General features: G+C 64.3%; 59 protein-coding genes and 1 tRNA gene (2 of these 60 only partly in view). 17 read left to right on the top strand and 43 right to left on the bottom strand.

Annotated elements, in window-relative coordinates; all coding sequences use genetic code 11:
• From nucS to rho, 16 genes are all read right to left on the bottom strand, one after another.
• Nucleotides 1-51: the 5' end (the start) of an endonuclease NucS gene (gene nucS / locus ON058_RS10750; protein WP_274669041.1), read on the bottom strand. The gene continues 645 nt to the left of window position 1, outside the view; the window shows 51 of its 696 coding nt (coding positions 1-51); its start codon is at nucleotides 49-51; the stop codon falls past the left edge of the window.
• A gap of 3 nt (nucleotides 52-54) precedes the next feature.
• Nucleotides 55-321: a F0F1 ATP synthase subunit epsilon gene (locus ON058_RS10745; protein WP_274669040.1), complete on the bottom strand. Its 267-nt coding sequence runs from the start codon at nucleotides 319-321 to the stop codon at nucleotides 55-57.
• Between the two features lie 2 nt (nucleotides 322-323).
• On the bottom strand, nucleotides 324-1,856 hold the full coding sequence (atpD, locus tag ON058_RS10740) for a F0F1 ATP synthase subunit beta (RefSeq protein ID WP_274669039.1): 1,533 nt from the start codon (nucleotides 1,854-1,856) through the stop codon (nucleotides 324-326).
• Between the two features lie 15 nt (nucleotides 1,857-1,871).
• Complete coding sequence (locus tag ON058_RS10735) at nucleotides 1,872-2,765, bottom strand: F0F1 ATP synthase subunit gamma (RefSeq protein ID WP_274669038.1); 894 nt, start codon at nucleotides 2,763-2,765, stop codon at nucleotides 1,872-1,874.
• Between the two features lie 6 nt (nucleotides 2,766-2,771).
• Nucleotides 2,772-4,403: a F0F1 ATP synthase subunit alpha gene (gene atpA / locus ON058_RS10730; protein WP_274669037.1), complete on the bottom strand. Its 1,632-nt coding sequence runs from the start codon at nucleotides 4,401-4,403 to the stop codon at nucleotides 2,772-2,774.
• A 44-nt stretch (nucleotides 4,404-4,447) separates the two neighbouring features.
• Nucleotides 4,448-5,260, bottom strand: coding sequence for a F0F1 ATP synthase subunit delta (locus ON058_RS10725; RefSeq protein WP_274669036.1), 813 nt, complete (start codon nucleotides 5,258-5,260; stop codon nucleotides 4,448-4,450).
• 6 nt (nucleotides 5,261-5,266) lie between these two features.
• Nucleotides 5,267-5,830, bottom strand: a complete 564-nt coding sequence (locus ON058_RS10720) for a F0F1 ATP synthase subunit B (RefSeq protein ID WP_274669035.1) — start codon at nucleotides 5,828-5,830, stop codon at nucleotides 5,267-5,269.
• 3 nt (nucleotides 5,831-5,833) lie between these two features.
• The gene (gene atpE / locus ON058_RS10715) at nucleotides 5,834-6,064 is read right to left on the bottom strand and encodes an ATP synthase F0 subunit C (RefSeq protein WP_061961789.1); all 231 of its coding nucleotides are present in this window, start codon (nucleotides 6,062-6,064) and stop codon (nucleotides 5,834-5,836) included.
• A 57-nt stretch (nucleotides 6,065-6,121) separates the two neighbouring features.
• Nucleotides 6,122-6,988 (bottom strand): F0F1 ATP synthase subunit A, encoded by an 867-nt coding sequence (gene atpB, locus ON058_RS10710; protein WP_342453049.1) that lies wholly within the window; start codon nucleotides 6,986-6,988, stop codon nucleotides 6,122-6,124.
• Between the two features lie 93 nt (nucleotides 6,989-7,081).
• Entirely contained in the window at nucleotides 7,082-7,492 is a 411-nt protein-coding gene (locus ON058_RS10705) for a hypothetical protein (protein WP_274669034.1), read from the bottom strand.
• Nucleotides 7,492-8,718, bottom strand: coding sequence for an MraY family glycosyltransferase (locus tag ON058_RS10700; RefSeq protein WP_274669033.1), 1,227 nt, complete (start codon nucleotides 8,716-8,718; stop codon nucleotides 7,492-7,494). The genes ON058_RS10705 and ON058_RS10700 overlap by 1 nt, the downstream gene beginning before the upstream one ends.
• The gene (locus ON058_RS10695; protein WP_274669106.1) at nucleotides 8,715-9,377 is read right to left on the bottom strand and encodes an L-threonylcarbamoyladenylate synthase; all 663 of its coding nucleotides are present in this window, start codon (nucleotides 9,375-9,377) and stop codon (nucleotides 8,715-8,717) included. Before ON058_RS10695 ends, ON058_RS10700 begins: the two co-directional genes overlap by 4 nt.
• A 16-nt stretch (nucleotides 9,378-9,393) precedes the next feature.
• Nucleotides 9,394-10,293, bottom strand: coding sequence for a peptide chain release factor N(5)-glutamine methyltransferase (prmC, locus tag ON058_RS10690; RefSeq protein WP_274669032.1), 900 nt, complete (start codon nucleotides 10,291-10,293; stop codon nucleotides 9,394-9,396).
• A 1-nt stretch (nucleotide 10,294) separates the two neighbouring features.
• A complete protein-coding gene (gene prfA, locus ON058_RS10685; RefSeq protein WP_274669031.1) occupies nucleotides 10,295-11,380 on the bottom strand; it encodes a peptide chain release factor 1 in 1,086 nt (361 codons plus the stop codon).
• A 24-nt stretch (nucleotides 11,381-11,404) separates the two neighbouring features.
• A complete protein-coding gene (gene rpmE / locus ON058_RS10680) occupies nucleotides 11,405-11,614 on the bottom strand; it encodes a 50S ribosomal protein L31 (RefSeq protein WP_274669030.1) in 210 nt (69 codons plus the stop codon).
• Nucleotides 11,615-11,796: 182 nt separating this feature from the next.
• Nucleotides 11,797-13,668, bottom strand: a complete 1,872-nt coding sequence (gene rho, locus ON058_RS10675; RefSeq protein WP_274669029.1) for a transcription termination factor Rho — start codon at nucleotides 13,666-13,668, stop codon at nucleotides 11,797-11,799.
• A 349-nt stretch (nucleotides 13,669-14,017) separates the two neighbouring features.
• On the opposite strand from rho, the gene ON058_RS10670 reads away from it, so the two are divergent.
• The 3 genes from ON058_RS10670 to ON058_RS10660 all read left to right on the top strand — a co-directional run bounded on the left by ON058_RS10670 (nucleotide 14,018) and on the right by ON058_RS10660 (nucleotide 15,632).
• The gene (locus ON058_RS10670) at nucleotides 14,018-14,455 is read left to right on the top strand and encodes a DUF6325 family protein (protein ID WP_274669105.1); all 438 of its coding nucleotides are present in this window, start codon (nucleotides 14,018-14,020) and stop codon (nucleotides 14,453-14,455) included.
• Between the two features lies 1 nt (nucleotide 14,456).
• Entirely contained in the window at nucleotides 14,457-14,774 is a 318-nt protein-coding gene (locus ON058_RS10665) for an SHOCT domain-containing protein (protein ID WP_274669028.1), read from the top strand.
• A 96-nt stretch (nucleotides 14,775-14,870) separates the two neighbouring features.
• The gene (locus tag ON058_RS10660) at nucleotides 14,871-15,632 is read left to right on the top strand and encodes a trimeric intracellular cation channel family protein (protein WP_274669027.1); all 762 of its coding nucleotides are present in this window, start codon (nucleotides 14,871-14,873) and stop codon (nucleotides 15,630-15,632) included.
• Nucleotides 15,633-15,642: 10 nt separating this feature from the next.
• On the opposite strand, the gene ON058_RS10655 is transcribed toward ON058_RS10660, so the two are convergent.
• The 7 genes from ON058_RS10655 to ON058_RS10625 form a co-directional block, all read right to left on the bottom strand.
• The gene (locus tag ON058_RS10655; RefSeq protein WP_274669026.1) at nucleotides 15,643-17,721 is read right to left on the bottom strand and encodes an ABC transporter ATP-binding protein; all 2,079 of its coding nucleotides are present in this window, start codon (nucleotides 17,719-17,721) and stop codon (nucleotides 15,643-15,645) included.
• Nucleotides 17,721-19,505, bottom strand: coding sequence for an ABC transporter ATP-binding protein (locus ON058_RS10650; RefSeq protein ID WP_274669025.1), 1,785 nt, complete (start codon nucleotides 19,503-19,505; stop codon nucleotides 17,721-17,723). Before ON058_RS10650 ends, ON058_RS10655 begins: the two co-directional genes overlap by 1 nt.
• A gap of 189 nt (nucleotides 19,506-19,694) precedes the next feature.
• Nucleotides 19,695-20,639 carry an FUSC family protein gene (locus tag ON058_RS10645; protein WP_274669024.1) on the bottom strand — a complete coding sequence of 315 codons (945 nt, stop codon included), beginning with the start codon at nucleotides 20,637-20,639 and terminating at the stop codon, nucleotides 19,695-19,697.
• A gap of 10 nt (nucleotides 20,640-20,649) precedes the next feature.
• Nucleotides 20,650-21,231, bottom strand: coding sequence for a GNAT family N-acetyltransferase (locus ON058_RS10640; RefSeq protein WP_274669023.1), 582 nt, complete (start codon nucleotides 21,229-21,231; stop codon nucleotides 20,650-20,652).
• A gap of 12 nt (nucleotides 21,232-21,243) precedes the next feature.
• The gene (thrB, locus tag ON058_RS10635) at nucleotides 21,244-22,143 is read right to left on the bottom strand and encodes a homoserine kinase (RefSeq protein ID WP_342453048.1); all 900 of its coding nucleotides are present in this window, start codon (nucleotides 22,141-22,143) and stop codon (nucleotides 21,244-21,246) included.
• A 29-nt stretch (nucleotides 22,144-22,172) separates the two neighbouring features.
• Nucleotides 22,173-23,231: a threonine synthase gene (gene thrC, locus ON058_RS10630; RefSeq protein ID WP_274669021.1), complete on the bottom strand. Its 1,059-nt coding sequence runs from the start codon at nucleotides 23,229-23,231 to the stop codon at nucleotides 22,173-22,175.
• Nucleotides 23,231-24,517, bottom strand: coding sequence for a homoserine dehydrogenase (locus tag ON058_RS10625; protein WP_274669020.1), 1,287 nt, complete (start codon nucleotides 24,515-24,517; stop codon nucleotides 23,231-23,233). The genes thrC and ON058_RS10625 overlap by 1 nt, the downstream gene beginning before the upstream one ends.
• Before the next feature lie 66 nt (nucleotides 24,518-24,583).
• On the opposite strand from ON058_RS10625, the gene ON058_RS10620 reads away from it, so the two are divergent.
• Together ON058_RS10620 and ON058_RS10615 are read left to right on the top strand one after the other, a co-directional pair.
• Nucleotides 24,584-25,423: a DUF817 domain-containing protein gene (locus ON058_RS10620; RefSeq protein ID WP_274669019.1), complete on the top strand. Its 840-nt coding sequence runs from the start codon at nucleotides 24,584-24,586 to the stop codon at nucleotides 25,421-25,423.
• A 36-nt stretch (nucleotides 25,424-25,459) separates the two neighbouring features.
• Nucleotides 25,460-26,065 carry a hypothetical protein gene (locus ON058_RS10615; RefSeq protein WP_274669018.1) on the top strand — a complete coding sequence of 202 codons (606 nt, stop codon included), beginning with the start codon at nucleotides 25,460-25,462 and terminating at the stop codon, nucleotides 26,063-26,065.
• A 31-nt stretch (nucleotides 26,066-26,096) separates the two neighbouring features.
• On the opposite strand, the gene ON058_RS10610 is transcribed toward ON058_RS10615, so the two are convergent.
• From ON058_RS10610 to ON058_RS10580, 7 genes are all read right to left on the bottom strand, one after another.
• A complete protein-coding gene (locus ON058_RS10610) occupies nucleotides 26,097-26,330 on the bottom strand; it encodes a hypothetical protein (protein WP_274669017.1) in 234 nt (77 codons plus the stop codon).
• A 78-nt stretch (nucleotides 26,331-26,408) separates the two neighbouring features.
• Complete coding sequence (gene lysA / locus ON058_RS10605) at nucleotides 26,409-27,746, bottom strand: diaminopimelate decarboxylase (protein WP_274669016.1); 1,338 nt, start codon at nucleotides 27,744-27,746, stop codon at nucleotides 26,409-26,411.
• Between the two features lie 3 nt (nucleotides 27,747-27,749).
• On the bottom strand, nucleotides 27,750-29,426 hold the full coding sequence (gene argS / locus ON058_RS10600) for an arginine--tRNA ligase (RefSeq protein ID WP_274669015.1): 1,677 nt from the start codon (nucleotides 29,424-29,426) through the stop codon (nucleotides 27,750-27,752).
• A gap of 30 nt (nucleotides 29,427-29,456) precedes the next feature.
• Complete coding sequence (locus tag ON058_RS10595; RefSeq protein ID WP_274669014.1) at nucleotides 29,457-29,846, bottom strand: MmcQ/YjbR family DNA-binding protein; 390 nt, start codon at nucleotides 29,844-29,846, stop codon at nucleotides 29,457-29,459.
• Between the two features lie 45 nt (nucleotides 29,847-29,891).
• The gene (locus tag ON058_RS10590; RefSeq protein ID WP_274669013.1) at nucleotides 29,892-30,236 is read right to left on the bottom strand and encodes a hypothetical protein; all 345 of its coding nucleotides are present in this window, start codon (nucleotides 30,234-30,236) and stop codon (nucleotides 29,892-29,894) included.
• A complete protein-coding gene (locus ON058_RS10585; RefSeq protein WP_274669012.1) occupies nucleotides 30,233-30,802 on the bottom strand; it encodes a TetR/AcrR family transcriptional regulator in 570 nt (189 codons plus the stop codon). Before ON058_RS10585 ends, ON058_RS10590 begins: the two co-directional genes overlap by 4 nt.
• The gene (locus tag ON058_RS10580) at nucleotides 30,757-32,295 is read right to left on the bottom strand and encodes an MFS transporter (protein WP_274669011.1); all 1,539 of its coding nucleotides are present in this window, start codon (nucleotides 32,293-32,295) and stop codon (nucleotides 30,757-30,759) included. Before ON058_RS10580 ends, ON058_RS10585 begins: the two co-directional genes overlap by 46 nt.
• Nucleotides 32,296-32,457: 162 nt before the next feature.
• Between ON058_RS10580 and ON058_RS10575 the strand changes: the two genes are divergently transcribed.
• A tRNA-Arg gene (locus tag ON058_RS10575) sits at nucleotides 32,458-32,530 on the top strand.
• A 127-nt stretch (nucleotides 32,531-32,657) separates the two neighbouring features.
• Here the strand turns inward: ON058_RS10575 and ON058_RS10570 are convergent.
• Together ON058_RS10570 and ON058_RS10565 are read right to left on the bottom strand one after the other, a co-directional pair.
• A complete protein-coding gene (locus tag ON058_RS10570) occupies nucleotides 32,658-33,533 on the bottom strand; it encodes an aldo/keto reductase (protein ID WP_274669010.1) in 876 nt (291 codons plus the stop codon).
• 94 nt (nucleotides 33,534-33,627) lie between these two features.
• On the bottom strand, nucleotides 33,628-33,999 hold the full coding sequence (locus ON058_RS10565; protein ID WP_274669009.1) for a hypothetical protein: 372 nt from the start codon (nucleotides 33,997-33,999) through the stop codon (nucleotides 33,628-33,630).
• Between the two features lie 50 nt (nucleotides 34,000-34,049).
• On the opposite strand from ON058_RS10565, the gene ON058_RS10560 reads away from it, so the two are divergent.
• Nucleotides 34,050-34,964: a patatin-like phospholipase family protein gene (locus ON058_RS10560; protein WP_274669008.1), complete on the top strand. Its 915-nt coding sequence runs from the start codon at nucleotides 34,050-34,052 to the stop codon at nucleotides 34,962-34,964.
• Here ON058_RS10560 and ald read toward each other — a convergent pair.
• From ald to ON058_RS10540, 4 genes are all read right to left on the bottom strand, one after another.
• The gene (gene ald / locus ON058_RS10555) at nucleotides 34,888-35,976 is read right to left on the bottom strand and encodes an alanine dehydrogenase (RefSeq protein ID WP_274669007.1); all 1,089 of its coding nucleotides are present in this window, start codon (nucleotides 35,974-35,976) and stop codon (nucleotides 34,888-34,890) included. The two genes, ON058_RS10560 and ald, sit on opposite strands and share 77 nt — an antisense overlap.
• 214 nt (nucleotides 35,977-36,190) lie before the next feature.
• Complete coding sequence (locus ON058_RS10550) at nucleotides 36,191-36,949, bottom strand: M15 family metallopeptidase (protein ID WP_274669006.1); 759 nt, start codon at nucleotides 36,947-36,949, stop codon at nucleotides 36,191-36,193.
• A gap of 258 nt (nucleotides 36,950-37,207) precedes the next feature.
• A complete protein-coding gene (locus ON058_RS10545; protein ID WP_274669005.1) occupies nucleotides 37,208-38,239 on the bottom strand; it encodes a hemolysin family protein in 1,032 nt (343 codons plus the stop codon).
• Nucleotides 38,236-39,537 (bottom strand): hemolysin family protein, encoded by a 1,302-nt coding sequence (locus tag ON058_RS10540; RefSeq protein WP_274669004.1) that lies wholly within the window; start codon nucleotides 39,535-39,537, stop codon nucleotides 38,236-38,238. The genes ON058_RS10545 and ON058_RS10540 overlap by 4 nt, the downstream gene beginning before the upstream one ends.
• Before the next feature lie 142 nt (nucleotides 39,538-39,679).
• Between ON058_RS10540 and ON058_RS10535 the strand changes: the two genes are divergently transcribed.
• The 4 genes from ON058_RS10535 (at nucleotide 39,680) to ON058_RS10520 (ending at nucleotide 45,987) form a co-directional block, all read left to right on the top strand.
• Nucleotides 39,680-40,582, top strand: coding sequence for an ABC transporter ATP-binding protein (locus ON058_RS10535; RefSeq protein ID WP_274669003.1), 903 nt, complete (start codon nucleotides 39,680-39,682; stop codon nucleotides 40,580-40,582).
• Nucleotides 40,579-41,391 carry an ABC transporter permease subunit gene (locus ON058_RS10530; RefSeq protein ID WP_274669002.1) on the top strand — a complete coding sequence of 271 codons (813 nt, stop codon included), beginning with the start codon at nucleotides 40,579-40,581 and terminating at the stop codon, nucleotides 41,389-41,391. Before ON058_RS10535 ends, ON058_RS10530 begins: the two co-directional genes overlap by 4 nt.
• 115 nt (nucleotides 41,392-41,506) lie before the next feature.
• On the top strand, nucleotides 41,507-45,388 hold the full coding sequence (locus tag ON058_RS10525) for a multifunctional oxoglutarate decarboxylase/oxoglutarate dehydrogenase thiamine pyrophosphate-binding subunit/dihydrolipoyllysine-residue succinyltransferase subunit (RefSeq protein WP_274669001.1): 3,882 nt from the start codon (nucleotides 41,507-41,509) through the stop codon (nucleotides 45,386-45,388).
• Complete coding sequence (locus ON058_RS10520) at nucleotides 45,385-45,987, top strand: GDSL-type esterase/lipase family protein (RefSeq protein ID WP_274669000.1); 603 nt, start codon at nucleotides 45,385-45,387, stop codon at nucleotides 45,985-45,987. The genes ON058_RS10525 and ON058_RS10520 overlap by 4 nt, the downstream gene beginning before the upstream one ends.
• 83 nt (nucleotides 45,988-46,070) lie before the next feature.
• Here the strand turns inward: ON058_RS10520 and ON058_RS10515 are convergent, their stop codons facing one another.
• The 3 genes from ON058_RS10515 to ON058_RS10505 form a co-directional block, all read right to left on the bottom strand.
• Nucleotides 46,071-47,159 (bottom strand): type IV pilus twitching motility protein PilT, encoded by a 1,089-nt coding sequence (locus ON058_RS10515; protein ID WP_274668999.1) that lies wholly within the window; start codon nucleotides 47,157-47,159, stop codon nucleotides 46,071-46,073.
• 316 nt (nucleotides 47,160-47,475) lie between these two features.
• Nucleotides 47,476-47,718, bottom strand: coding sequence for a mycothiol system anti-sigma-R factor (rsrA, locus tag ON058_RS10510; RefSeq protein WP_274668998.1), 243 nt, complete (start codon nucleotides 47,716-47,718; stop codon nucleotides 47,476-47,478).
• 1 nt (nucleotide 47,719) lies between these two features.
• Nucleotides 47,720-48,382: a sigma-70 family RNA polymerase sigma factor gene (locus ON058_RS10505; RefSeq protein WP_274668997.1), complete on the bottom strand. Its 663-nt coding sequence runs from the start codon at nucleotides 48,380-48,382 to the stop codon at nucleotides 47,720-47,722.
• An 81-nt stretch (nucleotides 48,383-48,463) separates the two neighbouring features.
• Here ON058_RS10505 and ON058_RS10500 point away from each other — a divergent pair, with 81 nt between their 5' ends.
• From ON058_RS10500 to hisN, 4 genes are read left to right on the top strand one after another with little or no spacing between them, the layout of a single operon-like run.
• The gene (locus tag ON058_RS10500; protein WP_274668996.1) at nucleotides 48,464-49,006 is read left to right on the top strand and encodes a hypothetical protein; all 543 of its coding nucleotides are present in this window, start codon (nucleotides 48,464-48,466) and stop codon (nucleotides 49,004-49,006) included.
• The gene (gene aroA / locus ON058_RS10495) at nucleotides 49,003-50,319 is read left to right on the top strand and encodes a 3-phosphoshikimate 1-carboxyvinyltransferase (protein ID WP_274668995.1); all 1,317 of its coding nucleotides are present in this window, start codon (nucleotides 49,003-49,005) and stop codon (nucleotides 50,317-50,319) included. The genes ON058_RS10500 and aroA overlap by 4 nt, the downstream gene beginning before the upstream one ends.
• Nucleotides 50,316-51,335 (top strand): ribosome small subunit-dependent GTPase A, encoded by a 1,020-nt coding sequence (rsgA, locus tag ON058_RS10490; RefSeq protein WP_274668994.1) that lies wholly within the window; start codon nucleotides 50,316-50,318, stop codon nucleotides 51,333-51,335. The genes aroA and rsgA overlap by 4 nt, the downstream gene beginning before the upstream one ends.
• 9 nt (nucleotides 51,336-51,344) lie before the next feature.
• Nucleotides 51,345-52,136 (top strand): histidinol-phosphatase, encoded by a 792-nt coding sequence (gene hisN, locus ON058_RS10485; RefSeq protein WP_274668993.1) that lies wholly within the window; start codon nucleotides 51,345-51,347, stop codon nucleotides 52,134-52,136.
• Nucleotides 52,137-52,186: 50 nt separating this feature from the next.
• Here the strand turns inward: hisN and ON058_RS10480 are convergent, their stop codons facing one another.
• From ON058_RS10480 to ON058_RS10470, 3 genes are read right to left on the bottom strand one after another with little or no spacing between them, the layout of a single operon-like run.
• Nucleotides 52,187-52,630, bottom strand: a complete 444-nt coding sequence (locus ON058_RS10480) for a hypothetical protein (protein ID WP_274668992.1) — start codon at nucleotides 52,628-52,630, stop codon at nucleotides 52,187-52,189.
• A 4-nt stretch (nucleotides 52,631-52,634) separates the two neighbouring features.
• Nucleotides 52,635-53,864: a hypothetical protein gene (locus ON058_RS10475; protein WP_274668991.1), complete on the bottom strand. Its 1,230-nt coding sequence runs from the start codon at nucleotides 53,862-53,864 to the stop codon at nucleotides 52,635-52,637.
• Nucleotides 53,864-54,487: an SAF domain-containing protein gene (locus ON058_RS10470; protein WP_274668990.1), complete on the bottom strand. Its 624-nt coding sequence runs from the start codon at nucleotides 54,485-54,487 to the stop codon at nucleotides 53,864-53,866. Before ON058_RS10470 ends, ON058_RS10475 begins: the two co-directional genes overlap by 1 nt.
• 136 nt (nucleotides 54,488-54,623) lie before the next feature.
• Here ON058_RS10470 and ON058_RS10465 point away from each other — a divergent pair, with 136 nt between their 5' ends.
• The gene (locus ON058_RS10465; RefSeq protein ID WP_274668989.1) at nucleotides 54,624-54,830 is read left to right on the top strand and encodes a helix-turn-helix domain-containing protein; all 207 of its coding nucleotides are present in this window, start codon (nucleotides 54,624-54,626) and stop codon (nucleotides 54,828-54,830) included.
• On the opposite strand, the gene ON058_RS10460 is transcribed toward ON058_RS10465, so the two are convergent.
• Entirely contained in the window at nucleotides 54,827-55,366 is a 540-nt protein-coding gene (locus ON058_RS10460) for a hypothetical protein (protein ID WP_274668988.1), read from the bottom strand. The two genes, ON058_RS10465 and ON058_RS10460, sit on opposite strands and share 4 nt — an antisense overlap.
• 131 nt (nucleotides 55,367-55,497) lie before the next feature.
• Here ON058_RS10460 and ON058_RS10455 point away from each other — a divergent pair, with 131 nt between their 5' ends.
• On the top strand, nucleotides 55,498-55,826 hold the 5' end (the start) of the coding sequence (locus ON058_RS10455) for a LysM peptidoglycan-binding domain-containing protein (RefSeq protein ID WP_274668987.1). Its footprint extends 364 nt past the window's final position; only the first 329 of its 693 coding nucleotides appear in the window; its start codon is at nucleotides 55,498-55,500; the stop codon falls past the right edge of the window.

Raw genomic sequence — 55,826 nt, 5'->3', positions numbered from 1 at the left:
GCTGAGCCGCCCGCTATAACGGGCGGCGCAGCGCGCAATAACGACGCGCACGGACTAGTCCTTGTCGGTAGCGACGGCGTCCGCGACGATCGTGATGGTGTTGTGGTCGAACGACACAAAGCCGCCGGTCACCGGGAACTCATGCTTCCCAGATTCGCTCGTCACCCGCACCGTTCCAGCCTTGAGAATGGCCAGCAGGGGCTCGTGACTCGCGAGCAGACCCACCTCACCCTCGATGGACGGCGCGATCACGCGGCTCGCCGTCCCGGACCACACAGTGCGGTCCGGGGCGACGATGTCGACAGTCAGGGCGTCAGCCATGATTAGCCGAGCTCCTTCTGGATCTTGTTCCACGCCTTGTCGAGGTCTTCAAGACCACCGATGTTGAAGAACGCCTGCTCTGCGATGTGGTCGTACTTGCCGTCCACAATGCCGGCGAAGGCATCGATCGTCTCCGTGAGCGGCACGGTCGAACCCGCCACACCGGTGAACTGGGTCGCCATGTAGGTGTTCTGCGACAGGAACTGCTGGATCTTACGCGCACGGGCCACGATGATCTTGTCCTCTTCGGACAGCTCGTCGACACCCAGGATCGCGATGATGTCCTGAAGTTCCTTGTTGCGCTGCAGGATCGCCTTGACGTCCGAGGCCACCTGGTAGTGCTGAGCACCCACGTAACGCGGGTCCAGGATGCGCGACGTCGAGGTCAGCGGGTCGATCGCGGGGTACAGACCACGCGACGCGATCTCACGCGAGAGCTCGGTGGTGGCATCGAGGTGCGCGAACGTCGTAGCCGGAGCCGGGTCGGTGTAGTCATCCGCAGGCACGTAGATGGCCTGAAGTGACGTAATCGAGTGACCACGGGTCGAGGTGATGCGCTCCTGGAGCTGACCCATCTCATCCGCCAGGTTGGGCTGGTAACCCACGGCCGAAGGCATACGGCCCAGAAGGGTCGAGACCTCAGAACCTGCCTGCGTGAAGCGGAAGATGTTGTCAATGAACAGCAGCACGTCCTGCTTCTGCACATCGCGGAAGTACTCCGCCATGGTCAGAGCAGACAGGGCCACACGCAGACGCGTGCCCGGCGGCTCATCCATCTGGCCGAACACCAGCGCGGTCTGGTTGATCACGCCGGACTCAGTCATTTCCTCGATGAGGTCGTTGCCCTCGCGGGTACGCTCCCCCACACCAGCAAACACCGACACACCGTCGTGGTTGTTCGCCACGCGGTAGATCATTTCCTGGATCAGAACGGTCTTACCCACACCGGCACCACCGAACAGACCGATCTTTCCACCCTGCACATAGGGGGTCAGAAGGTCGATCGACTTAATGCCGGTCTCGAACATCTGAGTCTTGGACTCAAGCTGGTCGAAGGCCGGGGGCTTGCGGTGGATGGGCCAGCGCTCGGTGATCTCGATCTGCTCGCCTTCCTTGGCGTTGAGCACCTCACCGGTCACGTTGAACACGTGACCCGTGGTGACATCGCCAACGGGGACGGAGATCGGAGCACCGGTGTCGAGGACCTTGGCGCCACGCACCAGGCCATCGGTCGGCTTCAGAGCAACGGCACGCACCATGTTGTCGCCGAGGTGCTGAGCAACCTCAAGCGTCATGTGCAGCACGCCCTCGTCTTCACCCTGCGCAGACAGGTCGATGTCGACCGTCAGTGCGTGGTAGATGTCGGGAATCGCGTCCGCAGGGAACTCGATGTCAACAACCGGGCCAATGACGCGTGCAACGCGACCGACGACCGGCTCGTGCGCCTCGGGCTTCGACGCGACGGCGTCAGCGCCGTCGGCGGCCTTCTTCTTAGCCGGCGCCTTCTTGGCGTCGGACTTAGCGGTGGGAGTCATGGATATGCCTTCCGGTCACGAGGCCGCGAGCGCGTCGGCGCCCGAGACAATCTCGCTGATTTCCTGTGTGATCTCTGCCTGACGCGCCGAGTTGGCGAGTCGGGTGTACTGACGAATGATGTCTTCCGCGTTGCTCACGGCCGTGTTCATCGCGCGCTGGCGGCTTGCCAGCTCGGATGCCGCGGCCTGCAGCATGCAAGCGTGAATTCGGGACTCGATGTAGCGAGGGAGCAAAGCATCGAGGACTTCCTCGGCACCCGGCTCGAACTCGTACAGCGGCTCTACGTCTTCGCCCGGCTCCGCTACACCTTCCACCACGGCCAAAGGCAGCAGGCGGATAACCCGGGGCTCCTGCGCAACCATGGAGTTGAAGTGCGTGTAGACGATACGGAGTTCTGCGACGCCGCCTTCCTCCGCCGGAGCGGTGAAAGCGCTGTAGAGCTCGCGAGCGATTTCACGAGCGGTCTCGACGGTCGGTGAGTCCGACTCGCCAGTCCACTCGCCACCGATGTCGCGCTTGCGGAACTTGAAGTAGGTCACGCCACGACGGCCCAGAGCGTAGGGAACCACGGTCTTGCCGCGGCCTTCCAGACGCTCCTTCATGCGCTCGCTCTCGCGGAGCACATTGGCCGAATAGGCGCCCGCCATACCGCGGTCAGCGGTAATGACGAGCACGGCAATCCGGTCAGAGTCCGTGCGCTCCGAGGTCAGCGGGTGCTCGACCTTGGAGTGCGTGGCGACGGCGCTGATGGCACGCGTGATGGCCTGCGAGTACGGACCAGCGGCGGCCACACGGTCGCGAGCCTTACCGATGCGTGAAGCCGCAATGAGCTCCATCGCACGGAAGATCTTCTTAAGCGACTGCGTAGACCGGATCCGCTGCCGGTAAACGCGCTGCTGTCCACCCATCAGTGCCTACTTCTTCTTCGCGACGATCTGTGCCTGCTCCTCAGCAGCTTCACCGCCGCCCTCGATCGAGGCGCTGGTCGACAGTTCAGTACCTTCGGTCTGCAAGAAGGTCGACACGAAGTCGTCGATCTCCTTGTTCAGCGTCTCCTCGTTCTCGTCGGAGAGCTGGCCGGTGCTGGCGATGTCGGACAGGACAGTGGTGCCACGACGCAGGTGGTCGATCAACTCGCGCTCGAAACGCAAGACGTCGTTCACGGGAATCTTGTCGAGCTTGCCCTTGGTGCCGGCCCAGATCGAGACAACCTGCTCTTCAACGGGGTACGGCGTGTACTGGGGCTGCTTGAGCAGTTCCATCAGGCGTGCACCACGCGTCAGCTGCTGGCGTGAAGCCGCGTCGAGGTCCGAGGCGAACATCGCGAACGCTTCGAGCGAACGGTACTGAGCGAGGTCGATCTTCAGGGTTCCGGAGACCTTCTTCATGGCCTTCACCTGTGCCGAACCACCGACGCGAGACACGGAGATACCGACGTCGATTGCGGGGCGCTGGTTGGCGTTGAAGAGGTCGGACTGGAGGAAGATCTGACCGTCGGTGATCGAAATCACGTTGGTCGGAATGTATGCGGAGACGTCGTTTGCCTTGGTCTCGATCACCGGAAGACCGGTCATCGAACCGGCACCCATCTCGTCCGAGAGCTTGGCACAACGCTCGAGCAGACGGGAGTGCAAGTAGAAGACGTCACCGGGGTATGCCTCACGGCCCGGCGGGCGGCGCAGCAGCAGCGACACGGCTCGGTACGCCTCGGCCTGCTTGGACAGGTCATCGAAGATGACCAGGACGTGCTTGCCCTGGTACATCCAGTGCTGACCGATGGCGGAACCGGTGTAAGGCGCCAAGTACTTGAAGCCTGCGGGGTCCGATGCGGGAGCAGCGACGATCGTCGTGTACTCCAGTGCGCCAGCCTCTTCCAGGGCGCCACGCACGGAGGCAATGGTCGAGCCCTTCTGACCGATGGCGACGTAGATGCAGCGAACCTGCTTGGTGGGGTCGCCCGAGTCCCAGTTCTCCTTCTGGTTGATGATGGTGTCGATCGCGATCGCGGTCTTACCCGTCTGACGGTCACCAATGATCAGCTGGCGCTGACCGCGACCGATCGGGATCATCGCGTCGATCGACTTCAGACCGGTCTGCAGCGGCTCGTGAACCGACTTACGCTGCATCACGCCGGGAGCCTGGAGCTCCAGGGCGCGGCGCCCGTCAGTTTCGATCTCACCCAGGCCATCAACGGGGTTACCCAGGGGGTCAACCACACGGCCCAGGTAGCCGTCACCCACGGCGACGGACAACACTTCGCCGGTGCGGTGGACCTGCTGGCCCTCTTCGATGCCGGTGAACTCACCCAACACCACAACACCGATTTCGCGCACGTCGAGGTTCAGGGCCAGGCCCAGGGTTCCGTCTTCGAAGCGCAACAGCTCGTTTGCCATGCAGCCGGGCAGGCCCTCGACGTTCGCAATGCCGTCAGCGGCCAGCGTGACGCGGCCCACTTCCTCGGTCACCACGCCAGAGGGCTCGTACGACTTCACGTAGTTGTCGAGCGCAGCCCGGATCTCATCGGGACTGATCGTCAACTCAGCCATATTTCTCTCCTGTCACTGCCGCCCGGGGGCGGCGGTCGTCTGTACTAGCCGACGAGTCGTCGTCGGGCGTCGTCGAGCTTGCTGATGATGGTGCCGTCCACCACCTCAGAGCCGACCTGAACTCGGATGCCGCCCAGGACCTCAGGGTCCACGGCGACGTTGATCTGGACTTCGCGACCGTAGGCGCTGGCCAAGATCGACGCGAGGCGGGTGCGCTGAGCTGCTGACAGTTCCACAGCCGAGGTCACGGATGCGACGGTGCGCCCACGGCGCTCGGCGGCTTGTGCCAACAGTTCCTTGATTGCGGGAACCAACCGGCGTCCACGAGGCACGGCCACCACACGAGCGAGCAACGCGTGAGTGGTGGGGTGCAACTTGGAGCCGAAGGTCTCCTCAAGCAGGTTCAGACGCTGTTCCTTGGTCGCAGAGCGGTTGCTCATCGCAGTGAGGAGTTCGCGGTGTCCCTCGAGCAGACGCTCGACACGGAACAGCTCATCCTCGACATTCTGCAGCGTGCCCTTGTTGTCCGAGTAGGCAAAGAGCGCCATCTCGCCGGCGTCCTCAATGGACTCCGCAAGATCTGCCTCGTCCGACCAACGCGAGGAGGCGAACGCCGAAACGGCGTCCACAGCACGCTGATCAAGCGAGCCAAACAGCTGCGTGACCAGTGAAGCCTTGTCCTTGCCGGGTCGGGCGGGGTCAGTAAGCGCGCGTCGGAGCGAGCCCGACGTGTCGAGCGCGTCGACCACCACAAACAGGTGCTCGGCAATCGTGATCCCGTCCTCGCCAGCAGCGGTGGCTACGGGATCAAACTCCCGCAGTACCGCGTCGTGCGAGGCCTGACTGGTTCCGCGCATCGGCGCCTACCCTTCCGCCTTCTGCTGAGAGACCTGCGCCTCGAGGTCGTCGAGGAAGCTGTCGATGATGCGCTGCTGGCGCGCGTCATCGGCGAGCGACTCGCCAACGATTCGAGAAGCGAGCTCAGTCGCGAGAGTTCCGACCTCAGTTCGCAGCGAAACGATCGCCTGCTGGCGCTCCGCTTCCACCTGCTTGTGAGCGGTCTCGACGATGCGCTTGGCATCGTCGGAAGCACGCGAGTGGCTATCGGTCACAATCTGGCTGGCCTCGGAGCGAGCGTCCTCACGGATACGCGCACCTTCAGCACGGGCTTCAGTCAACTGCGCGGTGTACTCCTCGAGTGCCGCCGCTGCCTCCGCCTGTGCTTCCTCGGCCTTCTGGAGACCACCCTCGATCTTCTCGGCGCGCTCATCCAGCACCGACTGCAACTTGGGCAGCAGGAGCTTCATGAAGACGGCGACGATGATCACGAAGATGATCGACGACCACAGGATGTCGTACGGGGCCGGGAAGAGCGGGTTCTTGCTCGACTCCTCGGCCGCGACGACCAACTGGCTGAGTGAGGTCATGGCTTAGGTGAAGAGGAAGCCGGTGACCAGACCGAGAAGTGCGAGCACCTCAACGAACGCAACACCAATGAACATGGTGGCGCGGAGCTGGCCTGCGACCTCGGGCTGACGGGACATGCCCTCGATGGTCTTACCGATCAGGATGCCCAGACCGATGCCGGGGCCGGTTGCGGCGAGGCCGTAGCCGATGGTCGCGACGTTGCCGGAGACCTCCGCGAGAGTGGTGACGTCCACTGTGTTTCCTTCCTTAGGTGAGCCGCCGGGGTGACGGCACACGACTTGGTTGAGTGTTTAGTGCTCTTCTTCGATCGCCATGTTGATGTACACGGACGACAGCATGACGAACACGTATGCCTGCAACGCTGCGACGAAGATCTCGAACAGCGTGAAAGCGAAGCCTGCAGCGAAGGTGACGGTGCTCATTGCCTTCATGGCACCGGCAGCTTCGAAGAAGAAGTACTGGGTGGCCGCGAAGCACAGCACCAGCAGAAGGTGACCCGCCATCATGTTGGCGCACAGTCGCAGCGCCAACGTGGCGGGACGCAGGATGAAGACCTGCAAGAACTCGATCGGGGTCAGCAGGACATAGATGCCCTTAGGAACACCGGCCGGGAACAGGCTGGCCTTGAGGTAGCCGCCCAGTCCGTGCTGCTTGACACCCACGCCCAGGTACAGGACATACACCCAGATCGCCATGATGATCGGAAGCCCGATCAGCGAGGTACCTGCCATGTTGATAAACGGAATGACACCGGTGATGTTGAACGCGAGGATCGCGAGGAACAGCGTGGTGAGGAACGGGAGGAAGCGCTTGGCGTTCTCCTTGCTCATCACCTGTTCAACGATCTGCGTCCGCACAAAGTCGAGGATCATTTCGAAAGCGCCCTGGCCACGGCCGGGGACAAGCTTTGCGTTACGGACGACGAGCCACACCAGCAGGATCAGGACAGCGGCTGCGATGACACGCGCCAACTCGATCCGGTTGAACTCGAAGATGGTGCCTTCGAAGAGCAGTGCTGGCGGAAAGAACTCATCGACGGTCGGGGCATGGAAGCCGTTCGAGCTAAAGAGCCAGCCAAAGAAGCCATTAGACGTGCTTTCTTCGGAAGCGAGCTCGGAAGCGGCAGTCGTTGCCGCACCCAGGGCTAGATTCGCCACAGAGATTCTCCTGGTGTTGTAGCACGCGCGGGCGGGAGGTGCCGAGCACGCCGGGGACCGTGATGCGTCAAGAATCCTAACGCATGTCAGGTGTTACTTGGAACCGGGGTCTACGTAGGGAATGCGGGCGCTCCGCACAACCCAAAAGTCAATGGCCAAGGTCCCCACGACCCCGACCATCATGAAGCCTGCAAAGAGGCCCTTGTGGAAGCTGTCCACCCCCTGCAGAACGAGCAGGGCAACAATAATGATCAGCATCTTCAGGAGCCACGACCCACCCACGTATGCGGCCATCGTCTGCGCCGGCTTGTCGTGTGCGAGAACCATCGCCGCCTGCGTGGTGAGTCCTGCAAGCGCCGCGATCACGACGCCGACTTCAGCGGACATCAACCCCACACCGCCGCCCACCAGCAAGCCCACGGGGATCGCAATCAACGCCAAGCCAACAACGCCGATCGTGGTGACTCGCAAAGCCTTGCGGTACGTCAGGGATTCCTCGTTCACTACTTCTCCTGGGAGGTGGGGGTGGAGTCAGATGCAGCCGATGCGGAAGCCAGGTCATCGTGCTGCTGCGCGTGACCTTCAGGCGTGAGCCGTTGAAGAGGTTTGGCCTTGCGACCGGCCGCACGATAGTAACCCGACAGCCGCCTGCGCCATGCAGGCGAGAAAGTAATGACCAGCGTGATCACCATGCCGATGCCCACCACGAGCAAGGATGTCTTCGCAGGCATAAACACCAGCGACACCGTCCCGAAGGACAACAGTCCCGTCCATAAGTACAAGACGGACACCGCCCAGCGGTGCGAGTGGCCCGCCCGCAACAACACGTGATGCAGGTGGTGCGCGTCAGGCATGAAAGGACTCTTGCCCTTCAACGTGCGCCGCAACACCGCGAGCGTCATGTCCAGAAGCGGAATCGCCACCACCATGAGCGGCAAGACGATTGGGATGAACGCCGGCACCGAGACGCGCTCCGACACCACCTCGGGGTCAATCTGACCCGTCACAATGATGGCCGCGCCAGCAATGGTGAGTCCCAAGGTCATCGAGCCAGAGTCGCCCATGAAGATACGCGCAGGATGCATGTTGTGCGGCAAGAACCCCAAACACGCACCCACCAACACTGCCAGGATCAGCGACGCCAACGACGAGTAATCTCCAGGCGAAGCCGACCGCGCCAACACATAGGTGTACGTCAAGAACGCGGCTCCACCAATGGCGATCATCCCCGCAGCCAAACCATCCAGGCCGTCCACGAAGTTCACAGCATTCATCGCCACCACGACCACAATCACCGTGGCCGCAAGCGACAGATACGAGCTTCCGATCGTGAGCCCAGCAATCGGGACCGTCACCAACTGGACTCCAGACCAGGCCATGATGAGCGCCGCCAGAATCTGACCCGCCAGTTTGGCCATCCAGTCCAAGTCCCACACGTCATCGGCCATGCCCAAGGCACACACCAACGCGGCACCACCGACGACACCCCAAGCGCCGTTGCTGGCCTCAAAAACCGGCTCCAAGAACGGAATGTTCGCAGCAATCGCGATACCGGCGGCAAGGCCAGCGAAAATCGCAATGCCGCCCAACCTTGCCGTGGGCTTGCGGTGCACATCACGCGACCGCACAGCGGTCACCGCGCCGACCTTATACGCGAGGTGCCTCATTGCCGGGGTCGCCGCGTAGGTCACCAGCGCAGCGATCACCAGCAGGGTGAGGTAGACCTTCACCCGTCGGACTCCTCAGCATCGACAACAAAAGCGTCCGCCCCCGCAATCTCGACCAACTGCTCACGCGAAACTCCCCCATCACGCAGCACACGCAAACCTGCCGGGTGAGTCGCATCCACAATCGTGGAAGCGGTCCCCAAAGGGCTCACTCCCCCATCGAGATACACCGCGACCGCATCCCCCAACTGCGCTTCAGCATCGGCCGCCGAGGTTGCCGCAGGCTCCCCCGTCTTGTTCGCGCTCGTCACCGCAAGCGGTCCCGTGCGCTTCAACAAAGCCAACGCCGCAGGATGATCAGGCATCCGCAACGCCACAGTCCCGTGAGTGTCCCCCAAATCCCACGCCAACGACGGCTGCGCATTCACAATCACCGTCAACGCGCCCGGCCAAAACGCCTCCATCAATGCGCGCGCAGATAGAGGCACATCCATACCCAGACCATCGACAGTCCGCACATCAGGAATCAGCACCGGCGGAGGCATCTGCCGTCCACGCCCCTTCGCAGCCAACACTGCCGCAACAGCATTCGGCTGGAACGCATCAGCGCCCACGCCGTACACCGTGTCCGTTGGCAAAACAATGACAGCGCCACGGTTCACCGCATCAACCGCGGCATCGAGACTAGGGCCCCACGAAGAAGGGTCAGAGCATGGATACATCACGTACCCCAGTCTGTCAGACACCGTCGCGAGTGACGACGAGCATCCTGTCCCGGTCAGTCAAATCCTTGACCGTCTGAGCACCGTGCCAAAACTCCGAGCGCTGCGCGAACTCACGCAAAGCAGGGCCCTGCTCGTCCCCATGCTCCATGATCAACGTTCCACCGACTCGCAGAAGGCGGGCCGCCTCATCCACAATGGCGCGCGGGACATCCAAACCATCCTCGCCCAGGCCGTACAACGCCTCGGGCGGATCAAAATCACGCACCTCGGGATCACGCGGAACACCGTTCGGCGGAATGTACGGCGGGTTCGTCACCACCACATCCGCACAACGCTCAAACAGGTGCAGGCAGCGACGTGCGTCAGCCATGACGATCTTCACGCGTGCACGGGCCTCCGCCGGGATCATGCGGGCGTTGAGCCGCAAGTACACCATCGCAGCCTCGGAAGCCTCGACCAAGGTGACCTCAGCGTGGGGCACCTCAACGGCAACGGACAAGCCGATAGCCCCCGAACCCGCACACAGATCCGTCACCCGGACCTTGCCGTCACGGCCAGGCGTCGCGGCCTTCGCAGCGTCAATAGCCACCTGCGCGACCGACTCCGTCTCTGGGCGCGGCACAAACACCCCAGGACCCACCTGCAACGTCAGTTCACGGAAGTACGCCGTGCCCAGGATGTGTTGCAGCGGCTCGCGCGCCTCACGTCGCGTCACCCGCGCCTCAAGGCGATCCAAATCGAGGGGATTCTCGTCAGGCCACGAATCGTCGCGCGCAGCAGCGGTACGGACCTCAGACGGCTCCCAGCCGAAGGTGTGCGCCATCAGCGCCACAGCATCGGCCTGCGGAGACGGCACCCCGGCATCGGCCAGGCGACGGGAAATCTCGCGAAGACGAGCGCCGACGCTGGGCACGTCAGGCCTCGTGCGCGGCCAGACGCGCGGCCTCGTCAGCATCGATCGCTGACTGAATGACCGGCTGAAGGTCGCCCGCGAGCACGTGATCCAAGTTGTATGCCTTATAACCAGTGCGGTGATCCGCGATCCGGTTTTCGGGGAAGTTGTAGGTGCGGATGCGCTCCGAGCGGTCCACCGTGCGTACCTGCGACTTACGCATATCCTGCGCCTCAGCCTCCGCAGCCTCCTTCTGGGCCGCGAGCAAGCGGGCTCGCAAGATACGCATGGCCGACTCCTTGTTCTGGAGCTGGCTCTTCTCGTTCTGGCAGCTCACCACGATGCCCGTGGGAATGTGCGTCAAACGGACAGCCGAGTCAGTGGTGTTCACCGACTGACCACCCGGACCAGACGAGCGGTACACGTCCACGCGCACCTCGTTCATGTCGAGCTCGACATCCTCGACCTCTTCCGCCTCCGGGTACACCAGCACGCCGGCCGCGGACGTGTGAATACGGCCCTGCGACTCCGTTGCCGGAACACGCTGGACACGGTGCACGCCGCCCTCGTACTTCAGGTGAGCCCACACGCCGTCCTCCGGCTCCGGGTTGCCCTTGTACTTCACGGCAACAGAGATGTCCTTGTAGCCACCCATGTCGGTCTCGGTGGCTTCGAGAATCTCAGCCTTCCAGCCCTTGGACTCGGCGTACTTCAGGTACATCTTCAGCAAATCGCCAGCGAACAGCGCTGACTCCTCGCCACCTTCACCGGACTTGATCTCCACGATCACGTCGCGAGCATCGTCCGGGTCACGCGGAATCAGGATCCGGCGCAGCGTCTCGGTTGCCTCGTTGGCAGCCTCTTCAAGCGCGGGGATCTCTGCAGCGAACTCAGGGTCCACTTCCGCCATTTCTTGCGCTGCCTCAAGATCATCGTGCGCGGTAGCCCAGGCACGATGGGCAGCGACGACGCGGCCGAGCTCCGCAAAACGCCGGCCGAGCGTGCGCGAACGCCCCGCATCGGCATGGATAGCGGGGTCAGCAAGCTGCTGCTCAATATCGGCGTATTCGGCCAGCAAAGGCTGGACCGCTGCGAAGGCTTCGGCCACGTCGTCGTAAAAGTTGTTCCGGCGTTACTTCTTGTTGCCGTAGCGCTTTTCGAAGCGCGCCACACGACCACCGGTGTCCATGATCTTCTGCTTGCCGGTGTAGAACGGGTGGCAAGCGGAGCAGACCTCAACGTGGATCTGACCGGCAGTGACCGTCGAGTTGGTCTCGAACGTGCTGCCACAGGTGCACGTGACAGTGGTGGCCACGTACTCGGGGTGGATGTCCTTCTTCATGATCTCCCTTTAGAGGTGCCTCCGGGTCCTTGCACGGATTTCGTGGTCGGTGAACCGGACGGCCAGCGATCTATTCTGCCATGACTGTCAAGGCCAGGGCTAACTCGCGTTGGCACACAACCCAGTATGCAGAAGGCCCGGGTCCAACCTTTCGGTTGGCCCGGGCCTTGCGCTAGTGCGAGTTACTTCGCGAGGTCGTCGTCTCCACCAGGGGTGGTCTTGGCGACCTGCATGAGGAACTCAGCGTTGGTCTTGTTCTCCTTGAGCTTGCCCAGGAGCAACTCGATGGCCTGCTGCTGCTCGAGCGCGGTGAGCACACGACGCAGCTTCCACATGACCTTGAGCTCTTCTGCGCTCATCAGGATCTCTTCGCGGCGCGTACCGGACGCGTTCGCGTCAACGGCCGGGAAGATGCGGCGGTCGGCGAGCTGACGCGACAGCTTCAGCTCCATGTTGCCGGTGCCCTTGAACTCTTCGAAGATGACCTCGTCCGCCTTCGAACCGGTTTCTACCAGCGCGGTCGCGAGGATGGTGAGCGAGCCGCCGTTCTCGATGTTGCGCGCAGCACCAAAGAAGCGCTTGGGCGGGTACAGCGCGGAGCTGTCCACACCACCGGAGAGGATTCGGCCCGATGCGGGGGCAGAGATGTTGTACGCGCGGCCCAGGCGGGTGATCGAGTCCAGCAACACCACGACGTCCTGACCGAGCTCGGTCAGACGCTTGGCGCGCTCGATCGCAAGTTCAGCGACCGAGGTGTGGTCATCTGCAGGACGGTCGAAGGTCGAAGCAATCACTTCGCCCTTCACGGTGCGCTGCATGTCGGTGACTTCCTCGGGACGCTCATCCACCAGCACGACCATGAGGTGAACCTCAGGGTTGTTCTTAGTGATGGCGTTCGCGATCGCCTGCAGGACCAGCGTCTTACCGGCCTTGGGAGGCGACACGATCAGACCGCGCTGACCCTTACCGATCGGGGCGACGAGGTCGACCACACGACCGGTGAGTTCACGGGCTTCGGTCTCAAGGTGCAGACGCTGCTGGGGGTACAGCGGCGTCAGGTCGCCGAACACGGGGCGCGCCTTGGCTTCTTCCGGCGACATACCGTTGACGGTGTCGACGCGGGCGAGGGCGTTGAACTTCTGGCGCTGGCCACGCTCACCCGGACGGGGAGGACGGACAGCACCGGTCACGGCGTCACCCTTGCGCAGGCCGTACTTCTTGACCTGGTTCATCGAGACGTAGACGTCCGACTTTCCAGCCAAGTACCCGGTGGTGCGCACGAATGCGTAGTTGTCGAGCACGTCGACGATGCCGCCCACCGGAGTGAGCTCTTCGTCCTCGCGGACCTCGTCCTCATCCTGACGGCCGCCACCGCCCTGGTTGTCATCGCGATCGCGTCCACGGCCACGTCCGCGGCCACGTCCACGGCGACGGCGACCACCGCGCTCGTCGTCATCGTTCGAACGGTCGTTGTTGTTCTGGCCGCCCTGGTTGTTCTGACCGCCCTGGTTGTTTTGGCCACCGTTGTTGCGGTCGCTGTTCTTGCGGTCGTTCTTGGACTCGCCCTGGGCGTTGTCCTTGGGCGCTTCGCCGGCGCCATCCTTCGACGCGGAGGCGAGCTGTACCGCCTCGGCTGCACGGCGGGCGCGATCCGAACGGTTGTCACCGCCCTCACGCTGTGGGGCCTGGGCGGGAGCGTCGCCGCCCTGGGACTTGGCATTGTTGCGTCCCCCGCGTCCGGAACGCTGAGGGGCCGATGCTGCGGCATCGTCTTGGCTCGCACCCGAGTCGCCCTTGGCGTCCGGGGTTGCGGCATCGGACGATGCGGGCTCGGCTGTGGTCTGTGCGGCAGGCTTGTCGCTCTGCTTGGCAGCCTTGGGTGCTGCCTTGGCGGGCACTACGCCGCCGTTCTTGATGGCTTCTACTAGGTCGCCCTTGCGCATCTTCTTCACACCGGAGACGCCCAGTTCGGACGCCAAGGCCTGGAGTTGCGGCAATTTCATGGCGCTGAGGGCCGCGCTGTTATCCGCTGCGGCCGCTGTCGTGTCGGTCACGCTTATCCTTCCCTCGCACGAGCCAGGGTGGCTCTTGATTGAGTGCGAGAATCCCCCTCTGCAGGCGCCGGGGTGTGCGCGTACGCCGTCGTCCGCAAACGCCTGAAAACCTAGGGATTGCTATCCGCCGGGGCCCTGTGCCAACCGGGGGAAGCAAGACCAGGCTACCACCGCCGTTACACACGGCTCAACCAGGACACGACCGACGTGTCGTACGGGTCGGGATGAGTCGGTGAAGGGGCTAGCGGTTGCCGGGGCCGCGCTGCGGCAATAGCCTGCGAAGTGACGGGTTCGTATGGCCCGCGCAAGCACACCACTGCGACCAACACAAGGATGTGGACACGTGAGTATGGGACCAGTCGAGATCGCCGTCATCGCGTTTCACGGAGGCGAGTTCAAGGGCGACATTGTGAAGGAACTCACCGCATTGGTGGAGTCAGGGACGATCAGCATCATCGACGGGGTCTTCGTGCGCCGGGTCGGAGACGATGATCTGGAGTACGTCGAGCTCGATCAAGAGACAGACGATGCCGCCATCACTCAGCTGGCGTCGTTGCTGGACCGGGTCGACGGTTTGGTGTCCGAGGAAGACGTCGAGGACCTTGCGGCTGACCTGCCTGTCGGCGGCGCCGCGGCGATGCTGGTGTTTGAGCACACGTGGTTCAAACCACTGAGTGCCGCTGTGCAGGAGGCCGGCGGCGAACTCGTCGACACCATTCGTGTCCCGGGGCCGGTGGTGGAAGAAGTCCTGGCAGAGATCGCAGCTCTGGAAGGCGAGGGGAACTGACATGGCTCGTCGGATTGGCCGTCCCGGCCTGTTGGGGACGATGGCACGCACTGCAGTGATCTCGGGTACCGCAACCGCGGTGTCGGGAGGTGTGGCAAGGCGTCAAGCAGGCCGTGCACAAGCGCGCCAGCAACAGCAGTATGTGGAACAGCAACAGGCTGCGCAGGTGCAGGCGGCACCAGCGGCACCGGCTGCCGTCCAGGCGTCCGGGGCCAGCGACGACCTCATGGCTCAGCTTTCGAAGCTTGCAGAGATGAAGGCGGCTGGAGTGCTCTCCGAGGCCGAGTTCGCTGCCGCGAAGGCAAAGCTCTTGGGCTAGTCCGCTGTGAACGGTAGGCCATGCGCAATGGCACCGATGCGCGTGTCGTGACCTCGATGGCACGATCCCGGGACTTTCCCTCCCTACTCTGTGCTCATGCCTGAGGCTCTTGATATCCCGCTCGCCATCAACTTGGTGGCTGTGTTCGTGGGCGCACTCCTGGGTTCGATCCGCGCTGGCGAGGAAGAACACACCGACATCGTGGGCGTGTTCACCCTCGCAGCCGCACTGGGCTTTGGTGGTGGTGTGGTGCGTGACGTGCTGCTCGGGAACCTGCCCCCCGCGGCGTTTCGAGACCCCGCCTATCTCATCACCGCCGCAGTGGCCACCGTCATCGGCGCGCTCGCGCTGGTGTATCTCAAGAAGCTCTCCAAGGTGCTGTGGGCACTCGACAGCCTCAGCATCGGCCTGTTTGCCTGTGTGGGAGCGAATGCGGCGTTGATTGCCGGGCTCAAGCCGGTCGCGGTGGTCCTCATCGGCACCTGCGCGTCCGTGGGTGGCGTCGTGATCGCGGACGCGCTTCAGGGCAGGCCGTCCTCGATCATGTACGTGGGACCACCTGCCGCGGTCGCGGGGCTGGCTGCGTCCCTGACGTACACCGCCGTCTACTCCTACCTGGACGAGCTATGGGTCGTGGTGATTGCGGTGGCAGTGGCGATGGCTGTGAGACTGCTGGGGCCCATCTTCCACGTCACCGTGCCCCAGCCGCGTCGCGAGGCCTATCAACTACGCAAACGCCGCGAGGCTCAACGCCGGGTCAGGCAGCGCACACTCCGCCGCGCCGAACGCACCGGGCTACCGCCCGAGCGCCACGACAGCACTCTCGAGCCGCCACCCGGAGGGCCCCACGCCCCATAGGGCGGACTCGCTATCGCGCTTCACCAGTCAAAGGCGGCTCGTCGTCCCCTTCGGTGGTCCCTTCCACGGGCATTGCGGGGATCCCGGTCATCGCCGCATCCGCGGCGAGTTCGGCATCCAAGGCGACGACGGGGACCTGCCCTGTCGCGGGCGCTGGGTCATCGACATCGTCGACCGGCGCGGAGAACTGCGCCTCATACAAGCGGGCGTAGGCACCCTTGGCGGCCACAAGTTCGTCGTGGTTGCCTTGTTCGACAATGTCGCCGTGCTCCATCACCAAGATGAGATCAGCGTCCCGAATCGTTGACAGTCGGTGCGCAATCACAAAGCTGGTGCGGTCCTTACGCAAATCTTCCATGGCGCGCTGCACCAAGAGTTCGGTACGGGTGTCGACGGAGCTCGTGGCCTCGTCGAGGATCAACACGCTGGGCTTTGCCACGAAAGCGCGGGCGATGGTGATGAGCTGGCGCTCACCCACGGAGACGTTGGTCGCGTCATCGTCAAGAACGGTGTCGTATCCGTCTGGCAGGGAGTGCACAAAGCGGTCCACGTAGGCAGCCTTAGCGGCGTCGAGGATCTCCTCTTCGGTGGCGTCAGGGCGGCCGTAAGCGATGTTCTCCCGAATGGTGCCGCCGAACAGCCAGGCATCTTGCAGCACCATGCCGGTGCGGGACCGCAGGTCGTGACGCGTCATGCGGGCGATGTCCGTGCCGTCCAAGGTGATGCGGCCGCCGTCGAGTTCGTAGAAACGCATGATCAGGTTCACCAGCGTTGTCTTTCCAGCGCCCGTGGGCCCCACAATCGCCACGGTCTTGCCGGGCTCCGCGGTCAAGGAGAGGCCGGTGATGAGGGGCTTGTCCTCCTCGTAGGAGAACTTGACGTCCTCGAAGTCCAGGCGTCCGTGGAACTCCTCGGGGGTGTCGGCAGGGTCGTCGTCTTCCGTCTGATCGTCTGCATCAAGGAACTCGAAGACACGTTCAGCGCTCGCTACACCAGACTGCAGAAGGTTAAACATCGACCCCAGCTGGCTGAGAGGCTGCTGGAACTGTCGTGAATACTGAATGAAGGCCTGCACGTCACCGATGGGAAGTGAGCCGTTCGCCACCATCACGCCACCCACCACTGCGACGGCGACGTACACCAGGTTTCCCACGAACATCGCGGCCGGCATGATGATTCCGGAGATGAACTGGGCTCCGAAGCTTGCCTGGTAAAGCTCGTCGTTCTTCTCGTCGAACTCCCGCTGAGTGACGTCCTGACGCCCGAACACCTTGACCAATGAGTGGCCGGTGTAGGTCTCTTCGATCTGTCCATTGAGTTCGCCGGTGTGCTTCCACTGGGCGACGAACTTCACTTGGCTGCGCTTGGCCACTTGCGCGACGATCACCAGCGTGAGTGGAATCGACACCACTGCGATCAGGGCCAGGATCGGGGAGATCCACACCATCATGACGAGGACACCGATGACCGTCAACACAGACGTGAACAGCTGGCTGAGCGTCTGCTGAAGCGTTTGCGACACATTGTCGATGTCGTTCGTGACTCGGCTCAAGAGCTCGCCGCGCTGGTTGCGGTCAAAATAGCTCAGCGGCAGCCGGTGAACCTTTTCTTCCACGCGCTGGCGTAGTCGATAGACGGTTCGTTGGGTGACTCCGTTGAGGATCCACCCCTGCGCAAGGGCCAGAATCGCTGACGCGACATAGATCGCAACAACAGACCACAGGATCCGGTGAAGCGCGTCAAAGTCAACGCCGTCGCCGGTGATGAGTCCTTCGAAGATGGTGGTCGTGGCATTACCCAGAATCTTGGGGCCAATAACCGACAACGCGACCGATGCCGCGCCCAGCACAATCACGAAGATCACGAGCGATCGCTCGGGGCGCAACTGACCGAAAAGTCGCTTAAGCGAAGGCCCAAAGTTCATGGCCTTCTCAGTGGGCATGGCTGCCGCAGGCCCGTGACCAGGCCCCCCGCGCGGCGGCCGTGGCGGTGCTTTGACAGCACCGGCATCATGCTCCCGCGCGGCTTCCTTCAGCTCTTCTGCCTCAGTCGACGAAGACGACGGCGTGGTGTTGTTGTTCTCAGCCATCACGCCTCCTCCGCTCGAAGCTGGGTACTGACGATCTCTTGGTACGTGGGCGAAGTGTCGAGTAGCTCGGTGTGAGTGCCGCGTGCGACAACCTCGCCATCTTCGAGGACCAGAATCTGGTCTGCGTCGACGATGCTCGACACACGTTGCGCCACCACGATCACCGTCGCGTCCGCGGCGTGGGTTGCCAACGCAGCTCGCAGTCGGGCATCAGTGGCGGTATCGAGGGCGCTGAAGGAGTCGTCGAACAGGAGCACGGAAGGCTGCCGCACCAGGGCACGCGCGATCGACAGTCGCTGGCGCTGACCCCCTGAGACTGTCGTGCCGCCCTGGGCCATCGGCGTCTCAAGCCCTTGCGGCATCGCCTTGACGAAGTCGTCACCTTGCGCCGTGCGAAGAGCCTGCCAGAGTTGCTCCTCGGTGGCGTCTTCAGCTCCATAGCGAAGATTGGACCCGACCGTTCCGGAGAAGAGGTAGGGGCGCTGGGGAACCAAGCCCATGCGCTTCCACAAGTCTTCAAACTCCAGGTCTCGGACGTCCACGCCGTCGACGCGGACCGTCCCCGATGTGGCGTCATACAGGCGCGGCACCAGGCCCACGAGCGTGGATTTTCCTGCGCCGGTGGAGCCAATGATGGCGGTGGTGGTGCCGGGCCGTGCAGTGAACGTGATGTTCTTCAGCACCGGTTCCTCGGCGCCGGGGTACGCGAAGGTCACGTCCTCAAACTCCACGAGGCCCGTGCGGACATCGGCGGTGCCGGGCTGGGCGGCCTCCTCGACGCTGGTGCGGGTATCGAGGACTTCGCTGATGCGGTCTGCAGACACCGACGCGCGCGGCACCAACACAAACAAGAACGTCGCCATCATGACGGCCATCAGGATTTGAATGATGTAGGTCAGGAAGGCGGTCAGTGCGCCTACCTGCATCTGTCCGTTGTCCACACGCACCGCGCCGAACCACAGCACCGCAACTGACGAGACATTCATCACCAGCATCACGATGGGGAACATCGAGGCCATGAGCCGGCCGGCCTTCAGCGCAGACTCAGTCACAGCCGCGTTGGCTTCAGCGAAACGGTCCCGTTCCTGGTCTTCGCGCACAAAAGCACGGACCACACGGATTCCAGTGAGCTGCTCGCGCATGACCCGGTTGATCGCGTCAATGCGCTTCTGCATCCGTTGGAAGTGCGGCACCATGCGCCAGATGATGAGAATCACCGCGATGAGGAGCAGCGGTATCGCCACGACGAGAATCCACGACAGCGCCACATCTTGGTGGAGCGCCATGAAGACACCACCGATGGCCATGAACGGCGCGGTGACCAGCAGCGTGCAGCTCATCAGGACCAGCATCTGCACTTGCTGAACATCGTTGGTGGAACGCGTAATCAGGCTGGGAGCTCCAAAGCGTTGCACTTCATTCTCGGAGAACGACCCCACCCGCGCGAAGATCTGGCCGCGCAAGTCGCGACCCACAGCCATCGCGACGCGCGCCCCAAAGTAGACCGCCACGATCGAGCAGGCGATTTGGAGGAAAGACAACGCCAGCATGATCCCGCCTACGCGCCAGATGTGCGCCACGTCTCCGGTCGCGACACCGTTGTCGATGATGTCGGCGTTGAGGCTGGGCAGGTAGAGGTTCGCGACTGAGGAGCCCAGTTGGAACAGCACTACCCCGGTCAGTGGGCGCGCATAGGGCTTGACGGATTGCACGAGCAGACCCCAGAGCGTTCCTTCACGTGCCGGCGGCCGAGCGGTGGACTGTTCTTGCGCAAGCGCAGTCATGTGTCTCCTCACCAAGATGTGGTGCCGGTGCGCACCTCCCGACACGCTCCAACATCGCCACGCGCCGCATCTTGTTTCACCCTAGTACCGGGTCCAGACAGATGACGGTGCAAGAACGCCCCGGCGGCAGGTTTTCGCTGATGGCGCACCACCACTGGCAGCGCAGCGAGGGGCGTATGGCAGCGCGACCTACCGGCGCTCGATGGTGCTGATGGCCCACCCCGCACCGACTGCTACGAGCGCTCCAGCCAACGTCCAACCCACCCGTACCGCGGCGGCGTCCACCGCGACATCACCGTGCCCCGCTCCCACCAGCACGACCACCGCGAGTGCCCCGTATGCCACAAAGGCGTGCCTGCGTTGCGCGACCATCATCGCAACGGACACGAACACCGCGACGAGGCCCACCGCAATCGCGACCCAAGCAGGTACCAGCGCCGCCACCGCCGATCCCACCAGCGCCCCGACAATGGTGCCTGCGACACGGACCCGCCCACGAGCAACGGTTTCATGCGGCATAGGCACCAGCACGGTGGACAGCGCAATGACCAGCCACATGCCATGCGGCAGGTCTTCGTGGACCACGACTGCCGTGACCGCACCCGCGGTGAGGCCCAGCATCAGCACATACGCCCACGCCACCCGGCGCCCCACGTCAGGCGCCGGCACCCGGGGGATGCGCAGCACGCGCACCGCAGCAATCGTCAACACCGCACCCATCACGGTGCCCATGGCCGCAAAGATAGGTTCGCTTTCGAGCGTGCCACCCGCGATGTTCGCCACGATCACCGGGACCACTCCCACCACGGCTCCGTATCGCCGCACCACCGGCAGTTGCACGATGACGGCGACCGCGACCACAAGACCTGCGGCGACCGCAGCCAACTCTTGTGAGGCAAGGGCCGATGCCGCCGCCAGGACCACGACGAACCACACCACATACGGCCAGGAGGGTCTACGCAAAGCGAGTGCGAGCACCGCGACCGAGCCCACCGCGCTGGGCACGGCAAGGTCGACTCCGTCGACCACGAAACCCACCGACGCGCATCCAAGGACGATCGCGACCACGATCCCCGCGACACGCATTGCCGCACGTGGCGGAAGCGAGGACAGCACGCGGGTCTTGACACTCATGGTGAGCCCGCTACGCCGTCAGTTCACGAACAAACATTGCTCCGTCGACGCCTTCAGGGACGGTGAACCCGACGCGCGGATAGAAGGCCATGGCGCCCTCGTTGCTGGGATCCACCCCAAGATGCACGCCAGGGCATCCGCGGGCGGCCAAGAGTTCGCACGCTGCCTCGATCAGCGCACGGCCAGCTCCCTGGCCTTGGGCTGCTGGCAGGAGGTCGATGTGGAGGTGCGCAGGGAAGTCTTCAACCAGCGGACTCATCATGCGTTCGCGGTTGGTGGCGGACCGTAGGAGGGTCTCGTCGCCTTCAGTGCGCAAGGGATGATGGTCTGCGACAGCTGGCCACCATGAGTCGTTGAACCACTCTTGGAATGCCGCCGTGTCGTCTGTACCAATCACGTAGCCGACCGCACCCTCGCCTGTGTCCCAGACGAGTGCGAACCCACCTGGACCATCGAGGTAGGGGGTCGCGTACACATCGGCGAGCGCCGTGTCATCGCCATAGATGCCGGTGGCGTCTTGCCCGGCTGCACCGGTCACCCGGCAGATCTGTGCAATCGCGTCGCGATCGTCGTTGGTCGCTTCCCTGATCATTGTGTGCTCCGTCTAGATTCGCCGCGTGGTGGCTCCGGGCACTCGCTCGACGGAGTGCACCACACGCCAGTTTTCTCCACCAATGCCGCGGGCCCATTGCGGCATCCCGGATTCGAGTCCGTGTTGCGCGAGTCCGGCGCCCATGACCAAAACGGAAGGGCCGGCTCCCGAGACCACGGCAGCCAGCCCTTGTTCGCGCAGGTGCGACATCATCGCCATGGCTGCCGGCATCACGTCCGCACGGTAGTTCTGGTGCAAGCGGTCTTCCGTCGCAGCAAAGAGGTGTTCGGGCTGGCCCGCGAGTGCGGCAACCAAAAGTGCAGAGCGTCCCGCATTGAACGCGGCGTCACGGTGCGGCACCTGCGTAGGCAATACGGAACGTGCCTGGGTGGTCGGCAGGACAGAACCTGGAACCAGGACCGCAGTCTCGATCCCGGCCGCGACTTGCAGCGTGGCGGCATGTGGCATCGCGCCATCCATCCAGGCCACCGTCGCTCCACCCCAAATGGCGGGTGCAGCGTTGTCCGGGTGTCCTTCAAACGACGTGGCGATCTCCAACGCGACTTCTGGGGACAGCGCCTCGGGCTCGGCAATGAGGCCACGCGCAGCAGAGATACCCGCAACAACGGCAGCCGCAGACGATCCCAAGCCGCGCCCATGCGGAATGCGGTTGTGGGCGCGGATCACCAGACCCGTTTGGGAAGCACCCACATGGTCGAGCGCGGCACGCAGCGCCCGCACGACGAGGTGTGACTCATCACGAGGCAGCGTATCCGCGCCTTCGCCTTCAATCTCAAGCACCACATCGTCCGACGCCACCGCGCGGACCTCGATCTCGTCGACGACGCCGAGCGCTAAGCCCAACGCGTCGAACCCAGGACCAAGGTTTCCAGCGGTTGCCGGAACCGTCACCACTACATGGTCAGCGCCTACACGCATGGCTACAGACCCAGGGCCTTGGCGGCGGCAGCAACGTCCACGGGAATGACCTTTGGCTCGATCTCGCGGCCAGCGAGCGCGGTTGCCGTGTCCTTGAGACCATTGCCCGTCACGGTGCAGGTGATGGTCGCGTCCGCAGGGACCTCGCCCAGTGCCGCAGCAGCCAGCAGCCCAGCGATCGGAGCGGCCGATGCTGGCTCCACAAAGACGCCAACATCCGCCGCAAGACGTGCTTGGGCGTTGAGAATCTGCGTGTCGGAGACGGCGCGAATCCAACCGCCGGACTCATCCCGCGCAGCGATCGCAAGGTCCCACGAGGCAGGCTTGCCGATACGGATTGCCGTCGCGATGGTTTCGGGATCCTTCACGGGGCCGCCGTGCACGAACGGTGCCGCACCCTCGGCCTGAACGCCCCAGATGCGCGGCGTGCGGGTGGCGATACCCGCCTCGGCGTACTCCTTGAAGCCCATCCAGTAGGCAGAGATGTTGCCAGCGTTGCCGACGGGCAGCATGTGGATGTCGGGCGCATCGCCCAACTGGTCCACAATCTCAAAGGCGGCGGTCTTCTGTCCCTGCAAGCGGTACGGGTTGACGGAGTTCACCAACGCGACCGGGTAGTCCTCTGACAAGGAACGAACGATGTCGAGGCATTCGTCAAAGTTGCCGTCTACCTGGACCAAGGTGGCCCCATGAACGATGGCCTGGGCCATCTTTCCTGCCGCAATCTTGCCTTCCGGAATCATGACGACGCAGTTCAGGCCTGCGTGCGCCGCGTAGGCAGCGGCCGATGCCGAGGTGTTGCCGGTCGACGCGCACACCACCGTGTGGTCGCCGTCCTTCACCACCTGCGTCATCGCAGACGTCATGCCACGGTCCTTGAAGGAACCGGTGGGGTTCATGCCCTCGTACTTGACGTAGACCTTCGCACCCACCTCCTCAGAGATCGAGTGCGCGTAGATCAGGGGCGTTCCGCCTTCGCCAAGCGACACCACACGGTCGCCGTCATCAAACGGCAGGCGGTCCAGGTACTCGCGGACAATCCCGCGCCACACGTGAGCCATTACTCTCCCTCGATTCGCAAGACAGACAGCACTTCACCCACGGCATCCATGCCGCGCACTTCGTCGATCGTGGCGCGCAGCGCACCTTCCGACGCTCGGTGAGTGGAAATGATCAGTGACGCGAAGTCGGCGTCCGGCACCTGGAGCACAGAGCCGATGCCAACCTCATGCTTGGCGAAAACATCGGCGACGCGCGCCAACACACCAGGCTTATCGTGGACGCTCATGCGGACCGCGTAACGCGTTTGTGCGCCTTCGATGGGCAACACATCGTGCCGAGCGTAGTTAGACTCGCGTGGTCCGCGGCCGCCATTGGCAACGTGGCGGGCCACGGAGACAATGTCTCCCAGGACAGCCGATGCGGTGGGAGCACCACCCGCACCCTGGCCGTAGAACATCAACTCACCTGCGGCCTCAGCCTCGACGAAGACAGCGTTGAACGCTCCGCGCACCGTGGCGAGCGGGTGGCTCAGCGGCAGCAAGGCCGGGTACACGCGAACCGAAACCCCGGCATCGGCCTTCTCCGCGATAGCCAAGAGCTTGATGACGTGGCCAGTTTCCTTTGCTGCGGCAATGTCAGCGGCGGACACCTCGGTAATGCCCTCGCAGTAGACGTCGTCAATCGTGACGCGCTGATGGAACGCCAGCGACGCAAGGATGGCTGCCTTCGCCGCAGCGTCATGCCCGCCCACGTCTGCGGTCGGGTCCGCCTCGGCATATCCCAGCCGCTGCGCCTCCGCCACCACCTCGTCGTAGTCAAGGCCCTTGGTCGTCATCTCATCAAGCACGTAGTTCGTGGTGCCGTTGACGATGCCCAAGATACGGGTGACCGTGTCACCCGCAAGAGACTCACGCACAGGCCGCACCAACGGGATCGCACCCGCGACAGCCGCCTCAAAGTACAGGTCCGCGCCCGCAGCGTCAGCCGCTTCATACAGTTCTGCACCGTGCGTGGCCAACAGCGCCTTGTTCGCCGTCACGACGGCCTTGCCTGCGCTGAGCGCACGAATGATCATGGCGCGCGCCGGCTCCAGACCACCCATCAACTCCACCACGACATCGGCGCTATCAATAAGCGCCTCCGCGTCGGAGGTGAGCGCCTCAACTGGCACGACAGGGTCGCGCGCAACAGAGGTATCACGGACATACACGCCGGCAAGCTCGACACTGCCGCCCACGCGGGCGGACAAGTCCGAGTTGTTCTCGGTCAGGAGCCGCACCACCTGGGTGCCGACAGTCCCGCATCCGAGCACGGCGATCTTCACTGGGCTGATAGCGGTGGACACGGCGCTAACTCTATCGGAGCGCTCGGCCTCCCCTGCATCGGCCTTCCTCATGGCACAGTGTCACCCATGCCCGGAACCGCTCAGACACTCACACCACTGCAGCGCACGGTGTACGTGTGGCGGCACTTATGGGCCTTCGCGTTGATCAACCTGGTTTCGCTGACCTTCGCCATCGCCTTGTTTGTTGCGATGGCCGTCACTGACTATGTGGATCTCCCCATTCCCCGATACGACGCCCTGCTGATCGCTGGCGTCGGCATCACCGTCGTGATGTGGGCCACCGGCATGGAGTCAGCCCGCGAAGTCGGTGTGGTCGCGCTGTTTCACCTGCTGGGCCTGGTCATGGAGATCTTCAAAGTTCAGCAAGGATCCTGGACCTACCCAGACGAGGGCACCCTCATGGTGTGGGGTGTCCCCCTGTACTCAGGATTCATGTACGCCGCGGTGGGATCGTTCATCTGCCAGGCATGGCGCAGGTTCGATCTCCGAGTGACGGGGTACCGAGCTGTCCCGCTCACCACCCTTGCCATCGCCGCTTACCTGAACTTCTTCATGCATCACTGGATCTGGGACTTGCGCTGGCTGATCGCAATCCTCTTCGTGGTGGAGATGCGCCACACCTGGATCCACTACACGGTGAAACAGCTAAGACTCCGCATGCCGTTGGCTCTCGCCTTCGTGTTGATCGCGTTCTTCCTGTGGATTGCGGAAAACATGGGGACCTTCCTGGGCGCGTGGCAGTATCCCGACCAAGAAGCGTTTTGGCAGGCCGTTCACGTGGGCAAACTCGGCTCATGGGCACTACTGGTCACGCTGAGCTTTGTCATCATTGCCACCCTCAAGCGCTGGGAAGGCACGTTGTACGGCCACCCGGGCGACCAGCCCAGCGTCACCACCGCACCATGACCCCAGGCGGGGCGCCCGCTCGTTAGGCTCAATGCCATGAGTCGCCGTACCCCGTCTTCACCGCCCGCGCGCATCGTCATGGTGTGCACCGGAAACATCTGCCGCTCCCCCGCCATGCACTATTGGGCGGCACGGGAATGGGGCGACGCCGCCGAGGTGACGAGCGCTGGCATCTACGCAGAGATCGGGATGGATGCGGACCGGGCGATGCGAGCCGCCGCACGGCGACAAGGACTCGAGATCCCTCGCCACCGTCCCACGCAACTGGATCGCGGCATCCTCACCCGTGCGGACTTGGTGCTGGTGGCAACGGAACAGCACGCACGCTGGGCACAGCGCGAGTGGGGCGAACGTGCGCCGCACGTGTTCCTCCTGAAAGAAGCAGTCACGCTCTCGCAACGGGCCGATGCGCCTGCGGGGTCGTCGGGTGCAGACAAGCTTCGTGACATGGCGGCGGCGCTCGACGCCGCCCGACTAGACGAGCCCGCTCCGCTCACGAGCCTGGACGACCCGTGGGGTCTGGATACTGGCACGTTTGACCGCGTAATGACAGAGATCGTCGATGGGCTTGCCACACTCACACACTGGGCGGGCATGACGGTGAACGATGGGGCCGCACACAGGACGGCGCCCCGAGGCTGAGGGGTTCCCGGGGCGCCGCTGTGAGCGTGCGTTATCGGTTAGCTACTGCAGGCGGGAGGGTGCCTGAGTCGTCAGTAGCGATGGCTCTGCCACCGGTACCAACCGAGTCGCTGGTGCTCAAGGGACCAGTCGCGGACGACTCGTCCTGCGCGTCAAAGGGCGTATGCGCCCCTGCACGCCGTTCTGCCTCCACCTCCGCCGCGAGCGCGTCCAGAGGTGTGGCACTGCGGTGTGCGCCGTTGTCGTGCTGAGGGTTCACTGACATGGCATTCTCCTTTCACCGCGAGCAGCGGTGCTGCTCACTCAGGACAACGCTTGACGGGCCCTCAGATAGTTCTCAGATTCACGCGGGAACGTCCCAGTCGAGCAAGTCTGCGATGGTGTCGCGGCGCACCAGCACCTTCGCGGCGCCATCGCGGACAGCGACCACTGCAGGACGGAGCGCGTTGTTGTAGTTCGACGCCATTGAACGGCCATACGCACCCGTTGCCGGGACGGCCAGCAGGTCGCCACGAGCGATGTCCTGCGGCAGGTCCACATCGCGCACGACAATGTCGCCTGACTCACAGTGCTTGCCGACCACGCGTGACAACACCGGTGTGACGTCAGACTCACGTGAAGCGATGGCCGCTGAATACTGCGCTCCGTACATGATGGTGCGCGGGTTGTCACTCATGCCGCCATCGACGGCCACGTACTGACGCTCTCCCCCGTCTTCGAGCGAGACGCGCTTCACCACTCCCACGGAGTACAGCGTCATGCCGGCGGGTCCAGCAATGGCCCGGCCCGGCTCGATCGAAAACCGCGGCCACGTCCCGCCAATGGGCTCCATCACCTGCGCCACAGCATCGGCAATCTCCACTGCAGCATCGGCCGGGTCAAGCGCCTCCGCACCCTCGGTGTACGCAATGGCGTAGCCGCCACCCAGATCCACTTCAGGGAGTTCCACACCGGCCGCGTCCACGAATGCGGCACGCAGTCGCAGCATCCGGTCTGCAGACTCACGGAACGCGTCGATCGACAGAATCTGGCTGCCAATGTGCGTATGGATTCCTAGCAAAGTGAGGTTCTCCGCTGCATGGCACGCCAGCAGCGCCTCGAGTGCCGCGCCCGTAGCGAGCGATAGCCCAAACTTCTGATCTTCGTGGCTCGTGGCGATGTACTCATGTCCACCCGCGTGCACACCGGTCGTGACCCGCACCATCACTGGCGCCTTCACCCCAAGAGAACCCGCCAGCTCATTGACCACATCAATCTCAGTGAACGAGTCCACGATGATGCGCCCCACACCCACAGTCAGGGCGCGCGTCAGCTCATCGATCTGCTTGTTATTGCCGTGCAAGCCAATCCGGGACGCGGGAATACCGCCACGCAAAGCGACCTCGAGTTCACCCAGCGACGCGACATCAATGCACAACCCGTCCTCATGCATCCAGCCAGCGACCTGGGACGAGAGGAACGCCTTCGACGCATAGAACACGTCTACCTGGGCGCCGTGACGCGCGAAAGCAGCGCTGAAGTGGTCGCGGAAAGCCGATGCGCGGGCGCGGAAGTCGCGCTCGTCCACCACATACAGAGGGGTTCCGAACTGCGAGGCGAGGTCGGTGACTGACACTCCCCCCACGTTCAGCACGCCGGCGTCCGAGCGCGTCGCAGTGCACGACCAAGGAGAGTGCGTCATGCCTTACATCCTCTCGGGTGACGACACACCCAGCAGGCGCAATCCGTTCGCGAACACCTGACGTGAGGCGTCGTTGAGCCACAGGCGGGTGCGGTTGAGGTCAGTGATGGCCTCGTCGCCCTGCGGAGTCACACGGGTGCGGTCGTACCAGCCGTGATACACGCTCGCGAGTTCCTCGAGGTAGCGTGCCACCCGGTGCTGCTCGCGGAACTCCACGGCCTGGGCCACGACGCGGGGGAACTCGCCCAACACACCCAGCAGCTTGGCTTCCCACTCGTGCTCCAGCAGTCCGCCGTCGAAGCCGTCCTCGCGGCGAATGCCGTACTCGGCAGCGTTACGCGCTACCGAGCATGCGCGGGCATGGGCGTACTGGACGTAGAAGACCGGGTTCGCGTTGGTGGCGGAGGCAAGCAGGTCGAGGTCGATGTCGATCGTGGAGTCGGCACTCGAGCGCGCAAGCGAATAACGTGCGGCATCCACGCCGACCGCGTCCACCAAGTCCTCCATCGTCACCACAGTGCCTGCGCGCTTGGACATGCGCATGGGCTCGCCGTCCTTCACGAGGCTGACCAACTGGCCGATGATGACCTCGACCAGCGAGGGCTCATAGCCGAGCGCGGCCGCAGCAGCCTTCAGGCGTGCGATGTAGCCGTGGTGGTCGGAACCCAGCAGGTAGATGCACAGATCTGCGCCGCGTTCCGCCTTGTCGCGAATGTAAGCGATGTCACCAGCGATGTACGCGGCGTTGCCGTCAGACTTGATGACAACACGGTCCTTGTCGTCGCCGTGCTCAGTGGACCGCAGCCACCAGGCGCCATCGGCCTCATACAGCGCGCCCGAAGCCTTGAGCTCTTCGAGGGCCTTCTCAACCTTGCCGGACTCGTGCAACGAGTCCTCGTGGAAGAACACGTCGAACTCGACACCAAAGTTGGACAGCGACTGCTTGATTTCGTTGAACATCAAGCGGACGCCACGGAGGCGGAAGAACTCGATGGCCTCATCACGGGGCAGTTCCAAGGGGTCGGTGTCGGCGTTCTCGGCAGCCTCCACCATCACCTCGTTGGCGATGTCTTGGATGTACTGTCCGCCGTAGCCGTTCTCGGGAGTGTCTTCACCCGCGACGACGGCATAGAGCGACGCCGCAAAGTTGTCGATCTGCGAACCGTGGTCGTTGAAGTAGTACTCACGCACCACGTGGGCGCCGTGGAACTCCAGGAGGCGTGCGAGCGAGTCTCCTACAGCCGCCCACCGGGTGCCACCGATGTGGATGGGGCCCGTGGGGTTGGCGGACACGAACTCGATGTTGACCGTCTTACCGGTAAAGGACTCGCCGCGGCCGTAATCAGCGCCGTACTCCACGATGCCGCGGGCCAACTCGCCAGCAGCCTCTGCGGCAATGCGAATGTTGATGAACCCGGGTCCGGCGACCTCTGCGGTGGCGATGCCCTCGATCTCGATCAGGCGCTCGACCAACGTGTCGGCGAACTCGCGAGGGTTGCTTCCCGCCTTCTTTGCCAACTGCATGGCGATGTTCGTCGACCAGTCGCCGTGGTCACGCTGACGCGGGCGCTCCACGCGCACTTCGTCAGGAACGTCGAAGGGAGACAACTGGAAGTCGGAGTCGTCGATACCTTCGAGCAGAGCGGTCCGAATCTGTGCGGCAAGTTCCTCAGGAGTCACGCCCGTCAGTCTATCGGCGGATGCTCACCCTCACTGCGCCGACGAGTCGAGCTCGGCTTGGACGTACTTGGGTAGTGATTCCCTGACTGCCCAGTAGCCGCCCTGGATCGCTTCCACACACAGGGAACGCGGGATGTAGGGGTCGTCGAGTCGCAACGAAATCCACCACCGCTTGTTCGCGTAGTAGCCGGGGGTGAAGCCCTCGTACTGGTGAACGAGTGCAGCATTGTCGTCAGGGTCGCCCTTGACCGTCACGATGGGATGACCGTCGGGGTCTGCTGATACTCGGCCGAAGTGTTTCCCCGCCACCTGGAACGTCTGCGCTCCCCATTCGGGGTACGGCACTACCTGTGCTGCGGGGAGACCGCGAACGGCATCGGCAATCCACGAGTCAAGGTCTGGGACGTCATAGGTAGCCATAATCCGACATTACGGGCACCCACTGACACGAGACCGTGGGTAGCTCTAGCCCGCGACGTCGATTGCCGTCACCACGCACTGGACCGGGAACGACTCAGCGCACGTGTCGGTCCACACCTCGATCCGGTCACCAGCACTGATGACATGCGCGTTGTCGACCGCACCGGTCACCGGCACCGTGTCATCCACGACAAAAGTGGTGCCGTCGAAGTACTCGTAGCCCTCATCGGGCGTGAACTTCAACGACACAGTCTCGGATCCGAGCACCACGGAGGCCACGGTGCCCACGGCCGCGGGCGTCTCCTGCGGCGGCTCCCCTGCATCGGCTGCGCAACTCGCGAGCGCCACCATGAGCGCCACTCCTGCCGCCCCCTGCACCACGCGCCTCATGCTGCCGGCTCCGCGGTCCGGGTGAGGTCGAGCAACTGCTCCCGAAGAAGATCCATGTCCCCAGGATGCAACACGGAACCCCACAACGGGCCGATGCTCGCGCCGTCGCTTGCGGTGACGACAAGCCTGACAGTCGCGGCAGGGAGGCCGTCATCGGCCAGGTCCGTGCGCCACCGTTCCGCATCAGCGATGGCTAGCGCTTCAAGGTCGACTTCGCTCATCAGGTGAGCGGCGAGCGCCACGTTGTCGCGCATCGTCGAGACGTCGTCGGCATCGTCAAATGACACGCGAATGTAAGCGCGGGTCAGCCTTCCAGGCTCCGTGTCGGCGTCGTCGACCGCAGCGAAGACTGCGGCGCGGAAGGACTCGAAAAGGTCCGTCGCTGCCGCCTGTAACAGGGCCGCTTTGCTCGCGTAGTGGTACAGGAGCCCACCTTTGGAGACCCCCGCCTCCGCGGCCACCGAATCCAGAGTCGCAGAAAGCCCATCGCGTCGCACTGTGCGGGCGGTGGCGTCAAGGATCAAGCGCTTGGTGTCACCTGCAGAGCGTCCCTCGATGCGTCCCATGCGTCCTCCTGAGTCAAGTCCCTGCGTTGACGTCCAGGGATGATCCGCCACGCCACCACTGCTCCACCAAGCAGCATCATGACAGCCACGATAGTCGCGACCTGCATGCCGGCGACAAACGCCTCTTGGGCATGGCGCCACGCCTCGCTGGCCGGATCAAGTACGTGAGCCGCGCCGCTCAGGGAATCGGCGGCAGCCGCCTTGTCGGAGCCCGTCAGATAAGCCGGGACCACCATGTGGGCCCGGTACACCGCGGAGACGACGGATCCCAAGACAGCGATTCCGAACGCGACACCGAGCTCATACGCGGTCTCCGAAACCGATGCCGCCGCCCCTGCCTTGGGCGCGGGAACGGCGGACACGACCGCGTCCACGCTGAGCGTTTCGGCGAGCCCGATCCCCAGCCCGACCGGCACCAGGGCGAGCCCAATCCACAGATATGAGTCTCCGCTTTCCGCGAGCCCCAAGCCCACGAGCCCTGCCGCAGCGACCAACAACGCAGTGCCGATGGCCGGGCCACGCCCCAACCGTCGCAGGCTCCATCCGACGAGCGCCACCACGGCCATGGATGCAATCGACACCGGCAACTGTGCCAGCCCGGCTTCCAAGGGCGTCATGCCCTGGACCAGTTGCAGGTATTGCGAGAAGAAGAAGAGCAAACCGGAGAACGCGAACACAGTGATGAAGTTCAACGACACGGCGCCGGCAAACTCGGGTACGCGGAACAACGAGACATCGATCATGGGCGCGGGCGATCGACGCTGACGCCGCACAAACGCCACGGAAGCCACCACGCTGATGGCGAGCGCCACCACCACGGCCAGGCCCAGGTCGCCTGAGAGCGACTTCTTGATCGCGAAGACGAGGGGCACGAGTGCGGCCATCGACAGCGCGCTGGAGAGGAGGTCAAACCGGCCGCGGTCGGGGTTCTTGGACTCAGGGAGGACGATGGCTCCGGCCACGACGAGGATGGCCACTACGGGGACGTTGATGAGGAGCACTGACCCCCACCAGAAGTGAGCGAGCAGTGCGCCACCAACGAGCGGCCCCAGCGCCAGTCCTCCAGCGGCCGCGGCCGACCAGATTGCGATGGCGCGACTGCGTTCGGCGGGATCCTCGAACACAGTGCGGATCAGTGCGAGCGTGGAGGGCATCAGGGTCGCGCCTGCGATGCCGAGCAGCAGGCGAGCCACGATCAGCATTTCCGGCGTCACGGAGAAGGCCGCGAGCGCCGATGCTGCGGCGAATGCGACTGCGCCCATCAACAGGAGCCGTTTGCGGCCGATGAGGTCGGCAAGGTTTCCCATGGTCACCAAGAGACCTGCGATCGCCAACGAGTAGATGTCACCGATCCATAGGATCTGTGCCGATGTGGCGCCGAGTTCTTGGGTGAGGTGGGGAACGGCGAGGTAGAGGACGGTGCTGTCGATGGTGAGCAACAGCACTGCTCCCACTAGCACCGCGAGGGAAGCCCACTTGCGCGCAGAACTCATGACACCTACTCCAAGCAACTGAGGACTCACGGTGCTGTGAGGCGACCGCGGTCACCGTCGAAACAAACCGTCTGGTCGGTACAGTAACTCCGAGATGGGAGCGGACGCAACTCCAAGACGGGCAGCACTGGTACCCTTTTGCTTCGCAGGTCTCACCTGCATGCCCCCGTAGCTCAGCGGATAGAGCGCCGGTTTCCGGTACCGAAGGTCGCAGGTTCGATTCCTGTCGGGGGCACGTTGTGATTGCTCGCGACACACACGCTGAGGGGCGCGCTGAAAGGCGTGGATCCCCTCAGCGTTGTCGGGACTTCTCCCCACCCACGTCTTTGCGGCAGCTCGACTGCGCCGCCGTCACTCCACCGTCACTCAGTCGGCAACACGTCCGCGTTCAACGCAGCGAGTTCGTCTTCCGTGAGTTCAAGTTCAACCGCACCCGCCGAGTCCAGGATGGAACTCGGGCGCGAGGCTCCCGGAATCGGAATGACGTGCTCCCCCAACGCCAACTCCCATGCCAGCACGACCTGCTGCGCGGACACTCCCCGAGCATCGGCTACCTGTTGGAACGCATGGAACCGTGTCCCCACGTCCCCGGCCCGACCAATGCCGCCCAAGGGGCTCCACGGGATAAACGCGATTCCCAGCTCCGCACACTCCCGCATCTCGTCCACGCTCGACACGAACGCCGGGGAGAACTGGTTCTGAACTGAGGCCAGGCGAGGACCCAGAATCTGGTGTGCCTCACGAATCTGACTCACGTCAGCGTTGGAGATGCCCGCCATCTCAATCACGCCCTCGTCAAGCAACTCCGACAGCGCGCCCACCGAGTCGGCGTACGGAACACGCGGGTCAGGGCGGTGGAACTGCAGGAGGCCGATGCTGTCGCCGCCCAAGCGTTGAGCCGACGCCTTGGCCGCATTCTTGAGATACGAGGGGTCGCCGTTCACCGTCCAGGATCCATCCCCGGGACGCAGATGACCGGCCTTTGTCGCGACAAGGATGTCCCCGCGCCGCGCCCCATACGCCACCAAGGCCCGCGCGATCAGCGCCTCATTGTGGCCTGCCTCGCCCGGATGCAGATGGTACGCATCAGCGGTGTCGATCAGGGTGACGCCCGCATCAAGAGCGGCATGGATCGTGGCAATCGCGCGCGCCTCATCCGGGCGCCCCTCGATGGACATCGGCATGCCACCCAGGCCAATCGCGGAAACAGTGTGCGTGCCCAGCGTGCGCTGCAGCATTGAGACTCCTCACCTTTGCCGTCCACCGTCGAACGTACCGGGCCAGAGCGTCTCACCTCAAACTCGCCGCATGCGGCGGCGAACCGCGTCCGTGTCAGGGCGTCGCAGACGGCGACGCCGACGCGTCAGGCGCAGCGTCGCCCACGAGTTCCGCCGACCAGCCCCCATCCTCATCAGCTGTCGCTTCACAGCCACCGAAGGAGCCGTCCTCAAACTCCCAAGCAATCGAGACCACGCCATTCGCGTCGGGCCCCGCAACGTCACCGCGAACAATCGCCGGTAAACCCGCATCGGCCGCGCGCTCTTCACACACGGCGATGGCCTGCTGTTCCTCCGTCGACACGTCCGCCCCCACAAAGAACCACACCACCGCACCGATCACCACGAGGCCTGCCACCGCGAAGGCGCCTAGCAGTGGACCCCAGCTACGGGGCGCTTCAGGTTCGGGCACTGGGGACTCGCTCATGGCATCCAAGGATACGGGCGAGAAACTCAGTCCTTTCTTACGATGGAGCCATGAGCACCATCGACGACCTTCGCTACATCCCTCGTTTGGGCCTTGCTCTGGGCGGAGGCGGCGCACTGGGCGCCGCGCACGTCGGTGTCCTCCAGGTCCTCCATGAGCGGGGAATCGTGCCGTCCATCATCACCGGGACCTCTGCAGGAGCCATCGCCGGTGGTGCGGCAGCCGTAGGAATCGACCCCTACGACCTCGAGGACCACATTCTCCGGTGGGGTTGGTCGACCTTCGGAAGTTGGACGCCCAAACCTGGCTTTGGGTTGCTCACCCACGACGCGCTCGCAGAAGGCCTCAAGAGGACCCTAGGCATGGACCCCTTGGTGGAGGACCTGCCCACCAGGTTCGCTGCCGTGGCCACTGACATCGACGCGCGCGAAGCCGTCGTGATCGACCACGGCTCACTGACGAAAGCTGTAGCCGCCTCGATCGCCGTTCCTGGCATCTTCAGGCCGGTGACCATCGACGGCAAGACCCTGCTCGACGGCGGGCTCGTCCAGAACGTCCCCATTCAGGCTTGCATCGAGTTGGGCGCTGAACACGTGATTGCCGTACGCCTCAGTGCCGAATGGGACCTGCGCGGCTTCGAGACCGGGCTCGAAGTTCACGAATGGGAGATTCGTTCGGACGTCACCGTCCTCAACCCGCGGGTAGGCGCCCACAGTCAATGGGCGGTCAAAGGGCTCAAGGACCTCGTACGCCTGGGGCGCGAAGCCGCTGAAGCCGAGTTCGAGGACTACCCGATTCTGCATGAACGCCCTCAGCGCCCGATAGCCGACGACATTGCCGACGAGCGTCACGCGGCGGCCACCGCCGGTGACGCGAGCCCGGACGTCGCTACAACACCTGGGCCGGAAGGTGGGGAAATGCCTCCGCTACGGCACCTGCCCTCAGCATTCCTCCGGCGACGTTGAGACCGCGCCCCAACGCGGGGTCGTCACGGCCGTCCACCAGGGGCAGGAGATATGCCATGGAGGCCGCCGTCAACGCGTGTGTCGCGGTCGCGCCCACTGCGCCCGGCATGTTCGCCACACAGTAAAGGGTGGCGTTGCCGACCTGGAACACAGGATCGTCGTGCGTCGTGGGGCGCGAAGCTTCGCAACAGCCTCCCTGATCGATCGCAATGTCAACCACGACAGTGCCCGGCTGCACTCGATCCAGTAGTGCCCGTGTCAGCACGTGTGGTGCGGGCCTGCCGGGAACTAAGACCGCTCCAACGATGAGGTTCGCGGCCACGCACTCGCGTTCGACAGTCTCCGGGGTCGACACCACGGTGCGGACCGTGCCACGCGAGATCCCCTCTAACTGCGTTCGTACCCGCCCCAGACGTGCCTCATCCACGTCCAGCACCACCACATCGGCTCCCGCCCCCTTGGCCTGAACTGCAGCCGCCGTCCCCGCGACGCCAGCACCAATCACGACCACCACACCCGCACGCGCCCCCGGCGCGCCTCCGAGCAGCACGCCAGGCCCGCCTACCGTCGACAACAAGTGATGGCTGCCCGCGACAATAGCGAGCGCTCCAGCGATCGCGCTCATCGGCGCCAAGATCGGCAACGTGCCGTCAGCGGTCTGGACGGTGTCATAGGAGTACGCGGTCGTGCCCGCATCGATCAGCGCCCGCGCGAGGGGTTCGTTGGCGGCAAGGTGCAGGAACGTGAAAAGCGTGTTGGACCCCAGCAGACCCCACTCCTCGGGAAGAGGCTCCTTGACCTTCACCACCACATCCGCGGCCCACGCTTGCTCACGCCCACAGATGTGCGCTCCGGCCTGCCGGTAGACGTCATCGGCGAAGGCCGCTGCTACTCCAGCACCCTCCTCGACCAGGACCTCATGGCCGCGGCCGACGAGCTCGGCAACGGAAGCCGGGTCCAGGCCCACGCGGGTCTCGTGATTCTTGATCTCTACGGGGACACCGATGCGCATGCACTCATCCTTCTCTTTGGGCGCGCCTGTACTCAAGGATGGTGAGCAACGCTGCGCCGCGGTTGCCCCGGGGGTGGTGGAGCGACCATGACTCCAGCGTGCATCACGATGGGGTCACACGCAGTGCGAAACACTCCGGGAGAAACACACAGGCCCTGGTCAATGACCGTTCAGTCATTCACCAGGGCCTGGAGCGAAGGAAGTCGCTCGACGTTTAGCCGCGGTTGGAGAAGTAGGGATCGTTCTGGCTCCAGTAGCCCGAGCCATACACACCGATCTCATCGGTGCCAGGCTCGTACTCCCAGTGCCAGGGCTCCCACTTGCTGGACTTCGCCCAGGAGGGGTTAACCCAGCCCCACTTGCGTCCGTTGGCCTCAAGCCAGGCCTTGGCGTAACCGGTGTCGTCAGAGCCGCACAAGTCGAGCGCAAGCCCCCACCCGTGCACCGACTTTCCGGGGGCGGCAGCCAGGAAGCCACGGCTCGCCTTGGTGGCGTACTGAGCGGACAGCGTGCGGTAGCCATTGCCGACGCACAGATCGCGACCGAACTCCAGCTTGAACGCCTCGTTCAGCTCTGCAAGCGCCACTGCGGCATCGTTGCGCAACGACACGCCATTCCAAATCTCGCACAGGGAATCGGCGGTCATGCGGCCGTTGTACCCCTCAGCGCCCACGCCGGGGTCACAGTCAGGAAGGTAGGCGCTTGCGGCGTAGTCGGTAGAAACCGCCAGGGCGGCGCTGTTGCCATCAACCGCCGGGAGGGGAAGTTGAGCACTCTCCAAGCTCTGTCCAGCGATCAAAGCACGCGAGGAGAGAGTGTCACCCGACGCGACGACCTCAGCGGTCTGCGTCTCAGCAGCACCCGCGTAAGGAGCGATCGTCCCCACTGCTGGGTACACAATCATCGTCAGGGCAAAACCCGCCAACACACCCGACCGCGCCAGGAACTTACGGCGACGGTGAGTGGTCTTCACCTGGGTAGTTTCGGTCTCTTGGATCCTGCGCGCTCGACGAGAGCGGTGCGTCGTTGCAGACGCGCCATCACGCTTGCTCACACGAGCCTCCACAGTTGTTTGCCATCGTCTTCCGCCGCCCCACTCGGCGGGAGTTTCCAGCGAGTGTAACCAAATGGTAACGACGAGCGCTACCCGCGCCGCTGACCAATTTCTCACACGCACCTCTCCCGTGTGACAAGGCACGCAGAAGGCTCAAAATCTGTGGATAACTCGCGGTCAGGAGTCGCGAGACATCGAATCCTGGACCTCGCCCACCAGGGTCTCAATGATGTCTTCGAGGTGCACCACCCCAAGCGCCGTCTCATCCTCCTCGACGACCGCAACGTGGGCTCCGGTGCGGCGCATCAGCGCCAAGACTTCCTCAACCTCCGCGCCAGGGTCCACCACGGGCAACGCCCGGACCCGCCACTCCTGGATGGGCTCCTCCCGCTCTCCTGGGCGCGCGAACAACGTGTCCTTGATGTGGAGGTACCCCACGAAGACTCCGTCGTCACGAACCGGCAGCCGCGAGAACCCCGTCTCGGCAACGACCCGCTCAAACTCTTCGACGCTCACACCCGGGGACACCCAGGTCACCCGATCAACGGGGATCATCACGTCCTGTGCAGTGCGGTCGGAGAACTCGATCGCCCCCGCCAAGAGCCCTTCATCGTCGTGCAGAGTGCCCTCTTCGCTGGACCGCTCCACGATGGAGTGCACTTCGTCAGCGGTGAAGGCGCTGGTCACTTCGTCACGAGGCTCGATTCCCACCAGACGCAGCACTCCGTTGGCGATCCAGTTCAAAGCGCCGATGATCGGCTTGAGGACTCGAGCCAACAGCACCAGCGGGGGGCCAAAGATCAGTGCGGCGCGGTCCGGAGTGGAGACGGCAGCGTTCTTAGGCACCATCTCCCCGACGACTACGTGGAGGCCGACGATAACCACCAGTGCGATCGCCATCGCGACCGCGTGCGACGCTGCTGCGGGCAATCCCATCGCTTCGATGGGCCCCTCGAGAGCGTGTGCGAGCGCAGGCTCCGCCACCACACCCAAGGAGACCGAACAGACGGTGACTCCCAGTTGGGCGCAGGCCAGCATCAAGGACACGTTCTCCATGGCCCACAGGACGGTTCCGGCCGCACGGGAACCTGCCTCCGCTAGCGGCTCGATCGAGCTCCGACGGGCAGAGATGATCGCAAACTCTGCCCCCACAAAGAAGCCGTTGGCGAGGAGCAGCCCCACGACGAGCGCGATCATGCTGCCGCTCATGATCCACCGTCCTCAGACGTGAGCGGTTCGATCCGAACCCGGTCGATCCGCCGTCCGGCCATGCGCTCGACTCGGATGCTCGCCTCGTCACACTGCACGCAGTCGCCCACCTCCGCGATGCGCCCCAGCTGAGCCATCACGAAGCCGCCAACGGTCTCATAGGCAGGTGACTCCGGAATCGCCACACCTGCGACCTCCATGACCTCGTCGGGCCGCAGTTCTCCGGGAACCACCCATGCTCCTGTGGGCATCCGGTGTGCTGCGGGACGCCGGCGGTCGTGCTCGTCGGCCACATCGCCCACCAGTTCCTCCACCACATCTTCCAGCGTGACCAGGCCGGCGGTGCCGCCGTACTCGTCGACCACGATCGCGCACTGGTGGCCGTGTTCGCGAAGTTCTACCAGCAGCGGCCGCATGGAGAGCGTCTCAGGGACGCGTGGGGCGTCCACCATGAGGGACAGCACAGAGGTCGCGTCACGTTCGTGGGCCGCCACCGCGATGGCCGCGCGCAAGTGCACCATGCCGATGACGTCGTCTACTCCCTCGCCCACGACGGGGAAGCGGGAGTGGCCCGTGGCCCGCGCCATCGCCAGCACATCGGCGGCTGAGGACCCGCGTTCGAGAGTGCGCATTCGGGTGCGGTCCGTCATCACGTCAATCGCGGCCAACTGATCCAACTCGATCGTGTTCTTCAGCAGCAGTGCAGTTGACGGCGCCAGGGTGCCGGCCTCTGCCGAGCGGCGGACGAGCGCAGCGAGTTCTTGCGGGGAACGACCACCTGACAGCTCTTCGCGCGGCTCGATGCCGAGGATGCGCAGGATCCCGTTCGCGGACCGGTTCAGCACAGAGATCACCGGCCGCAGGGCGCTTGTAAACGCCATGTTAAGCGGTGCGACAAGGCGGGCCGTGCGGGTGGGATCCGCAAGCGCCGCGTTCTTGGGCACCAACTCTCCGAAGACCATCGAGAACGCATTCACCACCACGAGCGACGTGGCACCCGCAATGGCTGCGACAGCGCCTCTACCCAATGCAGTGGACTCGAGTGGGACTTTCAGCAACGACACCAACGCCGGCTGGGCCGTGTACCCCAACAGGATGGTGGTGAGGGTGATGCCGACCTGCGCGCCCGACAACTGCGTGGACAGGCGGCGGAGTGCGCGGCGGACCCTGGTGCCCTTCTTGTCGCTGTCGTCGACATGAGCCGGGTCAAGTGCAACGAGCGAAAACTCGGCAGCCACGAAGATCGCTGTGCCAATGGTCAGGAGCACGCCCAGCCCCACGAAGAGCCATGCGGTCATGGACTGGGGCGCCGTTCGCCATTCATAGTGGGTTCAGCATACCCAGGCGGACCTGCTGCGGGAGGGGCCATGAGTCCGGGTGGCGCACCACGCGCGAGTCGATAGCATCGGGGGAGCCCAGATCACGAGGGAGGCTTTCACCATGCCCGCACCCGCTATTGAAGTGCGTTCCCTGTCGAAGAGATTCGGCAAGGTTCATGCGGTTGAAGACCTGACCTTTACGGCGCAGCCGGGCCGTGTCACGGGCTTCCTTGGACCCAATGGTGCGGGCAAGTCCACCACGTTGCGTGCACTGGTGGGCCTGGTGACGCCGACGTCAGGCGATGTCCTCATCGGCGGCGAGCGCTACCACGCGCTTGACCGTCCGGCGGCGACAGTGGGAGCGCACTTTGAAGGCGCGTTCCATCCAGGTCGAAGCGCACGCGGCCACTTGATGACGTATGCGCCGCATGTAGGAGTCGGCGCGGAGCGCTGTCAGGAAGTCCTGGACCTGGTGGGGCTCACCGAGGCAGCCGACCGGCGCGTGAGCGGCTACTCGATGGGTATGAAGCAGCGCTTGGGGCTGGCGACAGCGCTGCTCGGTGATCCTGAGGTGTTGGTGCTCGATGAGTCCGCCAACGGCCTCGATCCCGCCGGTGTTCAGTGGCTGCGCGGATTCCTCCGCGCTTTTGCCTCGCGTGGCGGCACGGTGTTGTTGAGCTCTCACCTGCTGAGTGAAGTTGAGCTCACCGTCGATGACGTGGTCATCGTTGCGCGCGGAAAGTTGCGCCACAGCTCCTCGATGGAGGAACTACGCGACCTGACATCCTCCGCTGTCGAACTTCGTAGCCCTGATGTCGAGGGTCTCGCAGACTTGATCAACACTCGCTATCCCGACACGGGACGACTGACCTCGGACACCACCGCCACCATTGAGGGCCACAAAGCCGATGCCGTCGGGGCGGCCGCGTTCGCTGACCGGCTCGAGCTCCACGAGCTACGCGACACGACCGACAGTCTCGAGACGGTGTTCCTGCGTCTCACTCAGGAAGGAGACCACGCATGAGCGCCGCCGTGAAATCCGAGCTCCGCAAGTTCACCAGCACCCGAATGTGGTGGGTGCTCCTGCTCTCTCTTGCGCTGTCCGTGGTGTTCCTGGTGGGTTCGGTAGCCGGCAGCATTGCGCTAGCCGATGCGCTGGGCGACGAATCTGTCCAGTCAGGGTTTGAGGGGATGGACCCGCAGGATGTGGCACTGATGGTCTACAGCCTTCCCGTATCACTCGGATACGTTTTCCCTGCCGTCCTGGGCGCACTGTCGGTCACGCAGGAGTACCGTCACCGCACCATCGACACCACGCTACTCATGGACCCGCGTCGGGGCCGGCTGATTCTTGCCAAGCTCATCGCGGTGGTGCCGTTTGAAGTCGCCTATGGCCTGGTGGCCATGGTGATGGGAGTCGCGACAGGAGCGGCTGCACTCACCATTGCTGACATGCCCACCGGGCTCGACGACCCTGCCACTTGGTCGTCGATTGCGATGGGCGTGGCGGCGCTCGCGGTCTGGGGAGTCGTCGGAGTAGGTCTAGGCACGGCAATGCCAAGTCAAGTCTTGGTCATCATCTTGCTGATCGGGTGGACGCAGTTGGCCGAGCCGATCGTGCGCCTGGCGCTGGGCTTCGTCGAGCCGCTTCAGCCCGTTGGCGCCTTCTTGCCGGGCGCGGCCGGAGACGCGATGGTAGGCGCAAGCCTCTACTCGGCGATGGACTCGGGCGACCTGTTGTCACCGTGGGCAGGTTTCGCCGTTCTGTTGGCGTACGCCCTGGTCGCCAGCGCTATCGGGTGGGTTCGGATGACGCGCCGGGACGTGTCCTAGCAAAGGCCTGGCAAGGCCCCGGCAAAAGTCCGAGAGGCGGTCACAAACGCGCTCAGAAAACGTCTAGGCTTGGGCCCAAGAACATCGACGTATCTGACGCACTGGCGCCAAGAAAGTGAGCGGCCCCGACGTGTCCACTGACACCAGCGCAACCGGCTCCGACCGCATGACTGTGACTCGAGAAGAGGGAGCGCCCACGGTCGCTTCGCTCATTCTCCAGGGACACCGTGCAGCTGGATCCCCGGCACACTCTCAGTCCCCCGCTGAAAGTTCGCAGGACTCCTCCGCCCCCCAGCCCCAAGCCGAAGCCGCGGCACCCAACCCCGGCTCGCACGAAACCAGCCACCTGCCGGAGCCGGTGCAGATAGCCCCGGCCTCCACCGATGTCTCCGCATCGGACGGCGCACCCGTGGCTTCCACTCCTGAGGCTCCGGTTTCTCCGCCTGCAGCGACGCAGGCCAACGCCGCTGAGCCAACGCCCGCATCGGCGCTGCCCGCCGCGACCACACCAGCCGACCCTCCTGGGGAACCGGCACCAACGGAACACGCAGCGACACAGCCCATCGCCACCACACAGGCACCGATCGCGACCTACTTGCAGAAGGACGATCACGAGGCGCTCAACGCCAAGGACGTCCAGCACGGGGTGACGCGTCTGCGTGGCCCCGCTGCTCGCGTGGTCACCAACATGGAGGCAAGCCTCGAGGTGCCGACGGCAACCTCGGTGCGCACCATCCCCGCCAAGCTGATCATGGACAACCGCATCGTGATCAACAACCACCTGGCCCGCACTCGCGGCGGCAAGGTGAGTTTCACGCACCTGATCGGTTTCGCGATCGTCGAGGCGCTCGCACAGTTCCCCGCGATGAACGTCGCTTTCGCCGATGACGACGGCAAGCCCGCGGTCCGCGCACCTGAAAGCGTGAACTTCGGTCTCGCGATCGACCTGGCCAAGAGCGATGGCTCCCGCCAGCTCCTCGTGCCGAACATCAAGCACGCCGATGACATGGATTTCGCGAAGTTCTGGTCTGCGTACGAGGACGTGGTGAAGCGCGCCCGTGCCGGCACGCTCCAGGCGGTCGATTTCCAGGACACCACCATCACCCTCACCAACCCCGGCACGATTGGCACTGTGCACTCCGTGCCGCGCCTCATGAAGGGCCAAGGCTCGATCATCGGTGTGGGGGCGATGGACTACCCCGCCGAATACCAGGGCGCGTCGGCAGAGACCATTGCACGTTTGGGTGTGTCGAAGGTCATGACGCTGACGTCCACCTACGACCACCGTGTCATCCAGGGTGCGCAGTCGGGCGAGTTCCTGGCGCTGGTCCACCGCAAGCTCCTGGGCATGGACGGCTTCTATGACCGCGTGTTCGTCGCACTGCGCGTGCCCTACGAGCCCGTCCGCTGGATCCAGGATGCCGCCACGAACGAAACCGCGGAGGCCGCGAAGCCAGCACGTATCGCGGAGTTGATTCACGCCTACCGCTCGCGCGGCCACCTCATGGCAGACGTGGACCCGCTGTCCACCCGCCTACGCAAGCACCCCGACCTGGACGTACAAACGCATGGGCTCACGCTGTGGGACCTCGACCGGGTGTACGCCACCGCCGAGTTTGGTGGACGTGCCGAATGGAAGATGCGGGAAGTTCTGGGACGCCTGCGCGATGCCTACTGCCGCACCGTCGGCGTGGAGTACATGCACATTGCGGACCGCGCCCAGCGCGCGTGGCTGCAAGAGCGCCTCGAGGTGGACTACACCAAGCCCAGCCGCGAAGAGCACCTGCGCATCCTGCGACGCCTCAACGCAGCGGAAGCATTCGAGGCGTTCCTGCAGACCAAGTATGTGGGCCAGAAGCGCTTCTCCCTCGAAGGCGGAGAATCTCTGATCCCGCTGCTCGATGCCGTCATGTCGTCGGCAGCCGAGTCTGGCATCCAGGAAGTCTGCATCGGCATGGCACACCGCGGCCGTCTCAACGTGCTCGCGAACCTGGCAGGCAAGTCCTACTCGCAGATCTTCTCCGAGTTCGACGGCACCGCGGTCCCTGGCTCCGTGCAAGGGTCCGGCGATGTGAAGTACCACCTCGGAACCGAGGGCGTCTTCACCGCCGAGTCCGGCCAGACCACCAACGTCTACCTGGCGGCGAACCCTTCGCACCTGGAAGCGGTCAACCCCGTTCTCGAAGGGATCGTGCGCGCCAAGCTCGATGCGTTGAGCGCCGACCCCGCAACCGACGGCTACCCCGTTCTTCCCGTGCTGGTTCACGGCGACGCGGCCTTCGCCGGCCAGGGCATCGTGATGGAGACGCTGAACCTGTCCGGCCTGCGCGGCTACAAGACCGGTGGCACGGTTCACGTCATCATCAACAACCAGGTGGGCTTCACCACCGGTCCCGGTGACTCGCGCTCGACTCGCTACTGCACGGACATCGCTAAGGGCTACCAGATCCCGATCTTCCACGTGAACGGGGATGACCCTGAGTCCTGTGCGCGCACCGCACGCCTGGCGTTCGAGTACCGCGAGGCCTTTGGACGCGACGTCATCATCGACATGGTCTGCTACCGCCGCCGTGGCCACAACGAGGGCGACGACCCCTCGATGACCCAGCCGCGCATGTACGACCTCATCGAGGCCAAGCGGTCCGTCCGCCACCTCTACACCGAGTCCCTGATTCGTCGCGGTGATATCACCACCGAAGAGGCAGAGGCCGTGTCTCAGGACTACTTGGCGCAGCTGGAGCGTGTCTTCCTTGAGACGCGTGATGGCTTCCAAGGCACGGACACGGAGTCGATCTCCGGACTGGAACTGCCCTCAAGCCAGTCGTCCGACGCCGGTGTGATGGTCGGATGGCAGACGGCGGTGAGCGCGAGCCAGATTGAACGCATCGGTCGGGCTCACACCCGACCGCCCGAGAGTTTCCAGGTTCACCCCAAGCTTGCCAAGCTGCTGGAACGCCGCGAGGCAATGAGCCGCGAGGGCGGCATTGATTGGGGTTACGGAGAGCTTCTCGCCTTCGGTTCGCTGCTGCAGGAAGGCACCCCTGTCCGCATTGCGGGTCAGGACGCCCGCCGCGGCACGTTTGTGCAGCGCCACGCGGTGTTCCACGATCGCGCTACGGGTGCCGAGTGGACACCGCTGCTGTATCTCAGCGCCGACCAGGCACGGATGCACATCTACGACTCCTCGCTGAGCGAGTATGCCTGCCTCGGCTTCGAGTACGGCTATTCCGTGGAGCGGCCCGATGCTCTGGTGCTGTGGGAGGCGCAGTTTGGCGACTTCGTCAACGGGGCGCAGACCATCATCGACGAGTTCATTTCCTCGGCTGAGCAGAAGTGGGGGCAGTCATCCTCCGTGGTGCTGCTGCTGCCCCACGGCTATGAAGGCCAGGGCCCGGACCACTCGTCTGCACGAGTGGAGCGGTTCTTGCAGTTGTGCGCTGAGGAGAACATGATCGCGGCCATGCCGTCGACGCCTGCGAGCTACTTCCACTTGCTGCGCCGCCAGGCGTATGAACGTCCGCGCAAGCCGCTGGTGGTGTTCACCCCCAAGTCGATGCTGCGTCTGCGTGCCGCACAGTCCGCGGTGGAGGACTTCACCCACGGCACGTTTGAGCCCGCGGTGCCAGACACGATCGATCCCGCGGGTGTAGAACGTGTCCTCATGTGCGCAGGCAAGGTCTACTACGATTTGGCTGCCGAGCGCGAGAAGAGCGGTGACACCACCACGGCGATTGTGCGACTCGAGCAGTTGTATCCGTTGGACAAGCAGTCGATTGATGCGGCGCTTGCCCCGTACGGGGATGCGGAACTCATCTGGGTTCAGGAAGAGCCACGTAACCAGGGCGCGTGGAGTTACCTCGCACACGCCCTGCCGCACGTTGTCGAGCGTGAGGTGCACGGGGTGACCCGTCCTGCCTCGGCGTCCCCGGCCTCGGGCCTCAGTTCACGACACAAGGAAGAGCAGGAAGACTTGGTGAAGCGAGCATTTGCACGATGAAGAACGTCTTCTTTGTTGGTGACGAGCTGACCGCCGGCCACGGCGACCCCAAAGCACTGGGGTGGTCGGGTCGAGTGGCGGCGCGTACCTTGCCGTTGGCGAAGGACATGCGGTTCCACACCCTCGCTGTGCCAGGTGAGACGACTGCAGAGTTGTCGAGCAGATGGGACTCTGAGGCGCTGCGTCGCCTGGGGCCTGACGGACTCAAAGAAGCGGACAACTATGTGCTGTTCGCGCTCGGACGCCATGATCTGAGCAGGGGGGTCTCCCCCACCATGACGCGGCTGCACTTGGCTAACACCCTGGACCGCGCTGCTGCATTGGGCTTCTCCATCATGATGGCGGGCCCGCCTCCGGTCACTGCCGTGGACCGTCAGTCGCTTGCCGAATATGCGGCCCTGTGTGACGAAGCGGCAGCACGGCGCGCGGTGCCGTTCATCGACATGTTTGGCCCGCTTGCCCGCCATGAGCAGTGGGCAACCGATATGGACACCAGCGGCGGCGAAGTGCCTCTCCAGGCTGGCTACGGTCTGATGGCGTGGCTGGTGCTGCACTCGACATGGCACGACTGGCTGGGAGTCGAGCCGGGGCCTCAGTAGGCGTCAAGCACCTCAAACCGAAACGCGTGAGGGGCGGGTATCCATCGTGGATACCCGCCCCTCACGCGTGTGAGCTGTGTCGCTTACGCAATCACACCGGAGTTCTTCAGTGTGACCGTGAGGTCGTGTGGACGCGACGCGATGGCCACAGCGTCGTCCACGGACACGAGACCGTCGCGGACCAGCGCGAAGAGGTGCTGGTCGAAGGTCTGCATCTTGTAGTACTCACCTTCGGCGATGAGGTCGGTGATGGGCGGCTGGCTCGAAGGATCGATGATCGCTTCGGCAGTACGTCCGTGGTTCACCATGACTTCGGCGGCGAGGGTGCGTCCTGTGCCGTCGCCCTTGCGCACCAGGCGCTGGGAGACGATGCCGCGCAGGGTCTGTGCGAGTGTGGCACGCACCTGACTCTGCTCGTGCGGGGTGAAGAAGTCGACGATGCGGTTGATCGTGTCTTGGGCGTCAACAGTGTGCAGTGTCGCGAGAACGAGGTGGCCTGTTTCTGCGGCTGACAGGGCCGCACGGACCGTCTCGATGTCGCGCATCTCACCGACCATGATGACGTCGGGGTCCTGACGCATCGCGCCACGAAGCGCTGCGGTGAAGTCCATCGTGTCGGAGCGGACTTCACGCTGCGAGATGATGGCTTTCTTGTCCTGGTGAAGCACCTCGATGGGGTCTTCGATCGTGATGATGTTGACTTCACGGTACGTGTTGATGAGGTCAATCATCGACGCCAGGGTGGTGGTCTTACCGGAACCGGTGGGGCCAGTCACGAGGACCAGGCCACGGGGCTCCAGCGCGAGGTCAGCGATCACCTGCGGGAGACCCAAGTCTTCCCACGGTTGCGCTCCAACGGCGACCCGGCGGAACACCAGGCAGTCGGTGCCGCGCGCCACATAGGCGTTCACACGGAAGCGTCCCACGCCGGACAGCGAGAACGCGAAGTCCGCCTCGTGGGTGTCGCGGAACTGTGCCACCAGGTCTTCTGGCAGCACCTGCGCCACCATGTTGCGGGTGTCGGCTGGTGTCAGCGGCGGAACCTGCAGCTTGCGCAGGCGACCGTCAACACGGATACGCGGGGCAGACCCCACCTTGCAATGCAGGTCAGATCCACCCGTGCTCGCCAAAGCGTGCAGGAAGGGGATCACAGATACTGGCTCATCACTCACGTAAGTCTCCATCGGCACATATGGAATGCGTCTTGAGTGAGACTAGTGCCAGCGCGGCATTTGCAGGAACTCGGATGTGGGAAGATAGGGGGTCACGTAGTCACCCGCGTCAGAAAGGGGGAGCTCATGAGCAAGCGAGGCCGTAAGCGCAAGGCACGCGCCAAGAGTGGAGCCAACCACGGCAAGCGTCCCAACGCATAAGACGTTCCTGAGATCTCAGGTTGAAGGCCGCATCGGCATTGTCGATGCGGCCTTTGTCGTATCAGGCCGATGCGCGTAGCCCCTAGCCAATGGCGGCTAGGGGCGGCAGCGTGGTCTAGGCGTCCTCGCGGACGGCGCGCAAGGATGCGAGGACGCGTGCACGCAGATCCTCGGGAGCCTTGTCACCACCCGTGCGCGAGGTAAGAGCCTTGATCTTCTCTTTGATCTGGTGCTCCGCTTCGCACGGCGGACACGACTTCAGGTGTGCGCCGATCTTCTGCACTTCCTCCTGAGGAAGCTCGTCGTCGATGTACTCGAAGAGTCGGTCGAGCGCCTCTGAGCAATCTCCTCCTGCCATGTCACACCTCCTTCACTGTCTTGCTGGCGGCGCGCTTATCGCGGAATCCACGCTCTGCCGCATACTCCGATAGCTTCTCCCGCAGAAGCTTCCTTCCCCGGTGGAGTCGAGACATCACGGTGCCGACAGGCGTATCCATGATTTCTGCGATCTCCTTGTAGGCGAACCCCTCCACGTCAGAGAGGTACACCGCCATTCTGAAATCTTCAGGCAGGTCGTTCAGGGCCTGCTTCACCTCGTCGTCGCCCAGACCGTCGAGAGCCTCCTGCTCAGCGGAGGCCAGTCCAGAACTGGTGTGCTCCGCGGCGGCGGCGAGCTGCCAATCTTCGACCTGCTCGGCATCGGACCTCTTGGGTTCGCGCTGCTTCTTGCGATAGGTGTTGATGAAGGCGTTGGTCTGAATCCGGTACAACCACGCCTTCAGGTTGGTGCCGGGTGTGAACTTGTCTTGGGCTGCAAACGCCTTGGCGTAGGTTTCCTGAACAAGGTCCTCGGCATCGGCCCCGTTACGGGTCATGCGAAGAGCGGCGCCATACAACTGATCCATGTAGGACAGCGCCTCGACTTCAAAGTCCAACGCAGTTTCGCTCATGCGAGGGGAGCCTACTCCACCACGGCGAGTCTCCTGCAGCGTGGCAGCGGGCGCGGTGGCGAGTGTCGTCATGCGAGGGTCAACGCACCTACCTTGCGGGACATTCCCTCCCCAACACCTGACGGGGGAACGGCGAGTTGGTAGCGTAAGACCATGCTCCGAGTCATCGCCAGGCCTCTGCTCGCCACATGGTTCGTCTACGGGGGTGTCCAGTCAGTGCTGGAGCCCGAGAAGCGTGCCGAGCGCGCTGCTCCCGTGATCGAGCCCGCACTCGCCGAAGCCGGCGTTGAAGGGGTGAAAACCACCGACATCGTGAAGGCTCACGGCGCGGCCACGATCGTGGCCGCGAGCGTCCTGGCGCTGTCTCGCACCCCACGCACCGCAGGACTGGTGCTCGCAGGCTTGACTGCCGCGACGGTTGCCGCTGGACGTCCGTTCTGGCTGGAGACAGACGAAGAAAAGAAGGAAGAACAGATGGAGTTCTTCCTTCGGAACGTGTCCCTCCTGGGTGGCACTCTGCTGGCGGCGACGGCCGGCCACAACCCCAAGCGCAAGGCACGTGCCAAGGTCAAGAAAGAAAAGGCACAGGTCAAGAAGGACAAGGCGGCCGCCAAGAGCGCCAAGTCCTCGGGCAAGGCAACCGTCGAAGCCAAGAAGACGCGCCGCGGCGCCGTTGTCTCCGCTTCCAAGAAATGACCGCACCCCTGCCCCAGGGCACCGGCCCTGGAGAAGTCTGGCGTGCGCCCGTAGCGTCCGCTCCCCTTGACGCCACTGTCGAAGTGCCGGGATCGAAGTCGCTCACGAACAGATTCCTGCCCTTGGCTGCGCTTGCCGATGCTCCCGTGACGATCCGCGGCGGACTCCGTTCGCGAGACTCCGACCTCATGATCGCCGCGCTCCGCGAGTTGGGGGTCTCCGTCGATGACTCCGGGCCGCACTGGACTGTCACGCCTGCCCCCCTGCGCGGCGGTGGACACGTGTTTACCGGACTTGCCGGGACCGTCATGAGGTTCGTGCCGCCGCTGGTTCTCTTGGCCGATGCTCCCGTCACCTTCGACGGCGACGAGGAGGCTCGGGTCCGACCCATGGGGCCGCTGCTAGAAGCGCTACGGGCCCTGGGCGCCACCGTTGAGGACGACGGCCGCGGCACGCTCCCGTTCACCATCACCCCGCCCACCCAAATCGCTGCCGAGGTCGACGTCGACGCATCGGCCAGCTCTCAGTTCGTGACGGCGTTGTTGCTGGTCGCTCCCCGCCTGCCCCACGGACTCACCGTCCGCCACGTCGGCGACAACCTGCCAAGCCTGCCGCACATCGACATGACCTGCGAGACGCTACGCAACGCTGGCGTGCGCGTGGATCAGCCCGACTCCTGCACCTGGGTAGTCCACCCCGGAACGATCTCCTTGGGCGACGTCCGCGTAGAACCCGACCTGTCCAACGCCGGGCCGTTCATCGCCGCACCGCTGGTCGCAGGCGGCACCGTCCGCATTCCTGGCTGGCCGTCCACCACCACGCAACCGGGTGCGCTCTTCCCCCAGATCCTGGAACGGATGGGCGCCACCTGCACCCTCGACGGAGATGTGCTGAGCGTCACGGCGCCTGGTCTTGCCGAGGGTCAGATCGACGGCATTGACGCCGACCTGTCACCCGCCGGCGAAATCACACCCACGATCGCGGCACTGTGCGCACTCGCAGATGCGCCATCGGTGCTCACCGGAATCGCCCACCTGCGTGGACACGAAACGGACCGACTTGCAGCAATCTCCACCGAGGTGGACCGCGTAGGCGGACGATGCCTCGCCGGCGACGACTCGCTCACGTTCGACGGACGCCCGCTCACCGGCCTGAAGCCCGCCGTCATGGACAGCTACCACGATCACCGTATGGCGACCTTTGCCGCAGTGATCGGCCTTGCGGTGGATGGCATCGACATTCTGCATGTGGGCACCACGGCGAAGACCATGCCTGACTTCCCTCAGATGTGGAAGGACATGCTGCACCAGTGAGCGACTGGAGCCGCTACGACGAGTCGGACGCGAAAGTGCGTCCCGGCAAAGGTTCGCGTCCCCGCTCCAAACGGCGTCCCCTCCATGAAGACGCCATCTCTGGGGTGGTGGTGGGCGTCGACCGCGGCCGGTTTACAACTCACCTCAACGACGGCACGGAGGTGATTGCGGTCAAGGCCCGCGAGCTAGGTCGCCGCGGGCTAGTCATCGGCGACAGAGTCGGCCTGGTCGGCGACACCACCGGCGCAGACGGCACGCTGGCTCGGATCGTCCGCCGCGAGCCCCGCGCTACCGAGCTCCGGCGCACAGCCGACGACACGGACCCCACCGAACGGGTCATCGTCGCCAATGCTCAGCAACTAGGGATCGTGACAGCACTAGCGGACCCCGATCCCAACCCCCGCATGATTGACCGCTGCCTGGTGGCGGCCTTCGACGCCGGCATGGACGCGCTCCTGATCCTCACCAAAGGAGATCTCGGCAGTGCCGAAGAACTCCGTGCCGCCTATGAGCCACTCGGCGTCACGGTGTTGGTCACCACCATGAGCGTGACGGACGACCATGCCGAGTTCACCGGCATCGACACGCTCAAAGACCTGCTCGATGACCGCGAGTCCGTCTTGGTCGGCTACTCAGGCGTCGGCAAGTCCACGCTTGTCAATGCCCTGGTCCCCGACGCAGGGCGTGCCACCGGACACGTCAACGACGTCACCGGGCGTGGCCGCCATACCTCGACCTCGGCGGTGGCGTTCGACCTCCCCGATGGCGGGCGCATCATCGACACCCCCGGCGTACGGTCCTTTGGGCTCGCGCACGTTGATCCCGACCACTTCATCGCGGCCTTCCCCGACGTGGCACAAGCCGCCGCGGACCACTGCCCTCGCGGATGTACCCACGAGTCCGCAGAGGCCGGATGCGAGCTCGACGCGTGGGCGACGAGCGAGTCCGAACGCGCGCGGGTGGACTCGATTCGCCGGCTCCTCGCCTCGCGTTCGGACAGCAACTCCAGCCGCTAGCCTGGCCCTATGACTTCTGGCTCGTACTCGTCCGACCTCGCGCTCGCGCTTCGTATCGCCGATGCCGCGGACGAGCTGACCTTGGCAAACTTCGACTCGGCAGACCTGACCGTCGAGTTGAAGGAGGACGACACTCCCGTGACGGCGATCGATCGGGAGGCCGAGCGCCTAGTACGTGACGTCCTCGCGCAGGAACGCCCCGAGGACGCCGTGCTCGGCGAAGAGTTCGGCGCAGTGGGGGACTCCCGGCGCCAGTGGGTCGTAGACCCGATCGACGGCACCAAGAACTACATCCGGTCGGTCCCTGCATGGGCGACGCTGATCTCTTTGCTCGACGACGGTGTCCCGGTCGTGGGGGTGGTTTCCGCTCCCGCATTGGGCCGGCGCTGGTTCGCTGCCCGCGGTGAAGGCGCCTGGCGCGGTCATGCACCTGAGTCGGCAACGCGGCTTCAGGTGTCACCAACCGGCGACCTCGCGGAAGCGTCACTGTCATACTCCTCGCTCAGCGGCTGGGAAGAGCGCGGGCTACTCCCCCACTTCTTGGACCTCACCAGGTCGCTGTGGCGCACGCGCGCATTCGGTGACTTCTGGAGCTACATGATGGTCGCTGAAGGGGCTGTCGACATCGCCTGTGAGCCCGAACTCGCACTGCACGACATGGCAGCGCTCGTGCCGATCGTGGAGGAAGCTGGCGGTGTCTTCACCTCCATTGCCGGCGCCCCCGGCCCTCACGGAGGTGACGCGGTCGCCACCAACGGGATCCTGCATCCGAAGGTGATCTCAGCGCTCACGTCACGCTGACGCGCTCAGCCACGAGAGCCGACCAGAGGGCTTCAGAGCCCGTCTGTCCCCTACTCAGGCCGGGGAATCTGCGCGAACTCCGACGAGTCCCACCACAAGAGATCGCGCTCAGCCAGGTCATCCCAAGCCGACTCGTGTCCCCTTGCGGCACGCGCCACAGCATCGGCTGCCTCCACCTCATCGACAAAAGCGCACACCACGTCACTAGGCACCACCTTGCCGCTCAATGCCACCGCCGCAGGGTGGTCACCGGCGACCTCGCGCACGTCGGCCCGCGAAAAGTCAACGACAAGGACCGCTCGCAGGTCAGCCCCACGGGTCTCAATGGACGCCGCAGCGGCGATATCGCGCACCTGCTCCGCCAGTTCCTCCTCATCCTCCAAGGATGAAATGTCGAGAAGCCGTGGCGTCACCGCAAAAGCACGTTCCACCTCAAGACCGCCAGTCACACTAGCGTCAAGATCAGCAAGAGTCGCCGGAACATACACGCGCATGGTTTCAGTGTGTCAGGAGCGGTGCGGCGATGCTCGTATTCCGCGCCGGAGCAGGCAGACCTTCGTCAAGAGCAGCGGCCACACCCGCAACCGCCTTGCGCAGCCGCGAACGCGGGACTCGCTCCGCGAGAGTCTGCCCAGACAACGTCGCGGCATCGGCGGATCGCGGATCCCACGGAAGCATGAACGCCTCACTCACACCCGCATAACGCACCAGCGCATCCGCGAGAGTCTGTTCCGGTTGAGGTCCAGCGACCTCGGGACGTACTCGGTTCACCACCACGACAGGATCATGCGGCACTACCTGGCGAAGGGTTTCCAAGCCCTGGATGAGGCGTTGCACGCTCACCGGCTCGGCAGAGCCCACCGCCACGACAGTGTCCGCTGCGGCCAGCGCCGAAAGGGTCGCTCCGTGGCGTTGCGGGGCACGCGTATCAAACGTGAGTTCTTCGTCCTGATCGAGGCCAAACCCCGCGTCCACCACCACGACATCGGCGCACCGGCGCGCCAACTCCCACACCACATCGAGCGCAACCCCCGGCACCTCGGGCCACCGTTGAGGCCGGGAGATACCTGCAAGGACACGCAACCCAGGTCCCACCCGGTGGGCATGCATGTCGATGAGTGCTGGTTCAGCGGTACCTGCCGCACACGCTCGTGCGACAGCCACGAGCCCGGGCGCCTCGTCAAGCAGCCCGCATGCCTGCGCCACAGCGCCACCATAGGTATCCGCGTCAATCACGAGCGTCTCGAGACCGCGGGCAGCAAGCTCTGCGCCCACATTGACCGCTACCGTGGTGCGGCCGGGAGCTCCCGTTGGCCCCCACACCGCCATCATTCGGCCACGCCCCGCATCTGCCGGCCGCGCAACCTGGGGTGACGACCTCACCGCCGGTTGTGACACGGCCGCCAGCACGCCCTCGACGAGCGGGCCGGGATCCGTGGTCGTCAGCACATGGGCGATTCCCAAGGCCTGCAACCGAGCGGCCCCGTCACGGTCTGCTGCGACAGCCACGACCACGCAGCCTGCCATCGCCTGCACCACCGACCGCGTCAGCGATGGCTGCTCCATCACCACGACCACCGACCCCAGCCCGCTTTGGGCCGCGGCTTCAGCCTCCACCAGATCCGCGCATCGGCTCACGACTGAGAGCTCAGGTGCTTGATCCAGTTCAGCGCACGCCCGTGCCTCGAGGTCACCGGTGAGCGCGACGATGACGCCGTGGACAGCCACTACACGTCCCCCAGGCCCACGACGGTTAAGACTCCGTCGCCCGAGGTCGCCTGCAGGAAGGCCGCGACATCGGCATCAGGCACGACGATATGAACCGTGACGTGTCCCGAGGCTCCCAGGCCACTGTCGCGTTCCACGTCCGCGACGACGAGCTGCTCCCCCACCAACACGGTCGAGGTCTCCTGCTCATTAGTCGCTGGCGTTGTCAGCCACACGTCGACCACGGTGCCGCGGTCGATATCCTCTGCAACCGCGGTGCTCACTCGAATCCCCACGGACCGGACGTGGACGCTCGCGTCCTCCGCAAGCGCGCCCACGGGCAGCAGTTCCCCGGCTCCGACCGTGCGGGTCACGACGGACCCCCAGGGCGCCTCCGGCCCCGCCTCCCAATAGATGTCGTGATCCACCTGGACGTAGGCGACGCGAGTGTTCTCCTCCGACACCACCGCACCTGGTGGCAGCGCCTCGGTCGCCACGTAATACGGAAGGGTCTCGTCGGCCGAGCGCAACGCCATCGACACTCCAGCCACGGCCAACGCGATCAATGCGATACCGACCAGCAGCCGCGGATCGCGCCACGATGGCCGTCGTACCCGTCCCGCAACTGTCCCAGAACTTCCCATCAGTTTCCCCCTTCATATGGGTGTGGTCGCCGTACGACCTCGGGTCACCACCTGGACAGAATGCCCGGCGCGCGAAGGGCCGACAAGGCCCTGTGGACAACGGTGGGCACCACTGCCCCCGTGTCACAATGGCGACATGGCTCCGCGCTTCCTAAAACTCGAAGATGTGCAGGACATCCTCAACATCTCTGCACAGCAGGCGTACTCCTTGGTGCGCAGCGGAGAACTCCCCGCCATTCAGGTAGGGGGGCGTGGCATTTGGCGCGTCGAGGCAGCTGAGCTTGAGTCCTACATCGCCCGCCAGTACGCCGTCACGCGGGAGAAGACACGCGAAGACGCTTAACCCCAGGGGGTCGATGAGATCCTCACCAGGGTGTGGAAGGGCACTGTCACCCCGGCACGACTTGCGGCCCCGGTATCCCGGCTGCGGTCAAGGTCGCAGTGGTCACTTCCCACCGCATTGATGACGCCCCACCAGCAGTAGCCCTGCGTCACGACCTCGACGCGCGCGCGGTCGCGTGCAATGGCTCGCAGTGCGCTGGCCAGTGTGAGGCGCCGGTCGACCACGCCTGCGGGCGCGACGAACGCGGCAGCCCCGACTAGCCCGGCGATCTGGGCGAGCGGGATGAGGTGTTCGCGGTGCTGCGCGTCCACGAGTAGCGCCCACGCACCGCACGCCTCCGTGAGCACGCCCTCCACGCTCCTTCCATCAGACGTCAGGACCTGGAGCGGGCGGCCCACCGAGGCGAGCAACCTGCCCACGAGTTCCACGGAAGCCCTGTCTGACCTGGTGCGGGCGCTGACGTCTGCCCTCCGGTCTTCCTCCTCAGCGGCGACCATTTGGTTCTCGAGGTCCGCGAACAACGACTCCCAACGCATGAGGTCACGGTAGTGACACCCCTCATGACTGTCCGACTTATCCACATTTTCCGGGTTGCCATGGACACTGAGAAGAAGAGTGAAGTACATCTAATGTTATCAAACAACATCAAATGGCATTGGAAGACCTCATGAACAGTTCCCACTTTCGACGTGCCCTCGGTTTCGCCCGCGCTAGTGTCCTGGTCATCGCGACCGGCGCGCTCACCTGGTGCCTCGCGTGGCTCACGCAATCGCTGGCTCAGTCCACGCCCCTCCAAGGCGGCTATGGCCCTTGGCGCATCGACGACCTGGTCGCCATCACGTGCGGCGCCGCAGGCACTCTCATCGGGCTGTACCTCACCCTGACTGGCGCGCTGTTCATCCTCACGTCGTCAAGTAGAAGCGGCTGGGCATTCGTGTCACGCATCGCCCCTGCGACGTGGCGCAAGGTAGTCGGCGCCTCACTGGGAGCTGCCGT

The sequence above is a fragment of the Demequina sp. B12 genome, assembly GCF_028823635.1.
Classification (GTDB): domain Bacteria; phylum Actinomycetota; class Actinomycetes; order Actinomycetales; family Demequinaceae; genus Demequina.
Note: the sequence above shows the minus strand (reverse complement) of the source record. Positions and strands in the feature narration are given on the sequence as shown.

Excerpts from the sequence above, each read along its gene's own strand:
- ON058_RS10745 (WP_274669040.1), bottom strand. The coding sequence starts at position 321 with ATGGCTGACGCCCTGACTGTCGACATCGTCGCCCCGGACCGCACTGTG.
- atpD (WP_274669039.1), bottom strand. The coding sequence starts at position 1,856 with ATGACTCCCACCGCTAAGTCCGACGCCAAGAAGGCGCCGGCTAAGAAG.
- ON058_RS10735 (WP_274669038.1), bottom strand. The coding sequence starts at position 2,765 with ATGGGTGGACAGCAGCGCGTTTACCGGCAGCGGATCCGGTCTACGCAG.
- atpA (WP_274669037.1), bottom strand. The coding sequence starts at position 4,403 with ATGGCTGAGTTGACGATCAGTCCCGATGAGATCCGGGCTGCGCTCGAC.
- ON058_RS10725 (WP_274669036.1), bottom strand. The coding sequence starts at position 5,260 with ATGCGCGGAACCAGTCAGGCCTCGCACGACGCGGTACTGCGGGAGTTT.
- ON058_RS10720 (WP_274669035.1), bottom strand. The coding sequence starts at position 5,830 with ATGACCTCACTCAGCCAGTTGGTCGTCGCGGCCGAGGAGTCGAGCAAG.
- ON058_RS10695 (WP_274669106.1), bottom strand. The coding sequence starts at position 9,377 with ATGTATCCATGCTCTGACCCTTCTTCGTGGGGCCCTAGTCTCGATGCC.
- rpmE (WP_274669030.1), bottom strand. The coding sequence starts at position 11,614 with ATGAAGAAGGACATCCACCCCGAGTACGTGGCCACCACTGTCACGTGC.
- ON058_RS10670 (WP_274669105.1), top strand. The coding sequence starts at position 14,018 with ATGGGACCAGTCGAGATCGCCGTCATCGCGTTTCACGGAGGCGAGTTC.
- ON058_RS10665 (WP_274669028.1), top strand. The coding sequence starts at position 14,457 with ATGGCTCGTCGGATTGGCCGTCCCGGCCTGTTGGGGACGATGGCACGC.
- ON058_RS10660 (WP_274669027.1), top strand. The coding sequence starts at position 14,871 with ATGCCTGAGGCTCTTGATATCCCGCTCGCCATCAACTTGGTGGCTGTG.
- ON058_RS10655 (WP_274669026.1), bottom strand. The coding sequence starts at position 17,721 with ATGGCTGAGAACAACAACACCACGCCGTCGTCTTCGTCGACTGAGGCA.
- ON058_RS10650 (WP_274669025.1), bottom strand. The coding sequence starts at position 19,505 with ATGACTGCGCTTGCGCAAGAACAGTCCACCGCTCGGCCGCCGGCACGT.
- ON058_RS10645 (WP_274669024.1), bottom strand. The coding sequence starts at position 20,639 with ATGAGTGTCAAGACCCGCGTGCTGTCCTCGCTTCCGCCACGTGCGGCA.
- ON058_RS10640 (WP_274669023.1), bottom strand. The coding sequence starts at position 21,231 with ATGATCAGGGAAGCGACCAACGACGATCGCGACGCGATTGCACAGATC.
- thrC (WP_274669021.1), bottom strand. The coding sequence starts at position 23,231 with ATGGCTCACGTGTGGCGCGGGATTGTCCGCGAGTACCTGGACCGCCTG.
- ON058_RS10620 (WP_274669019.1), top strand. The coding sequence starts at position 24,584 with ATGCCCGGAACCGCTCAGACACTCACACCACTGCAGCGCACGGTGTAC.
- ON058_RS10615 (WP_274669018.1), top strand. The coding sequence starts at position 25,460 with ATGAGTCGCCGTACCCCGTCTTCACCGCCCGCGCGCATCGTCATGGTG.
- ON058_RS10610 (WP_274669017.1), bottom strand. The coding sequence starts at position 26,330 with ATGTCAGTGAACCCTCAGCACGACAACGGCGCACACCGCAGTGCCACA.
- lysA (WP_274669016.1), bottom strand. The coding sequence starts at position 27,746 with ATGACGCACTCTCCTTGGTCGTGCACTGCGACGCGCTCGGACGCCGGC.
- ON058_RS10595 (WP_274669014.1), bottom strand. The coding sequence starts at position 29,846 with ATGGCTACCTATGACGTCCCAGACCTTGACTCGTGGATTGCCGATGCC.
- ON058_RS10590 (WP_274669013.1), bottom strand. The coding sequence starts at position 30,236 with ATGAGGCGCGTGGTGCAGGGGGCGGCAGGAGTGGCGCTCATGGTGGCG.
- ON058_RS10585 (WP_274669012.1), bottom strand. The coding sequence starts at position 30,802 with ATGGGACGCATCGAGGGACGCTCTGCAGGTGACACCAAGCGCTTGATC.
- ON058_RS10580 (WP_274669011.1), bottom strand. The coding sequence starts at position 32,295 with ATGAGTTCTGCGCGCAAGTGGGCTTCCCTCGCGGTGCTAGTGGGAGCA.
- ON058_RS10570 (WP_274669010.1), bottom strand. The coding sequence starts at position 33,533 with ATGCTGCAGCGCACGCTGGGCACGCACACTGTTTCCGCGATTGGCCTG.
- ON058_RS10565 (WP_274669009.1), bottom strand. The coding sequence starts at position 33,999 with ATGAGCGAGTCCCCAGTGCCCGAACCTGAAGCGCCCCGTAGCTGGGGT.
- ON058_RS10560 (WP_274669008.1), top strand. The coding sequence starts at position 34,050 with ATGAGCACCATCGACGACCTTCGCTACATCCCTCGTTTGGGCCTTGCT.
- ald (WP_274669007.1), bottom strand. The coding sequence starts at position 35,976 with ATGCGCATCGGTGTCCCCGTAGAGATCAAGAATCACGAGACCCGCGTG.
- ON058_RS10545 (WP_274669005.1), bottom strand. The coding sequence starts at position 38,239 with ATGAGCGGCAGCATGATCGCGCTCGTCGTGGGGCTGCTCCTCGCCAAC.
- ON058_RS10540 (WP_274669004.1), bottom strand. The coding sequence starts at position 39,537 with ATGACCGCATGGCTCTTCGTGGGGCTGGGCGTGCTCCTGACCATTGGC.
- ON058_RS10535 (WP_274669003.1), top strand. The coding sequence starts at position 39,680 with ATGCCCGCACCCGCTATTGAAGTGCGTTCCCTGTCGAAGAGATTCGGC.
- ON058_RS10530 (WP_274669002.1), top strand. The coding sequence starts at position 40,579 with ATGAGCGCCGCCGTGAAATCCGAGCTCCGCAAGTTCACCAGCACCCGA.
- ON058_RS10520 (WP_274669000.1), top strand. The coding sequence starts at position 45,385 with ATGAAGAACGTCTTCTTTGTTGGTGACGAGCTGACCGCCGGCCACGGC.
- rsrA (WP_274668998.1), bottom strand. The coding sequence starts at position 47,718 with ATGGCAGGAGGAGATTGCTCAGAGGCGCTCGACCGACTCTTCGAGTAC.
- ON058_RS10505 (WP_274668997.1), bottom strand. The coding sequence starts at position 48,382 with ATGACGACACTCGCCACCGCGCCCGCTGCCACGCTGCAGGAGACTCGC.
- ON058_RS10500 (WP_274668996.1), top strand. The coding sequence starts at position 48,464 with ATGCTCCGAGTCATCGCCAGGCCTCTGCTCGCCACATGGTTCGTCTAC.
- aroA (WP_274668995.1), top strand. The coding sequence starts at position 49,003 with ATGACCGCACCCCTGCCCCAGGGCACCGGCCCTGGAGAAGTCTGGCGT.
- hisN (WP_274668993.1), top strand. The coding sequence starts at position 51,345 with ATGACTTCTGGCTCGTACTCGTCCGACCTCGCGCTCGCGCTTCGTATC.
- ON058_RS10480 (WP_274668992.1), bottom strand. The coding sequence starts at position 52,630 with ATGCGCGTGTATGTTCCGGCGACTCTTGCTGATCTTGACGCTAGTGTG.
- ON058_RS10470 (WP_274668990.1), bottom strand. The coding sequence starts at position 54,487 with ATGGGAAGTTCTGGGACAGTTGCGGGACGGGTACGACGGCCATCGTGG.
- ON058_RS10465 (WP_274668989.1), top strand. The coding sequence starts at position 54,624 with ATGGCTCCGCGCTTCCTAAAACTCGAAGATGTGCAGGACATCCTCAAC.
- ON058_RS10460 (WP_274668988.1), bottom strand. The coding sequence starts at position 55,366 with ATGCGTTGGGAGTCGTTGTTCGCGGACCTCGAGAACCAAATGGTCGCC.